The sequence below is a fragment of the Streptomyces profundus genome (assembly GCF_020740535.1).
In the GTDB taxonomy this organism is placed as follows: domain Bacteria; phylum Actinomycetota; class Actinomycetes; order Streptomycetales; family Streptomycetaceae; genus Streptomyces; species Streptomyces profundus.
Genome location: NZ_CP082362.1, coordinates 5418948 through 5474960, shown reverse-complemented (window position 1 = coordinate 5474960; position 56013 = coordinate 5418948). Strand labels below are relative to the sequence as shown.

Here is a 56013-nt window from a genome sequence, read left to right as displayed (position 1 = left end):
TCGTCGAGGTTGTTGATCTGGTCCCGCATCTGCCCCATGCCCGGCATCATGCCGAGCAGCTTGGAGATGGAGCCCATCTTGCGGACCTGCTCCATCTGGGACAGGAAGTCGTCGAGGGTGAACTCCTTGGGCCCCTTGGCGAGTTTGCCGGCGAGCTTCTCCGCCTCCTGCTGGCTGAAGGTGCGCTCGGCCTGCTCGATCAGGCTGAGGACATCGCCCATGCCCAGGATGCGGGACGCCATCCGGTCCGGGTGGAAGGCGTCGAACTCGTCCAGCTTCTCGCCGTTGGAGGCGAACATGATCTGCCGGCCGGTGACCTGCGCGACGGAGAGCGCCGCACCGCCCCTGGCGTCGCCGTCGAGCTTGGAGAGGACCACGCCGTCGAAGCCGACGCCGTCCCGGAACGCCTCGGCCGTGGTGACGGCGTCCTGGCCGATCATCGCGTCGACGACGAAGAGGACCTCGTCCGGACGGACCGCGTCCCTGATGTCGGCGGCCTGCCGCATCATCTCCTCGTCGATGCCCAGCCGGCCCGCGGTGTCGACGACCACCACGTCGTACTGCTTGTCCTTGGCGAAGGCGATGGAGTCCTCGGCGACCTTGACCGGATCGCCCACCCCGTTGCCCGGCTCCGGCGCGAAGACGGCCACCCCGGCGCGCTCGGCGACCACGGACAACTGGTTGACCGCGTTGGGGCGTTGCAGGTCGCAGGCGACCAGCAGCGGGGTGTGGCCCTGGCTCTTGAGCCAGCGGCCCAGCTTGCCGGCGAGGGTGGTCTTGCCCGCGCCCTGGAGGCCGGCGAGCATCACCACGGTCGGCGGGTTCTTGGCGAACCGCAGCCGGCGGGTCTCGCCGCCCAGGATGCCGACGAGCTCCTCGTTGACGATCTTGATGACCTGCTGGGCCGGGTTGAGCGCCTTGGAGACCTCCGTCCCCTGGGCGCGCTCCTTGACCTGCTTGATGAAGGCCCGGACGACCGGGAGGGCGACGTCGGCCTCGAGGAGGGCGATACGGATTTCCCGCGCCGTGGCATCGATGTCCGCCTCGCTCAGACGGCCTTTGCCCCTGAGGTTCTTGAACGTCGCCGCAAGGCGGTCGGAGAGTGTGTCGAACACGGCGCTGGCGAATCCTTACACATCGGCGGTCAGATCGGCGGTGCCCTCCAGCGTATCCGCCCCACGGCCCAAACCGGCAGCCCGTGCCACCACCCGCCTACCCGGCCAGCGCGCGCTCCAGGTCACGGGCCAGTTCGGTGGCCCCGGCCGGCGGCAGAGGGGCCCCGTCGGCGCCGGTCACATAGAACGCGTCGACCGCGTTGGCGCCCAGCGTGGAGACATGGGCGCTGCGGACCCTGACCCCGGCGTCCTCCAGGGCCCGGCCGATCCGGTGCAGCAGCCCGGGGGCGTCCCCGGCGCGCACCTCGAGGACGGTGGCCAGCCGGGAGCCGAGCGGGGCGACGGTGACCCGGGGCGGAGGCGCGCTCAGGGTGCGGCGACGCGGGCGGCGGTAGGCGGCCTCGCGTTCGGCCAGCCGGCCCGCGATGTCGAGCGATCCGTCCAGCACCCGCACCAGATCGGCGCGGAGCCGCTCGGCCTGGGGCAGCGAGCCGTACTCGGCGGCCACCCGCCAGTCCAGCAGCAGCACCTGCCCCTGCCCGGTGGGGTCGATGCCGCGCAGTTCGGCGGAGCGCACCGTCAGCCGGTGCAGCGCCAGCACCCCGGCGACGGCCGGCAGCACCCCGGGCTGGTCGGGCAGCGCGACGGTCAGCTCCACGCCGACGGGCTCGGACTCCGCCGCCTCCGACGCGTCCGCGCCGTCGCCGGTCTCGGTGGGACGGGCGCGCAGCCGCAGCACCGGCGCCTGGGTGCGGTACGCCTCGACGGCCAACCGCTCGGCGGCGACGGTGGGTTGGGCCTCGGTGACGGGCTCGGGCGCGGCGCCGTCCCGCAGGCTGACCCCCACCCGCTTCACCAGGTCGGCGACCAGCGAGGCGCGCCAGGTCGACCAGGCCGCCGGTCCCGTGGCGAGCGCGTCGGCCTCGGTGAGCGCGTGCAGCAGCTCCAGGGTGAGCGGGTCGCGGACGGCGTCGGCCACCAGCGAGACGGTGGCCGGATCGCCGAGGTCCCTGCGGGTGGCCGTCTCGACGAGCAGCAGATGGTGGCGGACCAGGGTGCCGAGCACCTCGGTGTCGGCGGCGTTGAAGCCGATCCTGGCCGCCATGTCCTTGGCGATGGTCTCACCGGCGACGCTGTGGTCGCCGGGCCAGCCCTTGCCCATGTCGTGCAGCAGCGCGGCGACCAGCAGCAGGTCGGGACGGCGCACCCGGCGGGTGAGCGCGGACGCGCGCACGGCGGTCTCCACCAGATGCCGGTCGACGGTCCACCGGTGCACCGGATTGCGCTGCGGACGGCAGCGCACCCGCTCCCAGTCCGGGAGCAGCCGGGTGATCAGCCCGCCGGCCTCCAGGGCCTCCCAGACGGGGACGGTGTCGGGCCCCGCGCCCAGCAGGGTGATCAACTGCTCGCGGGCCTCGGCCGGCCAGGGCACCGGCAGCGCCGCCGGCTGCGCGGCCAGCGCGGCGACGGCCGGCGGGGCCAGCGGCAGGCCGGCCTCGGCGGCGGCTGCCGCCGCGCGCAGCGGCAGCACCGGGTCCCGGTCGGGGCGGGCGGCGCGGGCCAGGCCGACCTCGCCGTCCTGTTCCACCACGCCCTCGGCCAGCGGGGTGCGGTGCTCGGCGGGGGCGGCGCGGCCGGCGCGTCCGCCCAGCAGGCCGCGCAGCCCGCGGCGCGCGCCGCGGGCGCGAAGCACCCGGCTCACCTCGCGCCAGGTGACGTCGGAGGCGTAGGCGATGGTGCGTCCCGCCTCGTAGACCTGGCGCAACAGGGTGTCGGCGTCCAGCACGCCGAGGGCGTCGGCGACCTGGTCCTGGTCCTGGAGGGCGAGCCGGTCGGTGGCCCGGCCCGTCGTCAGATGCAGCGCGTCCCGCACGTCGAGCAGGGTGTTGCGGGCGGCCTCAAGCCCCTGGCGTGGGGCGTCGGCCACCCAGGAGGCGGCGACGGCGCGCAGCGCGGTGGCGTCGCGCAGTCCGCCCCTGGCCTCCTTGAGGTCGGGTTCGAGGAGGAACGGCAGTTCGCCGTGGCGGTGGGTGCGCTCGCGGGCCAGCTCGTGGAGTTCGGGAAGCCTTGCGGGGGCCTGGGCCCGCCACTGGGCGAGGAGTTCGGTGCGGAGCTCGGCGGTGAGCGCGGCGTCGCCGGCGACATGCCGGGCGTCCAGCAGGCCGAGGTGGGCCTTGAGGTCGTCGGACGCGGTGGCGCGGGCCTCGCCGAGGGTGCGCACGGAGTGGTCGAGGGCGATGCCCAGATCCCAGACCGGGTACCAGAGTCGGTCGGCGACCGCGGCGATCTCCCCGGTGGCGGCCTTGCCGTCGTGCAGCAGCAACAGGTCGAGGTCGCTGCGCGGGGAGAGCTCGCCTCGGCCGTAGCCTCCGACGGCCACCAGGGCCAGGCGCGTGGGGCGCGGGGCCGCCCGCACCAGTCCGGCGAGCCACTCGTCGGTGAGCCGGGCGAGCCGTTCACGACGCGGCGGCCCGGACCGCGCCTCCTGGGTCAGGAGGCGCAGCCGGGCCGAGGCGTAGCCGGATTCGCGGCCCTCTTCCTCGCCGGTGGTTGGTGTCAGGGCCGTCATCCGGTCCACTCCCGTGGGGTTGTCCTAGAGGGCGTCGGGGCCGCGTTCACCGGTGCGGACGCGGATCGCGGTCTCGACGGGCAGGCTCCAGACCTTTCCGTCGCCGATCTTGCCGGTCCGCGCCGCCTTCACCACGACATCCAGCAGCTGGTCCGCGTCGTCGTCCTCGACCAGGATCTCGATCCGGATCTTGGGCACCAGGTCGACGGTGTACTCCGCGCCCCGGTAGACCTCGGTGTGGCCGCGCTGGCGGCCGTAGCCGCTGGCCTCGGTGACCGTGAGGCCGTGCACCCCGAACGCCTGTAGGGCCTCCTTGACCTCGTCGAGCCGGTGCGGCTTGATCACCGCGACGATGAGCTTCATGCGTCCACCTTCTTGTCACCGGCCGCCGTGTCGGCGGTCGAGGGAACCGTGCTGCTCGGCACCGAACCGGAGCCGGCCTGGCTGAAGTCGTACCCGGTCTCCGCGTGGTAGGCCAGGTCGAGGCCGGCGGTCTCCTCCTCCTCGGAGGCGCGGAAGCCCATCGTGGAGTCGATGATCTTGGCCAGGATCCAGGTGACGACGAAGGAGTACGCCATGACCGCGATGGCCGCGATGGCCTGGACCGCGAACTGGGCGAAGCCGCCGTCGTAGCCACCGGTCTCGTCGACGGCGAGGAAGCCGACCAGCAGGGTGCCCACGATGCCGCCGAAGAGGTGGACGCCGACCACGTCGAGGGAGTCGTCGTAGCCCAGCTTGTACTTCAGGCTGACGCCCCAGGCGCAGACCACACCGGAGACCAGGCCGATGAGGATGGCCCCGATCGGGTCGACGTTGGCGCCGGACGGGGTGATCGCGACGAGGCCGGCGATGGCGCCCGAGGCCGCGCCGAGGGTGGTGTAGGCGCCGTGGCGGACGCGCTCGTAGGCGAGCCAGCCGAGGACGGCGGTGCCGGTGGCGACCATGGTGTTGAGGGCCATCAGCGCGGCGGTGCCGTTGGCGGCCAGCTCGGAGCCGGCGTTGAAGCCGAACCAGCCGAACCACAGGAGGGCGGCGCCCAGCAGCACCATCGGCAGGTTGTGCGGACGCATCGGGTCCTTCTTGAAGCCGATGCGCTTGCCGATCACCAGGACGGCGGCGAGCGCGGCGATGCCCGCGTTGATGTGGACCGCGGTGCCGCCGGCGAAGTCGATCACGCTGGCGCCGTCGATCTCCAGATCGCCGATCCAGCCGTTCTCGCCCCAGACCCAGTGGGCGACCGGGAAGTAGACGACGGTGACCCAGAGGGCGATGAACACGGCCCAGGCGCTGAACTTCACCCGGTCCGCCAGGGCGCCGCTGATCAGGGCCGGGGTGAGCACGGCGAACATCAGCTGGAACACGGCGAAGGTGAGGAGCGAGTCGGCGCCCTCGACGTTCAGCATGCCGCTGAAGCCGAGGTAGTCGAAGTTGCCGATGATGCCGTTGCCCTCGCCGTTGACGCTGTCACCGAAGGTGATGCTGAAGCCGTAGAGCACCCACAGCACGCTGGAGATGCCGGTGGCGATGAAGCACATCATGAGCATGTTGAGTGCGCTCTTGACACGGATCATGCCACCGTAGAAAAAGGCGAGGCCAGGGGTCATCAGCATGACCATGGCGGCACAGATCACTACAAAAGCGATATCTGCTGCTTCCAACGTGACGTCTCCTCGTAAGAAAGTGCAACCGTGCGGGCAGGATGGGTCAAGATGCGCCACACGTTCCCCGAGGGCGGTTTCGGTCGATGCTCCGATGTGTTTCGCGGGCGTGACGATGGACGACCACGTGTTACACCGCAATGAAACAGTCGGAGGCCGGGACCGGGCGCGCTACTGTGTCCGACACCGTCGGAGGCACCCGTCGCGCCGAGCCGGCCGAGAGACAAGAACCGGCCGTGCCCTTGAGCCACCCGAGTGACCTGGCGGGGGAGCCGAGTCGAGCTCTTCGGGGTGGCGGGCACGGCCGGGGTCGGTGTCCTCCTCGGTGACTACACCGCCCTGCTGGCCTCGCTTTCCGGCAGTTCCTCCGTGAGCCGCTCGGTCAGCTGGGCGACCTCACGCACCTCGCCGAAATCCCTCCTGGCGGACGCCCAGGTGGTGCGCAGCCGGTTGCTCACCCGTTCGGAACGCAACCGGTTGGCCAGATCCAGCGCCTGCTCGGACAGCTGGACGCAGCCCTCGGGCTCGCGCGCCAACAGGTGCACGGTGGCCATGCCGATGAGGTTGAGTGCATACGACCGCTGGTGCCCTCCGCCGGAGTCGTCGGCGCACTCCTCGGCGAAGAGCCGGACCGCCTCCTCCATCAACGGGCGCGCGCGGGAGACATAGGTGGGGCTGCGGCCGGCGACATAGGCGAGGTCCCGGTAGGAGTGGGCGTTCTCGGCGAACAGCTCCGCGCGGGAGAAGAAGCGGAGCCAGGCCGGATCGGCGTCGCGCGGCCCGATCTCGGCGAACGCGTCCTCCGCCATCCGCACCGCGCGGTGGCACTTGGGCGGCTGCCCGAGCGAGGCGTAGGCCCTGGCCTCCATGGCGTACAGCAGCGCCTGGGTGCGCGCGGTGGCCTGCTCCCTGCTGCCGTACTGGGCGAGGTGGATCAGCTCCAACGCGTCCTCGGCGCGGCCCAGATGGATCATCTGGCGGCTCATCTGGGAGAGGATGTACGCCCCCAGCGGCCGGTCCTCCGCCTCCTTCGCCGCGTGCAGCGCGAGCACGAAGTACTTCTGCGCGGTGGGCTGGAGCCCCACGTCGTAGCTCATCCAGCCGGCCAGCTCCGCGAGTTCGGCTGTCACTCGAAAGAGTCGGCGGCGCACCCGGGGCGGGTGCGTCTCCTGGAGCAGGTCGGTCACCTCGTGCAGCTGGCCGACCACGGCCTTGCGGCGCAGGCCGCCGCCGCACTGCGCGTCCCAGTCGCGGAACTGGGCGGTGGCCTCCTCCAGTTGGTCCAGCTCGGCGCCGGAGATCCTGGTCAGCCTGCGGGGTTCGCCGGCCCCCGAGGTCGGCAGCGAGCTGAGCGTCGCCCCCTGGGGGCCCTCGGGCGCCGTGGGCGTGGGCACCAGCCAGCGCTGCATCGGCTCGATCAGGGCGGGCCCCGCCGACATGGTCAGCGAGGTGCCGAGGAAGCCCCGGCGGCCGAGCATCAGATCGCTCCGGGAGAACTCGTTGATCAGCGCGATCGTCTGGTTGCCCGCCCAGGGCAGGTCGATGCCCGAGACCGCGGCCGAGTGCGGGGCGGAGCGCAGCCCGAGGTCCTCCACGCTGACGACGCAGCCGAAGCGCTCGGAGAACAGCTCGGAGAGGATGCGTGGTATCGGCTCACGCGGCTGCTCGCCGTCCAGCCAGCGCCGCACCCGCGAGGTGTCCGTGCTGACATGGTGCGCGCCGAGCTGTCTCGCCCGTCGGTTCACCTGCCGGGCCAGCTCGCCCTTCGACCAGCCACTGCGGTGGAACCACGAGGTCAGCCGTTCGTTCGGCCGCCTGGCGGAGGCCCCGCCGCTGCCGTTGCCGCCCACGCTTACGCTCCGATCCCGGGAGTCCCTTGGTGGGGACGTTCCCTGCTGACATACCGTCTACGGTGCACTGAAAGTAATCCTACGATCACGCGCATGACGAGACCGCCATCGCAATCGCCACCATTCGCCACCCCTCCCGCCAGAACCTATTGCCCACCTCGCACGCTTCACTTGTACGCACGCTGTTCGAAGCCCAGCGAGGCGAAGCACGCCGGGGGCGTGCGCAGCCCGCCGTGCGCCCCCGGGCGCCGCCGGCGCGAGCCGTAACCTCGGCAGACCAGACCCGTTGGAGTGTGCATGGGTTTCACCATCGGCGGCATGCGGGAACGTGGCGAACCACGCCCGACGATCGGCCGGGCACGGCGTGCTCCCGGCCGCTCCCCGATGGACACCGCGATCGCCGAGTACGTCGGGCTCTGGGGCTGGGACGTCACCCCGGGCGCCGGCCTGCGGCTGGCGGCTGGCCGGCTACGCGCCGAGTGCTCCTGCGGACGCGCGGACTGCGCCCGTCCGGGCGCCCATCCGCTGCCGCCCGCCCGCACCATCCTCGCCGGCAGCCCGCTCGACCGCGCCCTCGACATCTGGGCGGACGCCAGGGCCGGCACGCCGTCCGCCACCGCCCTGCTCTCCACCGGCGTGGCCTTCGACGTGCTGGAGGTGCCCGAGTCGGTGGCCAGGGCAGCGCTCCCCCGTCTCGACCGCCTCGCCGTCCCGATGGGCCCGGTCGCGCTGGCCCCCGACGGGCGCGCCTGGTTCTTCGTCGCTCCCGGCGTCGCCGACGAACTCCCGCAGCTGCTCGACAAGTTGGGCTGGAGCAGCATCCGGCTCCGGCTCCGTGGCCTGGGCGCCGGCTGGCATATCGCGGCCCCGCCGTCCGACTTCGCCGGGCTCGGCGCCGTCGGCTGGCTGCGCCCGCCGGATCTGGAGACGGCGGCGACCCCGCCGTCGGCCAACCCGCTGCTCGGCGCCCTCGCCAGCCTCTGCCACCGGCTGTCGCCCGTCGAGCCCTAGTCGAGCAGCGCGTCCACGAACGCCTCGGGCTCGAACGGCGCGAGATCGTCGACGCCCTCGCCCAGGCCGACCAGCTTCACCGGCACCCCCAGCTCGCGCTGCACCGCCACCACGATGCCGCCCTTGGCGGTGCCGTCCAGCTTGGTCAGCGCGATCCCGGTGATGTCCACCACCTCGGCGAAGACCCGCGCCTGCACCAGGCCGTTCTGTCCTGTGGTGGCGTCCAGCACCAACAGCACCTCGTTCACCGGGCCCTGCTTCTCCACCACCCGCTTGACCTTGCCCAACTCGTCCATCAACCCGGTCTTGGTGTGCAGCCGACCGGCCGTGTCCACCAACACCACGTCGGCGCCCTCCGTGATGCCCTCCTTGACGGCGTCGAACGCCACCGACGCCGGATCGCCCCCCTCCGGGCCGCGCACCGTACGCGCGCCCACCCGCCGGCCCCAGGTCTGGAGCTGGTCGGCAGCGGCGGCACGGAAGGTGTCGGCGGCGCCCAGCACCACGGACCTGCCGTCCGCCACCAGCACCCGGGCCAGCTTCCCCGTGGTGGTGGTCTTCCCCGTGCCGTTGACGCCGACCACCAGCACCACGGCGGGGCGCTCCTCACCATCGGCGGAGACGCCGCCCTCGGTGTGCAGCGCGCGGTCCAGATCCGGCTCCAGCTGGACCAGCAGCTCCTCGCGGAGCAGCTCCTTCAGATCCTCGGGGGTACGCGTGCCCAACACCCGGACCCGCTCCCGCAGCCGCTCCACCAGCTCCTGCGTGGGACCGACCCCGATGTCAGCGGTCAGCAGCGTGTCCTCGATCTCCTCCCAGGTGTCCTCGTCGAGACGCTCCCGGGAGAGCAGCGTCAACAGGCCACGGCCCAGGGAGTTCTGCGAACGCGCCAACCGCGCGCGCAACCGCACGAGACGGCCGGCAGACGGCTCGGGGACCTCGATCTCGGGCTCCGCCGGGGGCGCGGTCTCGCCGGGGGCCGGCGGCAGCGCGACATCCTCGACGGTGGGGCGCTCCTCGTCGACCGGCGTCGCCGCGTCGTCACCGACCCTGGGCTCCTCCGGCGGCGCGGGACGCGTCGCGCTGCGCCCCCCCTCGCCCTCCGGCGGCGGCCCGGGCCGACGCCTGCGACTGACGACCAGGCCGCTGACCGCCACGACGGCGACCACGGCGATGACTGCGACGAGGAGAAGAGTGTCCATCGGTTCCCTTGGTGGTGCCCGGGCGCGGCGGCCGGGCGGCGAGGCGTCAGTGCGTGCGGCTCCTAAGGTAGCGCCCGGCGCACGGGCCGCGCGCGCCGGTGGGCCCGGGCCGGGGGCCGGTTCAGGAGAGTCGCTGGCTGATGACCTTGGAGACCCCGTCGCCCTGCATCGACACCCCGTAGAGCGCGTCGGCGACCTCCATCGTCCGCTTCTGGTGCGTGATCACGATGAGTTGGGAGCTGTCCTTCAACTCCCGCATGATGCGGATCAGCCGTTGCAGATTGGTGTCGTCCAGCGCGGCCTCCACCTCGTCCATCACATAGAACGGGCTGGGGCGCGCCTTGAAGATGGACACCAGCAGGGCCACGGCCGTCAGCGAGCGCTCGCCGCCGGAGAGCAGCGACAGGCGTTTGACCTTCTTCCCCGGGGGCCTGGCCTCCACCTCGACCCCGGTGGCGAGCATGTCGTCCGGGTCGGTCAGCACCAGCCGGCCCTCGCCGCCGGGGAAGAGCCGGCTGAAGACGCCCTCGAACTCCCTGGCGGTGTCGTGGTAGGCGGCGGTGAAGACCTCCTCAACCCGCTCGTCCACCTCCTTCACCATCTGCAACAGATCGGCCCGGGTCTTCTTGAGGTCCTCCAACTGCTCGCTCAGGAACTGGTGCCGCTCCTCCAGCGCGGAGAACTCCTCAAGCGCCAGCGGATTCACCTTGCCCAGCTGCTTGTAGGCGCGCTCGGCCGCCCGCAGCCGCTTCTCCTGCGCGGCGCGGACGAACGGCACCGGCTGGTTGCGCGGATCCTCGGGATCCGCCGGCAGTTCCTCGCCCTCGGCCGGCGGCGAGGGCGGCACCAGCTGGTCGGGACCGTACTCGGCGACCAGGCCCGCCGGCTCCACGCCGAGCTCCTCCAGCGCCCGCGCCTCCAACTGCTCGATGCGCAGCCGCTTCTCCGCGCCCAGCACCTCGCCCCGGTGCACCGAGTCCGTGAGCTTGTCCAGCTCGTCCTTCACCTCCCGCCCCGCCGACCGCTCCTGGTCCAGGGCCCGCTCGCGCTCCGCCTTGGCCGCCTCGGCCGCCGCGCGCTCCGCCTCGGCCCTGGCCAGCGACGCCTCGGCATGGGCGAGCAGCTGCCGCGCCCCGTCGGCGACCGCGCCCGCGACCTCGGCCTCGTGCCGCGCCCTGGCCCGGCGCCGCTCCGCCCTGGCCCTGGCCTCGCGCTCAGCGCGCGCCGAGCGGTCCAACGAGTCGGCGCGCCCCGCCAGACCGCGCACCCGCTCCTCGTGTGTGCGGACCTGGAGCCTGGCCTCCATCTCGGTCTGCCTGGCGTTGGCGCCGTCGGCGGCCAGCCGGTCGCGCACCGAGGTGTCGGGATCGTCCTCGTCCTCGCTCGTCTCCTCGGTGACGGCGAGCCGTTCGGCCAACTCCTCGGCCTGCTCCACGGCCCGGGTCAACTCCTGGGTGGCGCGCTCGACCGCGGCCTCGGCCCGTTCGGCCTCCCCCGCGGCGCCCCTGGACTGGCCGCCGAGCCGCCCGAGGTCCTGCGCCACGCTGGACCGCTCCCGTTCGGCCGCGCTGCGCCGCCGCGCCAGCTCCTCGACGGCCGCCGCAGCCGCCCGACGCCGTTCGACGGCCCTCTCGCGGGCGGCGGTCAACTCGACGGCGCGCGCGGCGAGCCGCTCCGCCTCGGCCTCCGCCTCGTCCACGGAGGCCCGCACCTCAAGCGTGCTGGGCGCGCCCGCCGAGCCGCCGTGCGCCAGGCGGCGGGAGAGCACATCGCCCTCGCCGGTGACGGCGGTCAGCGCCGGCCGCGCCGAGACCAGCCGCAGCGCGTCGTCCAGGGTGTCCACCACCACCACACCGGCCAACAGGCGGCGCACGGCCGGCAGCAGCGTGGCAGGCCCTCGCACCAGATCGACCGCCCAGCACCAGGGCGCGGGCGGCTCGTCGGCCGGCCGGCCGGCGCCCTCCTCGTCGTCGGCGGCGCCCACCAGCAGCGTGGCCCGCCCCGCGTCCTGCTTGCGCAGCCGCCGCAGCGCCTCGGCGGCCTCGGCGGGCCCGGCCACCGCGACGGCCTCGGCCGCCGCGCCCAGCGCGGCGGCGACCTGCACCTCGTACCCGGGGGTGACCGTCAACAGCTCGGCCGCCGGGCCCAGGACCCCGGCCAGTTCGTCGCCCGAGGCCAGCAGCGCGCCGGTGCCGTCCTTGCGGCGCAGGCCGAGCGCCAGCGCGTCGCGCCGGGCCGCGACGGCGGCGCGCTCCCGCTCCACCTCGCCGAGCCGCTCCCTGGCGCCGGTCAACGCGGTCTCGGCCTCGGCCAGTTCCGTCTTGGCCGCGTCATGGGCCTCGGCCAGCTCTCCGTCGTCTGCCTCCCGCCCGGCCACCTCGTCCCGCAGCGCCTCGTACTCGGCGCGGGCGGCGGCGGCGCGCTCCAGCGCCTCGTCCCGGCTGGCGGCCAGCCGGTCGATGTTGGCCTGCGCGGACGAGGCCCGGCCGCGCGCCGCGTTGACCTGGCCCTGGAGCCGGGCGAGGCCCTCGCGGCGGTCGGCCAGCGCGCGGGCGACGTCCTTGAGGCGGCGTTCCTCCCCCGCCAACGCCCGCTCCAGCTCGGCGCGGTGGGCGACGGTGTCCTCCAGCGCGACGCCGGCGGCCTCCAGCGCGGCGGTCAGCTCCGCCTCCTGCTCCCGCACCCGCGCCGCCTCGCGCTCCAGCTCCTCGGGCTCCCTGCCCCGGCGCTCCTCCGGCTGCTGGGCCGTCGCGCTGGTGACCCTGGCGTCCGCCAGGTTGACGGTGCCGCGCACCCGCTCGGCCAGCTGGGATAGCCCGTACCAGGTCTCCTGGGCGCGCCGCACCCGCGGTGTGAGGGTGCGGACCTCCTGCTCCAGCTCGCTCTCCCGGCGCAGCGCCGCCCTCAGGCGCTGTTCGGCCGTGTCCTTGCGCTCCTTGAGCGCCGCCTCGTCGGCCAGTTCGGCGCGTAGCGCGCCGCGCAGGGTGACCAGGTCGTCGGCGAGCAGACGCAGCCGGGCGTCACGCAGGTCGGCCTGGATCACGGCGGCCTTGCGGGCGACGGCGGCCTGCCGCCCCAACGGCTTGAGCTGACGGCGCAGTTCGTCGGTGAGGTCCTGCACCCGGGCGAGGTTGGCGCGCATGGCCTCCAGCTTGCGCAGCGCCTTCTCCTTGCGCTTGCGGTGCTTGAGCACCCCGGCGGCCTCCTCGATGAAGGCCCGGCGCCCGGTGGGGTCGGCGTGCAGCACGGAGTCCAACTGCCCCTGGCCGACGATGACGTGCATCTCCCGGCCGATGCCCGAGTCGGAGAGCAGCTCCTGGACGTCCAGCAGCCGGCAGGTGTCGCCGTTGATCTGGTACTCGCTGCCGCCGTTGCGGAACATCGTCCTGGTGATGGTCACCTCGGCGTACTCGATGGGCAGCGCGCCGTCCGCGTTGTCGATGGTGAGGGAGACCTCGGCGCGGCCCAGGGGCGGGCGGCCCGTGGTGCCGGCGAAGATGACGTCCTCCATCTTGCCGCCGCGCAGCGACTTGGCGCCCTGCTCGCCCATCACCCAGGAGAGGGCGTCCACCACATTGGACTTGCCCGAGCCATTGGGCCCGACGACGCACGTGATGCCGGGCTCGAAGCGCAGCGTCGTGGCCGAGGCGAAGGACTTGAACCCTCGCAGGGTGAGGCTCTTGAGGTGCACGCCGTCGGACTTTACCCGGCGCTCTTCCGGGATTAGCCGTTTCGACGCGGAGGAAGGGGGGCAGATCAGTGAGTAAGCCAGCCTGAGTCAGCGAGCGAACTCACTACGTCATGACATGACGAAGGGACGCCGAAGCGTCCCTCGCATGAGATATACCGCAAGCGGTTAGCGCCTAAGGCCAGCCTCCTCGTCGAGGTCAGGTCAGGGCGGGCTCCGCCTTGCGCACGTCGATGCCGTCAAGCATCCGGTCGCTCTGCCGAGCGGCGGCGGACAGCGCGTCGTTTTCGGCCTGAACCCGGATGAGCTGGGTCTCCAGGTCCTGGACGCGCTGCTGAAGCCGTCGCATCTCGGCGAGGACTCGGGGGTCGAAACCGCCGACGTGACCGAGAAGCGCCTTTGCCATGATGGATGGTCCTCCACACTGAGTGACCGACCGAAGCCGTTGGTAGGTCGTGAGGGATAACTTCCGCGACAGGCGCTCTGCCTCGTGTTCCATGGCCAGCCGGCAGAACCGCGCGGGACTTTCAGCGTCTCACCAAAAAGTGGGACGGTCAACACGATCACACCGCGTATCGCCCAGCGCGCCGTCTCGCACGGGTCTCGCCGGGTGGGCACGCCCCTGAGGATCATCGGGGGCCGGGGGTGCGTCGGAAGCTCCTTGAGCCGGAAGCCTTGCACGTCGCGCCGGGGATGGCAAGCAGTTTGGGGTGCTTTCCGCAGCCGGCGTGGGCGCGGCTCACCGGATGGTGAAGCCCTCGTAACCGTCGCGCGGTGTGTCCCATATCTCGGTGACACCGGCCACCCGGCCGGGTGTATCGCCGGCGCGCAGCCAGTTGAGGAGTCGCTCGCACCGCTCGCGCGCCCCCTCGGCGACCACCTGGACCCGCCCGTCCGCGAGGTTGGCGGCGAAGCCGGTCAGCTCGCCGATCTCCAGGGCCCGGGCGCGGGTGTACCAGCGGAAGCCGACGCCCTGGACCTGGCCGCGCACCCAGGCGGTCATCCGCACCCGGTCAGCCGACTCCCCGGGCTCCCACGTCCCGCTCGGCTCTCCTGCACGGCCCTCGGAACGATCTTCCGGCGCGGGTGTCGAACGTCGCATGTGACGCACGCTATCCGTTGTTTTACCTTCGCGGCCCTTCTCTGTACCACGCCATGCCGTACAGTCACGCGTTGAAACGGCACCCATTCGAGTGAAGTTTTGATCTCGAAATGGATGTGCCGCCAACGGAACGACACAACCGCACGACAGACAGAGGGAGGCGCTGCGCATGGGACGCCATCGTCGTCGGCGCGGGCACGCGCGTACCGGACTCATCGGTGCCTCCGCGGCCCTGACCGTGGGAGCGGTGGCCCTGGGCAGCGGCCTGATGCCGGGCCTCACCCAGCACTTCACCGGGGAGAGCGACACCGAACTCGACGCCGCGGGCAACCGGTCCGGCGCCCCGCTCGCCTCGGCGGAGCCAACCCCGGAGCGGGAGGAGCCGCGCGCGACGCGCGGTGCGGAGCGCGAGTCGGCCGAGGAGACGGAGGAGCCGGCCGAGGAGACGCCGTCGGCCGAGCCGGAGACCGAGGAGCCCAGCGAGGACCCCTCCCCCACCCCCAGCGAGGAGACCAGCGAGCCGTCCTCGCCGTCACCCGAGCCCGAGCCCGAGCCGAGCGACCCGCCGACCCAGCAGGAGGAGCAGCCCGCCTCCCCCGAGGTCCAGGCCGCCGAGGCCGTGCTGAGCCTGGTGAACCAGGCGCGCGGGCAGGCCGGTTGCCAGCCGCTGCGGCTGGACGCCGGGCTGACCAATGTGGCGCTCGCCCACAGCAGGGACATGGCCCAGCGCGGCTACTTCGACCACACCGACCCCGACGGCCGCACCCCCTGGGACCGCGCGGCCAACGCCGGCATCAGCAACATGGGCGGCGAGAACATCGCCATGGGGCAACCCGACGCCCAGTCGGTGATGGACGGCTGGATGAACAGCGAGGGGCACCGGGCCAACATCCTCAACTGCGACTTCACGACCATGGGCCTCGGCGCGCACTTCGCCGGCGGCGGACCGTGGTGGACCCAGACCTTCGGCTACTGAACGGCTACCGAGGCGGCCGTTGGCACTTCGGGCAGAAGTAGCTGGAGCGGTTCATCCAGGGGCGCCGCCGCACCGGCGTGGCACAGCGACGGCACGGTTCGTCCTCGCGCCCGTAGACGTCCAGGGAGCGATCGAAGTAACCGGACTCGCCGTTCACATTGACATAGAGGCTGTCGAAGCTGGTGCCGCCCACCGCCAACGCCGCCGTCATCACCTCGCGGACGCGGGTCAGCAGCTCGGTCGTGACCGGACGGGTGAGCGTGGCGGTGGGGCGCTCGTAGTGCAGCCGGGTGCGCCAGAGCGCCTCGTCGGCGTAGATGTTGCCCACCCCGCTGATCAGGGACTGGTCCAGCAGCGCCCGCTTGATCGTGGTGCGCTTGCGGCGCAGGGCCTGGTGGAAGGCGTCCTCGTCGAAGAGCGGGTCCAGCGGGTCCCTGGCGATATGGGCGATGACGTCGGGCAGTCCTTCGCCGAGCAGCGGATGGAGCGAGAGGCCGCCGAAGGTGCGCTGGTCGACGAAGCGCAGCTCGCCGGCCGCGGCGTCGGTGAACGTGATCCGCACCCTGAGGTGCTTCTCGTCCGGGGCGCGGCCCGGCTGCACCAACAGCTGGCCGCTCATGCCCAGATGGGCCAGCAGCGCCGCGTCGTCCCCCAACGGGAGCCAGAGGTACTTGCCGCGCCGGCGCGGAGCGGCGAAGGGAAGGCCCCGCAGCCGGTCGGCGAAGTCGACCGGGCCCGCGAGATGGCGGCGGATGGCGCGGGGATGGAGCACCTCGGCGCCGGCGATCGTCCGCCCGCCGATCCAGCGTTCGAGGCCGCGCCGGACGACCTCGACCTCGGGAAGCTCAGGCAACGGGAGCCCCGCCGGCGGCGGCGCCGTCCGCCTTCTCCCCCTCGGCCGTGGCGTTCGCGGCGGCCTCGGCAGCCGCGGCGTCGAGGGCGGAGCGAATGGCCCGCCAGGCCGTCTCGGCCGCCTGCTGCTCGGCCTCCTTCTTGCTGCGCCCCGTGCCCATGCCGTAGGTCTGGCCGCCGACCCTGGCCGCGGCGGTGAACGTCTTCTCGTGGTCGGGGCCGCTCTCCCCGATCACATACTCGGGCACGCCAAGGCCCTCGGCCGCGCTCAGCTCCTGGAGGCTGGTCTTCCAGTCCAGGCCGGCGCCGAGGTTGGACGAACGCTCGATCACCGGATCGAACAGCCGGTGCACCAGGGCATCGGCGGCGTCCAGGCCCTGGTCCAGATAGACCGCGCCGATCACCGCCTCCAGGGTGTCGGCCAGAATGGACGCCTTGTTCCGGCCGCCCGTGCCCTCCTCGCCCCGGCCGAGCCTGACGAAGGCGCCGAGATCGAGACCGCGCGCCACCTCCGCCAGCGCCCGGGCCTGGACCACGGCGGCTCGCAGCTTGGCGAGCTGCCCCTCGGCCAGATCCGGGTGGCGGCGGTAGAGCGTGTCGGTGACCACAAGACCGAGCACCGAGTCGCCGAGGAACTCCAGGCGCTCGTTGGTCGGCAGGCCGCCGTTCTCGTAGGCGTAGCTGCGGTGAGTCAGGGCACGCACCAGAAGGGCGGGCTCCAGCTGATAGCCGAGCCGCCCTTCCAGCGTCGCGAGGGACGCGGCGATGTCGGCCGCTGCCTGGGGCTGCGGCTGCGACCTCCTGGCGTGTGCCATGACGCCTGTCACCCGCCGATCAGACGTCGAGAACCTGACGACGGTTGTAGGTACCGCAGTTGGAGCACGCGATGTGCTGGAGCCTCGGCTCCTGGCAGCGCTCGCAACGCACCAGATTCGGGGCAGCGGCCTTCCACTGCGACCGGCGGTGGCGCGTGTTGCTGCGCGACATCTTCCGCTTCGGAACAGCCACGGCTAATTCTCCTGTGGTTCGTCCCCGCGGTCGCGGGGAGCCTTCGTTTGCTTGTCTTGCCCGGCGGGCGCCTCCGAGGACCTGGCCTCGGCGAACTCCCGCAGCGCGGCCCATCGGATGTCGATGGACTCGTCGTGCTCATGATCCGGATCCGCCGCGAGCGGCACCCCGCAGTCGGGGCACAGCCCTGGGCAGTCCTCCTGACACATCGGGCGCAGTGGCAGGGACAGCACCACCGCGTCCCGCAGCACGGGCTCCAGATCCAGCAGGTCGCCCTGAAGGAACAGCCTCTCCTCGTCCCCCTCCTCGTCGTCCCCGGCGTCCGCGAAGCGGGCCGAGAACTCGGAGTCCGGGTAGGAGAACATCTCCTGGAAGTCCGCCGTGCCCTCGCGGGTCAGCGGCTCCAGACACCTGACGCACTCCCCCGCCAGCGGGAAACGGACGGTGCCGGTGATCAGCACCCCTTCCATCACCGACTCCATGCGCAGCTCGATCTCCAACGGAGACCCCTCGGGCACCCGGATGACCTCGACCCCGAGATCCGCTGGCGCCTCGACCGTCCGCGACAGCCGCTTGAGCGTACCGGGACGCCGCCCCAGCTCACGTGTGTCGAACACGAGAGGGGCTCGGTGGTCCAGCGGGGCGTTCAGGGCTGTCTGCTTTCTCGCGAGGGCTGCGGGGTGACCGCGCATGTCGGCTCCCGGGTAGTGGGGAACCGAGCGGGCAGCCGTGACACCCGGGGGTGCTCACGACCGAAGGGCCAGCATACGGCACGGGCCCGCCCGGGGCCCAATCCGCCCGAGCGTCGCCATCAGGGGCCGATCAGGGCTGCCCCTGCTGGTAGTTGCGCAGTTGCTCCGGGTCGATCATCTGGGTGTCGAAGAGGCTGGTCTCGTCCAGCACGCCCTGCCCCTGGTAGCCGTAGCCCTGCCGCTGCTGGGCGGCCGTGGGCTCCGCGGCGGCCGAGCCGTAGTCGTAGCCGTCGGCGCCGTAGCCCTGCTGGCCATAGGCGGTCTGTCCGTAGGAGCCCTGCTGCTGGTAGCCGTCCCCCTGGTAGCCGGCCTCGGCATAGCCCCCCTGGCCGTACTCCTGCCCGTAGCTCTCCTCGCCATAGGACTGCGCCGGGTAGCCGGCGGTGGCGTAGGGCTGCCGCTCCGGCACCGCCGGCAGCTGGGCGGGGGCCTGCGGCGGGGCCGCCGGCGGCACCGGGCTCTCCCCGGGCGCCTGCTGGACGTCCCGCCGGGGCTGCGGAACGCCCAGGTAGTCATAGGTGTCCTGCTCGCCGACCGGCCGGCCGAAGTAGTCCGTCGGCTGGCCGTCGTCGGCCGCCTCCTGGGCCGCCACATGCTCGGCCAACTCGTCGATGGGGCGGTGTCCGGTGAGCTTCTGCCGCCCCCGGCCCACCGCCTCAAGCGTCTTGCGGAGCACCGCCTCGATGGCGCCGAACTGGGCCTCGACATAGGCGTCCGCCTGCCGCAACAGCTCGGCCGGGTCGCCTCGTTCGGGGCCGAGGAGCTTGGTGCGACCACGGTCGACCGAGCCGATGGTCTTGCCGAGGACCACTTCGAAGTTGGCCAGCTTGCTGTCGACGTAGTCGTCGGCCTCGACCTTGATCTCGTCGGCGGCGGCGCGCGCCTCCGCGAGGATGCGGGCCGCCTCGGACTGGGCCTGCTGGACGATCTCGGTGCCGTCGACCAGCGTGGAGCGCTCCGCCCGGGCGGCCTCCACCACCTGCCTGGCCTCCTCGCGCGCGTCGGCGACCACCTGCTCGCGGTCCCCGAGCACCTCCCTGGCCTGCGCCAGGGAGCCGGGCAGCGCATCGCGCACCTCTTCCAGACCGGTGAGCAACTCGGCCCTGTTGATCACACAGGAGGCCGACATGGGCATGCCTCGGGCGTTGCTGACCGTCGCGACGATCTCGTCGAGTTTCCGCTGTACGTCCACGGAAGCGACTGTACGGGCAACGGCACGCGGACGGGGACCCGTCCGGGGTGCGTGAAACGCGCAGAGGCGCGCGCGGGGGGCTCGTGGGGGCGCTCAGGGCCGGGCGAGCCGTTGCCTCAACTGGCCCAGGACCACCTCGGGGACCAGGTGGGAGATGTCGCCGCCCCAGGCCGCCACCTCCTTGACCAGGCTGGAGGAGAGGAAGCTGTAGGCGGGGTTGGTCGGGATGAACAGCGTCTCGACACCGGAGAGCCCGTTGTTCATCTGCGCCATCTGCAGTTCGTAGTCGAAGTCGCTGACGGCGCGGAGCCCCTTGACGATCGCCGGGATGTCCCGCTGCTTGCAGTAGTCGACCAGCAGGCCGTGGAACGCCTCGACCTGGACGTTGTCGTAGTTCTTGACGGACTCCTCGATCAGGGCGATCCGCTCGTCCACCGTGAACAGCCCCTGCTTGGACTTGTTGATCATCACGGCGATGTGCACCACGTCGTACAGCCGTGACGCTCTGGCCACGATGTCGAGATGGCCATTGGTGATGGGGTCGAAGGACCCCGGACAGACTGCGCGGCGCAACGGCCTCTCCTCGTTCGGCCGGCCACTCACGGCCGGTCACCTTCGTCGTCGGCGATGAACCCGCCATACCAGAGCGTGCCCTCGCCATAGCGGCGGGAACGCAGCCCCTCGAACCCCGTCGGCCACCGGAAGGCACCGCCTCTGGTGCTCCGCTCCACGGTGACCAGCGCGTCGGCCGCCAGCCAGCCACCTTCCCGCAGCGAGCGCAGGACATGCGCCACCGCTTCGTCCTCGACCGCGTACGGCGGGTCGAGGAAGGCCAGTTGGTAGGGAGCCGACTCCGGTGGGGACTCGACCACGCGCTCGGCCTTGGCCATGCGCGGCTCGGCGCCCGGCAGGCCGAGGGCGCTGACGTTGGCCCTGATCGTGGCGACGGCCCTGGGATCGGGCTCGACCAGCAGGGCGTGGGCCGCCCCCCGGGAGAGCGCCTCAAGGCCCACCGCGCCCGAGCCGGCGTAGAGGTCGAGCACCCTGGCCCCGTCCAGCGGTCCGAAGAGCGCGGACCAGGTGGAGAAGAGGCCCTCGCGCGCCCGGTCCGAGGTGGGCCGGGTCCCCTGCCCTGGCGGCACGGCCAGTCGCCGTCCACCTGCCGTCCCGGCGATCACGCGGGTCATGGGTCCTCACAGCGCTCATGTCCATCGGCCTTGGGGCACCACGCTATACGGCGCGGCGCGCGGGGACGCGCCGAGGTGCGCCGGGGGACCTCGGGGCCAGGAGCCGGGGTCAGCGATCACCTCCGTGCGCCCGGCCGTGCCGCCTGGCGGCGCGGCTGGCGCTCGCCTCGTCGGCATAGACCTCGCAGACCAACTGGCGCTCCTCGGTGAGATCGTGCTCCAGCTCGTAGAGACGGACCTCACTGGCGTCCGGCATCAGGAAGGCGTGTTCGTAGAGGGAGCACCAGCCTCGACCGCCGTATCCGGCGCGCGGCTCGGCGAGCCGGCCGATGTCGTAGCCGAGGGCCGAGGAGAGCTGCCCGAGGGTGTCCTCCCCCGGGCGGTCGGCGTTGACCGCGCGCCGCAGCAGTCGGCGCGCGTGGTCGGCGGCGTCCCGGCCCGGGTAGGCCCGGCGGCCGGAGCCGCGGGACCCGGCGTCCAGCCCCTGGGCGAACTCCTCCCCCGGAACGTCCCGATTCCCATTCTCCAGCAGTTCTCCCAGCTCAGGGGCTGGCCCCGGCCGCGGCTCGGCCGATGCTGCTGGCTGTTCGGTCATGCGTTTTCCTCCCGGTACGACGCCGTCGCGGGGCTCAGCGCGGGCACACACCGTAGTCCTCCCGCTTCGACCAGGGGGGCGGTTTTACGAAAACCCGAACCCTCCCGCGAGCCCCCTTGGGACAGTGCTGGTCAGACGCTCGGGACGGCTCGGCCGAAGCGGCCGGACGCGGAGCCGTCGTTCGTTGACAGGGCGCCATGCCCTCGAGCAACTCCCGGGAATGCACCGTGTGTTCCCGGGTGGAACAGCGCGGGCGGCCCTATTCTTCCGACCGCCGCCGTCAGGCGGGTGGGCCGAACGGCCCAGCCGCGCCGGTCGTTCAGCCCTTCTCCAGGAACTCCTCGCGCTCCGCGTCCAGCAGGGCGTCCAGCGTCACCTTCAGATCGGGCGCCGAGGCGAGCTCCGGATCCGCGGCGACCAGCGCGGTGGCCTCGGCGCGGGCCTCGACGATGGTCTCCTCGTCCGCGATGACGGTGAGCATCCGCAGGCTGCTGCGCCCGCCGGACTGCGCCTGGCCCAGCACATCGCCCTCGCGGCGCTGCTCCAGATCGATCCGGGACAGCTCGAAGCCGTCCGTGGTGGCGGCGACGGCCGCCAGCCGCTGCCGGGCGGGGCCGCCGTCGGCCGCGTCGGTGACCAGCAGGCACAGCCCTGGCGCCGCCCCCCGGCCGACCCGGCCGCGCAGTTGGTGGAGTTGGGAGACGCCGAAGCGGTCCGCGTCCATGATCACCATCACCGTGGCGTTGGGCACGTTGACGCCCACCTCGATCACCGTCGTGGCGACCAGCACGTCGACGCCGCCGGCGGCGAAGCGGCGCATCACCTCGTCCTTCTCCTCCGGGGCCAGCCGGCCGTGCAGCACCTCGACCCGCAGCCCGCGCAGCGGGCCGCCGGCCAGCTCCTCGGCGACGTCGAGCACCGCGAGGGGCGGGCGGCGCTCCTCGCCCTCGCCGCCGTCGGGGGCGCCGTCGGCCGCGTCGTCGTCCCTGGCCTTGCCGCCCTTGGGGTCCGCGTCGTCGCCGATCCTCGGGCAGACCACATACGCCTGATGGCCCGAGGCGACCTCCTCGCGGACCCGGTCCCAGGCGCGGCTGAGGAAGTGCGGCTTGTCCCTGGCCGGGACGAGATGGCTGGCGATCGGCGAGCGTCCCGGGGGCAGTTGGTCCAGCACCGAGGTCTCAAGATCGCCGAAGACCGTCATGGCGACGGTGCGCGGGATCGGCGTGGCCGTCATCACCAGGAGGTGCGGCGGGCGCTCGCCCTTGGCGCGGAGCGCGTCGCGCTGCTGGACGCCGAAGCGGTGCTGCTCGTCCACCACGACCAGGCCCAGATCCGCGAAGCTCACCTGGTCCTCGATCAGCGCGTGGGTGCCGATGACGATGCCGGCCTGGCCGCTGGCCGCCTCCAGGAGCGCGGCGCGGCGGGCCCTGGCCCCCATGGACCCCGTCAACAAGGCGACCCTGGTGGCGCGTTCGGCGCCGCCGAGCAGGCCGGCGTCGGCCAGCTCACCGAGCATCTCCGTGATGGAGCGGTGGTGTTGCTGGGCGAGCACCTCGGTGGGCGCCAGCAGCGCGGACTGGCCGCCGGAGTCGGCGACGGCCAGCATGGCGCGGAGCGCGACCAGCGTCTTGCCGCTGCCCACCTCGCCCTGGAGCAGCCGGTGCATGGGGTGCTCGGCGGCGAGGTCGGCGAGGATCTCCGCCGAGACCCGCTCCTGCCCCTCGGTGAGCGCGAACGGCAGCCGCTGGTCGAACGTGGTGAGCAGCCCTTCGGCGGCGGGGACGCGGGCCCTGCCGGGCAGTTGGGCGCCGGCGCGCCGGCGTCTGGCGAGGGCGACCTGGAGGACGAACGCCTCGTCCCACTTGAGCCGGGCGCGGGCCGCCGCGATATCCGCCCGGTCGCGCGGGCGGTGCGCCTTCTCCAGGGCCTCGGGGAGCGACAGCAGCGCGCGCCGCTCGCGCAGCCCCTCGGGCAGCGGATCGACGATCCCGCGCCAGTCGGTGGCGGCCAGCGAGTCGAGCAGCAGGCCGACCGCCTTGGCGATGCGCCAGGACTCCAACTGCTTGCACGCCGGATAGATCGGCAGCGGGCGTCCGGCGAACTCCTCGACGGCCGTGGAGTCGCTCTCCTCGTCGAGCAACTCGTAGGCGGGGTGGGAGAGCTGGAGCTCCCGCTGGAAGCGGGAGACCTTGCCGGCGAACATGCCGCGCCGGCCGGGCAGCAGCACCCGCTCGTGGTGGTGGACGGCCCGCCGGCCGAAGAAGACCAGGCGCAGCCGGCCCCTGCCGTCGGTGAGCGTGACCTCGAAGCGCAGCCCCCGCCCGTTGTTGAACGGGCGGGTGCGGGCGTCGGCGATCTCGGCGACCACCGTGACGTGCTCGTCCAACGGCAGCGCGCTGAGCGAGGTCAGCTCGCCGCGCTCGGCGTAGCGCCTGGGGTAGTGGTGCAGCAGGTCTCCGACCGTGCGCAGGTCGAGATGGGCGGCCATCACCTTGGCGGTGGTGCCGCCGACAACGGTGGCGAGGGGATCGTGCGGGGCGGTCACGGTGCCCATTGCACACCATGGCGCTGACAATCGCGGTGGCCAGGCCCGCCGTGGGCCGCGCCGTTCACTCCACGCCGATGAGCAGGGGCACGGACTGGTGCCCCGCGCAGAGGACGGTGTCCACGCCCAGGTGCTCCTGGCGGATCAGCTCGGTCAGCTCACGGGCCAGCTCGGCGGGGGCGTCGGCGCCCAGCACCAGGGTGACCAGCTCGCCGCCTCCGGCCAACATCCGGGCCAGCACCAGCGCGGCGACCTCGGAGACCCCGCCCCCGATCACCGCGACGTCCCCGTCCACCAGGCCCAGCACATCGCCCTGTTGGCAGACGCCGGCCATGGTCCACGACTGGCGCTCGGCCACGCTGACCTCGCCGAACCGGGTGGCGCCGGCGGCGGCCGTCATGGCCACCACATCCTCGTCGAAGCGCCGCTCGGCGGTGTGCACGGCCAGCGCCGCTATCCCCTGGACCGGCGAGCGGGTGGGCACGACGGCGACCCGCACCCCCTCGGCGCGGGCCTGCTCCGCGGCTGCCGCGGCGGCGTGCCACAGCTCCTTGTCGTTGGGCAGCAGGACGACCTCCCCCGCCCTGGCGCTGGCGATGGCGGCGGCCAGCTCGCCGCCGCCGGGGCGCTCCCCGGGGCGGACGGTCAGCGTGGTCGCCCCCGCCTCCGCGCACAGGCCGGCCAGCCCCGGGCCCGGCAGCACCGCGACCACGGCGCGTCCACGGGGGGTGGCCGGCTCGGCCGCGACGGTCGGGGCGAGCGCGGTGATCCGCACGCGGTGCGGCCGGCCGGCCGCGATGCCCGCCTCGACGGCGGGCCCGGCCTCCTGGGTGTGCACATGGACGTGCCAGAGACCGTCGCCGCCCACCACCACGAGCGAGTCGCCCAGCGCGTCGAGACGCTCGCGCAGCGGGGGGATCGCGGTGTCCTCGGCGTCCAGCAGAAAGGTCACCTCGTAGCCGGGGTCGCCGTGGGAGGCGTCGGCACACGGCTGGGGACGGGATACCCGGGAAACCTGGCCGCGCGGCGGGCGGTGGCGCGGCGTCTCGACGGGCGGGCCGCCGAAGAGCGCGGCGTCCAGCGCGTCCAGCACGGTGACCAGGCCGCTTCCGCCGGCGTCCACCACTCCGGCCCTGGCCAGTTCCGGCAGCTGCTCGGGCGTCGCGGCGACCGCCGCCCTGGCCGCGACGCGGGCCGCGGTCAGCACGGCGGCGGTGTCGCCCGGCGTCGCGGCGGCGGCCGTGGCCGCCGCCGACGCCACCGTGAGCATGGTCCCCTCCACCGGGCGCGCCACCGCAAGGCGCGCGGAGTCGGCGGCGTGCGCCAGCGCCGTCCGCAGGGTGTCGGCGGTGGCCGGTTCGGGGGCGGCGGCGAGCACCTCGGCCATGCCGCGCAGGAGTTGCGCCAGGATGGTGCCCGAGTTGCCGCGCGCGCCGATCAACGCGCCGTGCGCCAGCGCGCGCGCCGCCTCCCCGAGGCTGGGCTCGCCGGCCTCGGCCGCGGCCACCGCCTGGGCGGCCGACTCGACCGTGAGATAGAGGTTGGTCCCGGTGTCGCCGTCGGGCACCGGGTAGACGTTGATCGCGTCGATCTCCTCCCGGGCGGCGCCCAGCGCGTCCAGGGCCAGCCGGCTCCAGCGACATACCGCCCCGGCGTCGAGCGGCTGGGGCACGTGGAACCTCCCGGGCTAGGGTGAACGGCGGGTGCAGCTTAAGCCCTGGTCCGGCCGGGGGAGCGATTTCGCTCATCGGGAAAGCCCGAGGTATGCTGCCCCGGTTGCCTGATGTCCTCGTCTGTGCGTCGGGCGCACGCTCCGGAGCGGCACGTTCCGGATTCCCGTACGTTTCTGTCTTCCCCGCCTCGCGTGGGGCTGACCCGTCTTTGGAGTGACCCGTGGCTGCCAACTGCGATGTCTGCGGCAAGGGGCCGGGCTTCGGCAACAGCATCTCCCACTCGCACCGCCGCACGCCCCGCCGTTGGAACCCCAACATCCAGCGGGTGCGTACCGTGATCAATGGGACGCCGAAGCGCCTGAACGCCTGCACCTCGTGCATCAAGGCGGGTAAGGTCTCGCGCTGATCGTCGGCGCGTACGCGCCGCCATCGGCCGCTCAAGCCGGCTCACCCTCGGGGTGGGTCGGCTTCTCGCGTTCCCGCCCCGAGCGCGACGGACTCAGCCGGGGTACCCGTGGTCCACGGGCCCGATCCCGGCGCCCAGCGCGAAGCCCCCGGCTATCGCGCCCGTGACGTAGTCCTTCGCCGCGGCCACCGCCACCGGGAGCGCGTCCCCGTGCGCCAGCCTGGCGGCGATCGCCGAGGCCAGCGTGCAACCGGTGCCATGGGTATGGCGGTTGTCGTGCCGGGGCGCGCGCAGCCAGTGCCGCTCGGTGCCGTCGGTGAGCAGATCGACGGCCTCGCCCGGCAGATGGCCGCCCTTGACCAGCGCCCAACGCGGCCCGAGCGCCAGCAGCGCCTCGGCGGCCCTGGGCAGGTCCGCCTCCTCGGCCACCTGGACGCCGGTGAGTTGGGCGACCTCGGCCAGGTTGGGCGTGACCACCGTGGCCGTGGGCAGCAGCAGCGTGCGCACCGCGTCCAGCGCCTCGGGCGCCAGCAGCGCGTCGCCGTGCTTGGAGACGCCCACCGGATCGATCACCACGGGGGCCTCGACGGTGCGGAGCAACTCGGCGACGGCCTCGACGAGTTCGACGCCGGCCAGCATCCCGGTCTTCACCGCCCCGGCACCGATGTCGTCCATCACGCTGCGGAACTGCGCCCTCACCGCCTCGGCGGGCAGCTCCCAGAAGCCCTGCACGCCAAGGGAGTTCTGCGCGGTGACGGCGGTGATCACGCTCATGCCATGGGTGCCGAGCGCCAACATCGTCTTGAGGTCGGCCTGGATACCGGCGCCACCGCCCGAGTCGGAACCCGCGACGGTGAGCACACGAGGGGGTGCCTGCATGGGGACGAGCCTACTGATCGGCCCGGTCAGCCCGCGAAGTGGTCCCAGCCGCCGGCCTTCTCCCAGGGCGCGCCGTCCACCGTGATCCGGGGCGGCGCGGCGCCACCAGGCCCCGGCACCGCGCCCCGCCCCCGGCTGGGCAGCACCTCGCCGATCACCCGCCACCGCGCGGGCAGCTTGGTCTCGGGCGGGAAGGTGGCCACGATCGCGTGGTCCTCGCCCCCGGTGAGGACCCAGTGCAGCGGGTCGACGCCGACGGCGGAGCCGATGTCGTTCATCTGCGCGGGCATGTCGAGGGCCGCCGACTCGATGTCGATCCGCACCTTGCTGCCCTGCGCGATATGGCCGAGGTCCGCGATCAGCCCGTCGCTGACGTCGGTCATGGCGGTGGCGCCCAGGGCCGCCCCCGCCGGCCCGGCCGGGTAGGGCGGCTCCGGCCTGCGGTGTGCCTCGACGAAGGCGCGCGGCGAGCGGAAGCCCCGGGAGAGGACGGCGTGCCCGGCCGCCGACCAGCCCAACCAGCCGGTGACGGCGACCAGATCGCCGGGCCTGGCGCCCGTCCTGGTGACGGGCTCACGGCCGGCCAGGTCCCCCAGGGCGGTGATGGAGACGATGATGCTGTCGCCGCGCACCACGTCCCCGCCGGCCACCCCGGCGCCGGCGACCTGGCACTCGTCGCGGATGCCGTCCATCAGCTCGACCGGCCAGGTGGCCGGGAGTTCCGCGGGAACCACGAGCCCGAGCAGCACGGCGCTCGGGGTGGCCCCCATGGCGGCGATGTCGGCGAGGTTCTGCGCCGCGGCCTTGCGGCCCACGTCGTAGGCGGTGGACCAGTCGCGGCGGAAGTGGCTGCCCTCCACCAGGATGTCGGTGCTGGCGACCACCCGTCGGTCGGGTGCGGCGACCACCGCGGCGTCGTCCCCCGGGCCAAGCCGTACCGCGGGGGTCCCGCTGATCCGGGAGGTCAACTCCCGAATCAGCCCGAACTCCCCGAGCGCCCCCACACTGCCCTTCACTCAGCTCTCCTCATGCTCTTTCGTGCGCCGACCGGTGCCTCGATCCGCCCGACCAACTCCGGACACGGTCTCCCCGTGCTGGTCATGACGCGCTACGGTAGCGCCCCCGCTCCTCGAAGCCGCTGTGGAGGACCCGTGGTGCAGGCGTACATCCTGATCCAGACCGAGGTGGGCAGGGCGTCCATCGTGGCCGAGGAGATCTCCGGACTGCCGGGAGTGATCCAGGCCGACGATGTCACCGGACCCTACGACGTCATCGTCAGGGCCGAGGCGGAGAGCGTGGACGAACTCGGACGCCTCGTGGTGGCGAAGGTGCAGGGGGTTCCCGGCATCACTCGCACCCTGACCTGCCCCGTCGTTCATCTGTAGCGCCCCGTTATGCTCGCCGCGTGACCTCCACCGTACGCCGCGCCCCCGTGGTCCTCGCCGCCGTCCTGGCCCTGGGCGCCTGTTCGTCGGCGGACGGGGCGCCGGCCGTCGAGGTGCCGACGCCGACGGGCGAAGCGGCCGACGCCTGCCGCGCGCTGGCCGAGGCGCTGCCGGACGTGGTGGACGGCGAGGAACGTCAAGTCCTCGACGAGGACACGCCGTTCGCGGCGGCCTGGGGCTCACCCGCGATCGTGCTGCGCTGCGGCGTGGAACGCCCAGCGGCCCTCACCCCGGGCAGCGAGACCTACGACCCGATCGGGGCCGAGGTGGTGGGCGTCGACGCGGTGTCCTGGCTGCTGGAGGAGCGGGGGGACGGCATCAGGTTCACCACCACGGAGCGCGAGGTCCTCGTCGAGATGACGGTGCCGGACGCCTACGCGCCCGAGGTCAACCCGCTGCTTGACGTGGCCGCCCCGATCGACCGGCACATACCGCTGGACGAGCTGTACCGCACGGACGACCCGTCCGCCGAGGCCCAGGACGAGGGGCAGGGCGAGGGGGACGGCCACGCTCACCACTGAGGCCGCCCCCGCCGCCTACCTCAGCCCGCTGGAGCGCCGCAGGGCGGCCTGGATCAGCTCGTCGATCAGCTGGGCGTAGCCCACGCCCGACGCCTCCCACATCCGGGGGAACATCGAGATCGGGGTGAAGCCCGGCATGGTGTTGATCTCGTTGATGACGAACTCGCCGTTCTCCAGGAGGAAGAAGTCGGCGCGCACCAGCCCCTCGCAGGACGCGGCCTCGAACGCCTCGACGGCCAGCGCCCGCACCCGCTCCGTCTGCTCCTCGGTGAGCGGGGCGGGCACCAGGCCCTCGGCCGAGTCGATGTACTTGGCCTCGAAGTCGTAGAAGTCGTGGCTGGAGACCGGCGGGATCTCCGCCGGCAGGCTCGCCCGGGGGCCGTCCTCGAACTCCAGCACGCCGCACTCGATCTCACGGCCGACCAGCTGCGCCTCGATCACCACCTTGGGGTCATGCCGCTGCGCCTCGGCGATGGCCGCCGGCAGCCCCTCAGGACCGGTGACCCGGGAGATCCCGATGGAGGAGCCGGCCCGCGCCGGCTTCACGAAGACCGGCCAGCCGTGTTCGGCGGCGAACTCCTCGACCCCGGCCAGCGCGCCGGCCTCGTCCCGCCGCCACTCCCGGGGGCGGATCACCAGATAGGGGCCGACGGCCAGACCGAAGGACGTGAAGACCCGCTTCATGTAGTCCTTGTCCATGCCGATCGCCGAGGAGAGCACCCCGGCCCCGACATAGGGGACGCCGGACATCTCCAGCAGCCCCTGGATGGTGCCGTCCTCGCCGAACGGGCCGTGCAGCAGCGGAAGCACCACATCGACCTCGCCGAGATCCTTGGGCACCGAACCGGGCTCGCTGTACACCACCTCGCGCCGGGACGGGTCGACCGGCAGCACCACGCCGCCGACGCCGGGCTCGGCGATGCCCTCGACGCTGGGCAGCGCGCCGTCGGAGATCGCCATCCGGTCCGGCTCGTCCGCGGTCAACGCCCAACGGCCGTCGGTGGCGATGCCGATGGGCAACACGTCGTAGCGGGAACGGTCGATGGCCCGCAGCACGGCACCCGCCGTCACCACCGAGATGGTGTGCTCGGAAGAGCGACCACCGAAGACCACGGCCACACGGGGCTTGCTGCGCTGGGAAGGGGACTCGCTGCTCATCACTCTCCGAGGTTACCTAACGTGATGGCGGCCGTCAGCGGTGCTCGGCCTTGGCGGTTCGCGACATCAGCTCCTCGACCGCGACCTGGGGCGAGGTGCCCTCGTGCACGATGCCCACCACCGTCTCCGTGATCGGCATCTCGACGCCGTGACGGCGCGCCAGATCCAGCACCGAACGGCAGGACTTGACGCCCTCGGCGGTCTGCCGGGTGACCGCGATGGTCTCGGCCACCGTCATGCCACGGCCCAGGTTGTTGCCGAAGGTGTTGTTGCGGGAGAGCGGGGAGGAGCAGGTGGCGATCAGGTCGCCCATGCCGGCGAGGCCGGCGAACGTCTTGGGGTCGGCGCCCATCGCCAGGCCGAGGCGGGAGGTCTCCGCGAGCCCCCGAGTCATCAGCGACGCCTTGGTGTTGTCGCCCAGGCCCATCCCGTCGGCGATGCCCACGGCCAACGCGATCACGTTCTTGACCGCGCCGCCCAGCTCGCAGCCGACCACGTCGGTGTTGGTGTACGGCCGGAAGTACGGCGTGTGGCAGGCGGCCTGGAGCCGGCGGGCGACCGCCTCGTCCGGGCAGGCGACCACGGCGGCGGCGGGCTGACGTTGGGCGATCTCGGGCGCGAGGTTGGGCCCGGAGAGCACGGCGACCCGCTCGGCGGGCACGGCGGCGACCTCCTGGATCACCTCGCTCATCCGCTTGGCCGTGCCCAGTTCGACGCCCTTCATCAGCGAGACCAGCACGGCGTGCGGCGGCAGGCCGGCACCCCACTCCGCGAGGTTCTCCCTGACGGTCTGTGACGGCACCGACAGCCAGGCGAACTCGGCGTCGCGCGCCGCCTCGGCGGGGTCGGTGGTGGCGCGGACGCCGTCCGGCAGCCGCAGCCCCGGCAGGTAGTCCGGATTGAACCGCTCGGAGTTGATGACGTCGGCGACCTCGGCGCGACGTGCCCAGAGCGTCACCTGGCAGCCGGCGTCGGCCAGGATGGCGGCGAACGCGGTCCCCCAGGAACCGCTGCCGTAGACGGCGACCTGTGTCACTCGGCTTTCTCCTTGTCGGACGTGCTCCGCTGGTCCGGCCGCGGCTGCGGGGTCCTGCGGTACACAAAACGCTCCGTCGGCGGTGTCTCCTGCCTGACCTCGGCGAGCAGTGCGGTGATGGCCTCCATGATCCTGTCAGTGATCTCGCGCAACCGCTCCACGGTCGGCTCCAGACCGTAGAACTCCTCCAGGTCCACCGGGTCGCCGGCCACCACGATCAGTGTCTTGCGCGGCAGCAGCCGCAGCCGCCGCGTCTTGGCGTAGGGCGGCATCGCCTCGTGGGCGCCCCACTGCGCGACCGGGATCACGGGAGCCCGGGTGGCCATGGCGACCCGGGCCGCACCCGTCTTGCCCTCCATCGGCCAGAGCGCCGGATCGCGGGTGAGGGTGCCCTCCGGGTAGAACGCGACGCACTCGCCCTGGTGGACGGCGGCCACCGCGGCCCGGAACGCGTCGGCGGCGTCGTTGCTCTCCCGGTAGACGGGGATCTGCCGGGTGCCCCGCATGAACCGGCCGACCATCCCCCGCTGGAACAGCACGTTCTTGGCGAGGAATCGTGGCACGCGCCCGGTGTTGTACTGGTAGTGGGCATACGAGAGCGGGTCGAGATACGAGTTGTGATTCACCACGGTGATGAATCCGCCGGCAGCTGGAATATGCCTCATTCCGCGCCAGTCCTGCTTGAAGAAGATCCGCAGCAGCGGTTTTACCAGAATTGCTGCCAGCCGGTACCAGAAGCCGATTCTGCGGCGAGACACTCAGACACCATCTCCTCTTGCACTGTTCCGGCGCGGTCCGCTGGGGACAGCCGCACAAGTGTGGCCCTGGGTCAGGGGACTGTCCAGCGCCTCGCCGCCGCGCCACCACCGTCTCTTGGCACCCTAGTCCGCGCCGTCCTCGCCCACCGCACGGGTGTGCGGAGAGCCCGCGCCGACCGGCTCCCGGGCCAGCCTCCCGAGCCCGCCCGACGCGAGGGAGAATGACCCGATGCGCCACTCCGACTGGGCCCTTGTCGTTCCGCTGAAGCCGCTGTGGCGCGCCAAGAGCAGGCTGGCCGACGCGGTCGGGGACGCCGGCAGGCGCACGCTGGCGCTGGCCTTCGCCGAGGACACGGTGGGCGCGGCGCTGGCCTGCCCCGCGGTGCGGAATGTGGCGGTTGTCACGGATGATCCGCTGGCGGCGCGACGGCTGGGCGCGCTCGGCGCGCTGGTCGTCGCCGACGAGCCGGCGGCCGGGTTGAACGCGGCGCTGGCCCATGGCGCCGCGCTGCTGCGGGCGCGGGACGCCCAGCTGCCGGTGGCGGCGCTCAACGCCGATCTGCCCGCGCTGCGGTCCGCCGAGTTGTCGAGGGTGCTGGCCGCCGCCGAGGAGCACGGGCGGAGCTTCCTGCCGGACGCGGCCGGCGTCGGCACCACGCTGCTCGCCGCCCGGGGCCAGGAGGCGCTGGCCCCCGCGTTCGGCGGCCCTTCCCGGGCGCGTCACCGCGCTTCAGGGGCCGTCGAGTTGCCGCTGACCGGGGTGGACAGCGTGCGCAGGGACGTGGACACCGGCGCCGACCTGGCGGTGGCGCTGCGGCTGGGCGTCGGCCCGCGCACGGCGCGGCGCCTGGACGAACTGCGCGACGCGTCCGCCTCATTGAGCCCGTCGGGCTGATCCCGCGCCCCGCCCGGGCCGGGCGGGGGAGCGGAACCTCTGGGGAGGGCTCAGAACGTCTGGAGGGTCAGAAACGTGACCCGGCGCGCCGCTCCCTCGCCGGCCACCTCGATCCGCAGCCGCTGCCCCGGCCTGACCAGGCGCAGGCCGCCGGCGTCGAAGGCGGCGGCGTCGAACTCCAGCGGCGTCCCGTCGTCGAGCAGCACGCTGCCGGCGCGGGTGGCCGGGTCGAAGGTGTACGCGGTGGCCTGCATGGGGCGAGCCTAACCGGTGGCCCGGCTCGGGAGAACAGCTGCGGGCCGGGCTCCTGACAGGGAGTCCGGCCCGCGGGCGGCCGTGCGGCGATGACCGTCACTTGCGGCGCGAGGTGGCCTTCTTGGCGGTGGTCGCACGGGACGACGCCCGCTTGGCCGGAGCCTTCTTCGCGGTCGTCTTCTTGGCCGGTGCCTTCTTGGCGGTGGCCTTCTTGGTGGTGGACTTCTTGGCCGTCGACTTCTTGGCGGCGGCGCTGCGGCTGGTGGTCTTCTTCGCCGTCGCCGTCCGCTTGGCCGTCGACTTCTTGGCGGCGGCCTTCTTGGTCGCGGCCTTCTTGGTGGTGGTGCCACCACCCGAAAGGCTGCCCTTGGGAGCCTTCTTCACGGCGACATCGTTCTTGGGGAGCTTCTTCGTCCCCGAGACCAGGTCCTTGAACCCCTGACCGGCGCGGAAGCGCGGCACGGAGGTCTTCTTGACCCGAACCCGCTCGCCGGTCTGCGGGTTGCGCGCATAGCGGGCCGGCCGGTCGACCTTCTCGAACGAACCGAAGCCGGTGACCGAAACCCGCTCACCCGAGACCACCGAGCGGATGATGGCGTCGAGCACGATATCGACGGCATCGGCCGCCTGCTGACGACCACCGAGCTTGTCCGCAATCGCTTCTACGAGTTGCGCCTTGTTCACGTCTTCCCCTTCGCAGGCATTGCTGGAACGAATGTGTTCAAGCTTTTTCGCACGTTAGGCAGATATATTCCGCAAATCAAACGCGAAACGGGCGAATCACCCTTGTGTCGCAACGAACTCGCCCCGTCACGAAGCTCCGTCACGGCCGCCGGTGACGTCCGAGGGCAGTCGACCCTCGTCGACGTCCGCCATCAGTCGCTCCAGCCGGCGCGCCGCGCCCGGCAGATCCCGCTTGGTCGCCGCGGTGATGACCAGCAGCTTCCGAGCCAGGGCCTGCCGTACGTCCTCGGGCACTTGCAGCTCCCGCACCGTCCGGTGCGCGTCCTTCAGTCGAGCGGCGACGCGATCGTAGAGTTCGAGTTGACCGTCGCGTTCCATGCGGCCGATTGTGCCACCTTGGGCCGGTTATCGCCCCCTAAGCCCCCCAACGCCCGTGTCGCGCTTGCGATCACGGCTGCGCCCCCGCCGGTCGAACCGACGGGGGCGCGGGTGTCGACGAAACGTCAGACGGCCTGTGTACGGGGCTTGTAGGCGGGGCGGGCGGCCTCGAAGGCGGCGACGTCCGGCTCGTGCCTGAGGGTGAGGCTGATGTCGTCCAGGCCCTCCAACAAACGCCAACGAGCGTTCTCGTCAAGATCGAAATCGGCCTCGATCCCGGGCGCGGTGACCTTGCGCGCGACCAGGTCGACCGTCACCTCGCTGGCCGGCTCCCGCTCCGCCAGCTCCCAGAGCGCGTCCACCGTGGACTGCGGGAGAACGACCGTCAACAGGCCGTTCTTCAGGGAGTTGCCACGGAAGATATCGGCGAAGCGTGGCGAGATGACCGCCTTGAAGCCGAAGTTCTGAAGGGCCCAGACGGCGTGCTCCCGGGAGGAGCCCGTGCCGAAGTCCGCCCCGGCCACCAGCACCGAGGCGCCCTGGTAAGCCGGCTGGTTGAGGACGAACTCCGGGTCCCTGCGCCAGGACTCGAACAGACCGTCCTCGAAACCGTCCCTGGTGACCTTCTTCAGCCAGTGCGCCGGGATGATCTGGTCGGTGTCCACGTTGCCGCGCCGCAGCGGAACGGCCCGGCCGGTGTGGGTGGTGAAAGCTTCCATGGGTCAGACCTCCACGGGGGTCGGGACATCGGCCAGATCGGCTGGGGACGCGAGACGGCCGGTGATCGCGGTGGCTGCGGCGACCTGCGGCGAGACCAGGTGCGTACGACCACCCTTGCCCTGCCGGCCCTCGAAGTTGCGGTTGGAGGTGGAGGCGCAGCGCTCCCCGGGGGAGAGTTGGTCCGGGTTCATGCCCAGGCACATCGAACAGCCGGCGTGCCGCCACTCGGCGCCGGCGGCCGTGAACACCTTGTCGAGCCCCTCCTCCACCGCCTGGAGCGCGACCCGAACGGAGCCGGGCACCACGAGCATCCGCAGCCCTTCGGCGAGCTGACGGCCGCGCAACACCTCGGCGGCCGAGCGCAGATCCTCGATCCGGCCGTTGGTGCAGGAGCCGACGAAGACGGTGTCGATGGCGATCTCCCGCAGCCGCTGGCCGGCGGTGAGACCCATGTACTCCAGGGCCTTCTCGGCGGCGAGACGCGCGCTGGGGTCGTCGTAGGAGGCCGGGTCCGGCACGGCCTCGGAGAGCGGCGCGCCCTGGCCCGGGTTGGTGCCCCAGGTGACGAAGGGGGCCAGCTCGGCGCCGTCGATCACCACCTCGTGGTCGAAGACGGCGTCGTCGTCGGTGCGCAGCGTCTGCCAGTAGGCGACGGCCTCGTCCCAGTCGGCGCCCCCGGGGGCGTGGTCCCGACCGCGCAGATAGGCGAAGGTGGTGGCGTCGGGCGCGATCATGCCCGCCCTGGCCCCGGCCTCGATCGACATGTTGCAGATGGTCATCCGGGCCTCCATCGAGAGCTTCTCGATGGCCTCGCCCCGGTACTCGATCACATAGCCCTGACCGCCGCCCGTGCCGATCCTGGCGATGATGGCGAGGATCAGGTCCTTGGCGGTGACGCCGGCGGGCAGTTCGCCGGTCACCGTGACGGCCATCGTCCGGAACGGGGCCAACGGCAACGTCTGGGTGGCCAGCACATGCTCCACCTGGCTGGTGCCGATGCCGAAGGCCAGCGCGCCGAAGGCGCCGTGGGTGGAGGTGTGGCTGTCGCCGCAGACCACGGTGGTTCCCGGCTGTGTCAATCCCAACTGCGGGCCGACGACATGGACGACGCCCTGCTCGGCGTCGCCCAGCGAGTGCAGCCGGACCCCGAACTCGGCGCAGTTCTTGCGCAGGGTCTCCAGCTGGGTCCTGGAGACCGGGTCGGCGATCGGCTTGTCGATGTCCAGCGTCGGGGTGTTGTGGTCCTCGGTGGCGATGGTGAGGTCCGTGCGACGCACCCGACGGCCGCTCTTGCGCAGCCCGTCGAACGCCTGCGGGCTGGTGACCTCGTGCAGTAGATGGAGGTCGATGTACAGCAGGTCGGGCTCGCCCTCCGCCCGTCGGACGACATGGTCGTCCCAGACTTTCTCCGCCAGTGTCCGTCCCATCGTGTCTCCTCCGGCCTCACGCTGGTCTGGGCCGCCGCTGTAACGCACCCCCGCGCACGCGAGGCGGCCATGGTCCGCGAGATGCCGCGGCGCACCTCACCAAGGGTGGCGCTTTCTTCGGGGATATGAACTTGCGTTTCACAGTGTGAGACGCGAGTATCGTTTCATGGACAACTCTAGTGGCGACTCCAGTGGGGTGGGTGTACTCGACAAGGCGGCCCTGGTTCTGGGTGCCCTGGAGTCGGGCCCGGCCACCCTGGCGGGCCTGGTCGCGGCGACCGGGCTCGCGCGGCCCACGGCCCATCGGATGGCGGTGGCCCTCGAATACCACCGCCTGCTGGCGCGGGACATGCAGGGCCGCTTCGTGCTCGGGCCCAGGCTCGCCGAGCTGGCGGCTGCGGCCGGCGAGGACCGGCTGTTGGCCACGGCCGGGCCGGTGTTGACACATCTGCGCGATATCACGGGCGAGAGCGCGCAGCTCTATCGGCGCCAGGGCGATCGGCGGATCTGCGTGGCCGCGGCCGAGCGCCTCTCCGGGCTGCGGGACACCGTGCCCGTGGGCTCCACACTGCCGATGAAGGCCGGCTCGGCGGCCCAGATCCTGCTGGCCTGGGAGGAGCCCGAGCGGCTCCACCACGGGCTTCAGGGGGCACGCTTCACCGCCACGGCGCTCTCCGGGGTGCGGCGGCGCGGCTGGGCCCAGTCCATCGGCGAACGCGAGCCGGGCGTCGCCTCCGTCTCCGCCCCCGTGCGCGGCCCGTCCAACCGCGTGGTGGCCGCCGTCTCCGTCTCGGGGCCGATCGAGCGGCTCAGCCGCCACCCCGGCCGGATGCACGCCCAGGCGCTCCTGGAGGCCGCCGGGCGGCTCACCGAGGCCCTCAGGCGCGGCACCACCCTCTGAGGCCGGGCCCGGGCCCCTGAGGAGAAGGCTCCGGGCGCGAAGTCAGCCCCGGGCGGGCGCGACGCCCTCCCCGCGCACCTGATGCCCCAGCCGGTTGGCCAGCCGCTCGCCTCGCGCGGCTATCGGCTCCAGCCCGGTGGCCGCGCCCAGGCCGCTCGGCGGGAGGTTGACATAGAACGACTCGGCGGCGCCCGCGGGAACCACGAACGTCTCGTGCCAGAAGCCGACCCGCGCCCCGGCGCGCAGCCGGCGGTTCAGCTGACCCCAGGCCGGGCGGTGCTCCCCCTCGGTGTCCGAGGCGTACGCGGTCAAGCACTCCAGGGACGACCAGTACTGCAGCACGGTGATCTCCCTCGGCGACCCGAAGACCAGCCGATAGCCGAGCATGCCGCGCTCCTTCTCGCGGGACAGCTCGCGCAGCATCCGCGGCATCGCGCGGAACACCGGCAGCCACGAGCGCGGGCGCCAGAAGCTGTTGATCCGCATGCCGACGAGGAACACCACCAGCTCCCCCTCGGCCTTGGCCGTCATGCGCTCCTTGATGATCTGATCCGCCATCCCGCTCCCCTGCCACTCACGCGGCCACAGCCCCGACGCCCGTCGGATAGTGCCGCTATCCATGCTTAGATAGTGGCACTATCCGGCGGTGGACGCAAGGGGGCCCAGGCCGATGAGGCTGTCCGAACTGAGCGCGCGCGGCGGCGTGTCCGTGCCGACGATCAAGTTCTATCTGCGCGAGGGCCTGCTCCCCCCGGGGCGGCGGATCAGCAGCACGCAGGCCGAGTACGACGAGGAGCATCTGCGGCGCCTCGCCCTGGTGCGCGCCCTGATCCAGGTGGGCCGGATGTCGGTGGCCGGCGCGCGCGAGGTCCTGTCGGCGCTGAACGACCCCGATCTCGACGAGATCTCCCAGATGGGGAAGGCGGTCGCCGGGCTGCCGCAGCCGCTGCCGCCCGCCGGGGACGACGGCGCCGCCAGGACCGCGGAGGAGAGCGCGCGCGAGGTGCAGCGGCGGCTCGGCTGGCGGGTCGTCCCCGAGAACCCGGCCCATCAGACGCTGGTCTCCGCGCTCAGCGCCCTGGAGCGGCTCGGCTTCCCCTGCGACGACGCGGCGTTGCTGCCCTACGCCGAGTTGGCCGAGCGGCTCGCCGAACACGAGGTGGCGCTGATCGACACCTTCCACGAGCCGACCACGCGCCTTGAGGCGGTGGTCGCGCTCACCGTGCTCTACGAGCCGGTGCTGCTCAGCCTGCGGCGGCTGGCCCAGGCCGAGCAGGCCACCCGGCGGTTCGCCGGCGGCCCCGCCGATGCCGCGCCGGACGCCTGAGCGCCGGCGCGGCGGCGTCCGTCACGCCGCGCCACAACGAGCAAGCGGCCCGCGTCACTTGGGACGCGAGCCGCTTGCTCGATCATGTACCCCCGACCGGATTCGAACCGGCGCTACCGCCTTGAGAGGGCGGCGTGCTAGGCCGCTACACAACGGGGGCCCACGCAGATCCCTGAGGATCCGTACCCCCGACCGGATTCGAACCGGCGCTACTGCCTTGAGAGGGCAGCGTGCTAGGCCGCTACACAACGGGGGCGTGATCTTGCGAACCGCTGAATACAAGATCGTGCTGGGCTACCAGGACTCGAACCTAGACTAACTGAACCAGAATCAGTCGTGCTGCCAATTACACCATAGCCCACCAAACCGCAACCTCCCGAAGGAGGTTTTGCTTGGTTGGCCGCTGATTTCCGGGTGTTGAGCCCCTCAGCGGCAGAAAGAACACTACCCGATGGGGGACGGTGCACCAAAACGAGATGGCGTCCGGGACCGTCCCCCCGCCGGCTAGTCCGCCCGCCCGGCCAGTGTGGCCAGCGCGGCGTCCACCCGGGACAGCGTCCGCTCCCGTCCCAGGGCCTCAAGCGACTCGAAGAGCGGCAGGCCCACCGTCCGCCCCGTGACCGACACCCGCAGCGGGGCCTGGGCCTTGCCGAGCTTCAGGCCGTGCTCGGCGCCCGCGGCCAGGACGGCCTCCTTGAGCGGCTCGGCGGCCCAGTCGGGCAGGCCGGCCAGCCGCTCCCTGATGGTGCCCAGCACCTCCCCCGCGCCCGGCTTCATGGCCTTGGCCCAGGACGCCTCGTCGAAGACCGGCTCAGGCAGGAACAGGAAGTCCACGTTGTCGGCGATGTCGGAGAGCACCGTGACCCGGGTCTGGGCCAGCGCCGCCAGGGACTCGAAGGCCACCGGATCGAAGTCCTCAGGCTTCCAGGGCGCGTGCGGCGCCCGCAGCCAGGGCTCGCACGCCTGGACGAACTCGGCGGTCGACAGCCGCTCCCTGATGTGGGTGGCGTTGATGGCCTCGGCCTTCTTCAGGTCGAAGCGGGCCGGGTTGGCGTTCACCGCGCCGATCTCGAAGGCGGCGACCAGCTCGTCGAGCCCGAAGACGTCCCGGTCCTCGGCGAGCGACCAGCCCAGCAGCGCCAGGTAGTTGAGCAGGCCCTCGGGCAGGAAGCCACGGTCCCGGTAGAGGTTGAGCGAGGACTGCGGATCGCGCTTGGAGAGCTTCTTGTTGCCCTCACCCATCACATACGGCAGATGCCCGAACTCGGGCACCCGCCCGTTGCCCACGCCGATCTCCGCCAGCGCGTGGTAGAGCGCGATCTGCCGGGGCGTGGAGGACAGCAGGTCCTCGCCGCGCAGCACATGGGTGATCTCCATCAACGCGTCGTCCACCGGGTTCACCAGGGTGTAGAGCGGCGCGCCGTTGGCCCGGACGATCCCGTAGTCGGTGACGTTCTCCGGGGCGAACGTCAGCTCGCCCCGGACCAGGTCGGTGAACGTGATGGGGGTGTCCGGCATCCGGAAGCGGACGATGGGCTCGCGCCCCTGGGCCCGGTAGGCGGCCACCCGCTCCTCGCTCAGCGACCGGCAGGCGCCGTCGTAGCCCGAGGCGCGGCCCGCCGCCCTGGCGGCCTCGCGCCGGGTGGTCAACTCCTCGGGGGTGCAGTAGCAGTGGTAGGCGTGCCCGGCGGCCAGCAGCCGCTCGACCACCTCGGCGTAGCGGTCCATCCGCTCGGACTGCCGGTAGGGCCCGTGCGGGCCGCCCACCTCGGGGCCCTCGTCCCAGTCGAGACCGAGCCAGCGCAGCGAGTCCAGCAGCGCCAGATAGGACTCCTCGGAGTCCCTGGCGGCGTCGGTGTCCTCGATCCGCAGCACCAGGGCACCGCCGTTGTGGCGGGCGAAGGCCCAGTTGAAGAGGGCCGTGCGGACCAGCCCCACATGCGGGTTGCCGGTCGGCGAGGGGCAGAAGCGGACGCGTACGTCAGTCACGGCGCACCACCTTGTTGGTCAGCGTGCCGATGCCCTCGATGCTGACGGCGACCGTGTCGCCCACCCGCACCGGACCGACGCCGGCCGGGGTTCCGGTGAGAATGACGTCCTGCGGGAGCAGGGTCATCGACTCCGTGATGTGCACAATCAGATCCTCCACCGAGCGCACCATCTCGCTGGTGCGCCCCAACTGTCGCTGTTCGCCGTTGACCGTGCACATGATGGCCAGGTCCTTCGGGTCGAGTTCGGTCTCGATCCAGGGGCCGAGCGGGCAGGAGTTGTCGAAGCCCTTGGCCCTGGCCCACTGGCTCTCCCGCTGCTGGAGATCGCGCGCGGTGAGGTCGTTGGCGCAGGTGTAGCCGAGGATCACCTCGTGCGCGCGCTCCCTGGGGACGTCGCGGCACAGCCGCCCGATGACCACCGCCAGCTCGGCCTCGTGGTGCACATCCGAGGAGATCGAGGGGTAGCCGATCTCGTCACCCGAGCCGATCACCGAGGTGGAGGGCTTGAAGAAAGTGACGGGCACCTCGGGGACCTCGTTCCCCAGCTCCCGCGCGTGCTCGGCGTAGTTGCGGCCGATGGCCACGACCTTGCTGGGCAGCACCGGCGGAAGCAGCCTGACCTTGTCCAGCGGCACACGGTGCCCTGAGCGTTCGAAGTCGGCGAACGGGTGGCCCTTGATGATGTCGAGCTGGAGGCCACCCTCGTCGGTTGGCTCCCCCTCCACCACACCGAATCCGACGGTGCCGTCGATGGAGAATCTGGCGATGCGCACGGCGGGTCGTCCCTCACTGGCCCGCGGGCGGACCGCGGACCCCTAGCTGAGCCCGAACTACTGCGGGCCCAAGCCTAGGACACCCCGGAGGCGGCGAGGGACGCTGCCTCCCGAACCGCGCGTCCGGGAGGCGGCCGGGAGATCAGCGCAGGCGCGCCATCAGCGCGTGCTCGACCAGCGTGATCAGGCCGCTCTTGGCCTCGGCGCGGTGGCGGGCGTCGGTGGTGATGATCGGGGCGTCGGGGCCGATCTGGAGGGCCTCGCGGACCTCCTCCGGCGAATAGGGCTGGTGGCCGTCGAAGCCGTTGAGCGCGATCACGAACGGCAGGCCGCTGTTCTCGAAGTAGTCCACGGCCGGGAAGCAGTCCGCCAGCCGCCGCGTGTCCACCAGCACGATCGCCCCGATCGCACCCCGCACCAGGTCGTCCCACATGAACCAGAAGCGGTCCTGCCCCGGCGTACCGAACAGGTACAGGATCAGATCCTGGTCCAGCGTGATACGACCGAAGTCCATCGCGACCGTGGTCGTGGTCTTGTTCCCCGTGTGCGTCAGATCGTCGATCCCCGCCGACGCCGAAGTCATCACCGCCTCGGTCCGCAGCGGGTTGATCTCCGAAACCGCGCCCACGAACGTGGTCTTGCCCACGCCGAACCCGCCCGCGATCACGATCTTCGCGGACGTGGTCGAACGGGACGGCGCGGAAAGACCCGCCTCGTTAGAGCTTGCGAAGTCCACTGAGCACCCTTTCGAGCAGTGTCACATCTGGCTGACCGCCGGGCTCCCCGTCATGGCCCGGCTGATGGATGGCGACAAGCCCGGCCTCGGCCAGGTCGGCCACCAGAATCCGGGCGACTCCGAGCGGGATGGCGAGCAGCGCGGAGACCTCGGCCACCGACTTCACCTCGTAGCACAGCTGGCAGATCCGTTGGTGCTCGGGCAGCTGCCCTTGCAGCCGCATCGGATCGGCGGTGGTGCTCACCAGCGCCTCGATCGCCAGCTGGTAACGCGGCCTGGTGCGGCCACCGGTCATCGCGTACGGGCGCACCAGCGGCTGTGGTGCCTCACCGTCCTGCGGGCGCCGACGGCCTGAGGACTGCGACGCCGACCAGTCGTCGCCCGAGGCCGCGGCCTCCGGCCTTCGCCTGGCGCCGGATCCCGTCGGATGGGCGGCCCCTGACGGGGTACCGGGCCGCGCCTCGTGGTGCGGCGTCTGCGGTCGCCCGGAGGAGGGACGCTGGTCGGCGCGCGGCGGCTGCTGCCCCGGCACCGGCCCTCGCTGTCCGCCGCTGGGCGCGGAGGGGAAGTTGAAGCGCCCCGAGCGCCCGCCGTCGTGCGGCTGCCCTGGGTACTCGTCACCGTATGGTCCGCCTGAGGGCGTTGCCACAATTCCTCCTCCGACTGCCTTCGCTGTCCACGGATACCGCGTTCACCGTTAAACCACGTCCCCGCACCTTATGATGCGCGGCTCCAATCCGCACACGGAGCCCGCTAGTTGAGCAGACTTCCCTGGAGTTCCGCACGCAGATCGGGCGTCAGGACCGTACCGGCACGATCCACCAACAACGCCATCTCATAACCCACGAGACCGATATCGGCCTCCGGGTGCGCCAACACCGCCAACGACGAACCGTCGGAGACCGACATGATGAACAGGAAGCCCCGTTCCATCTCGACCACCGTCTGGTTCACCGCACCGCCCTCGAAGATCCGCGAGGCACCCGCGGTCAGCGATGTCAGCCCGGAGGCCACCGCCGCCAACTGATCCGCACGATCCCTCGGGAACCCCTCGGACATCGCCAGAAGAAGACCATCGGCGGACACCACAACCGTGTGCGACACCCCCGGGGTGTTCTCCACGAAACTGGTAATCAACCAGTTGAGGTTCTGCGCCGCCTGGCTCATCGGGCTCACACTAACGCTCCTGCTCGTAGGTGTGACCGGGACCTTGGCCCCGTTCTTCGTTCTGCGCGCCGCGGCCCGAGCCGGCGCCGCGCCCTTGCTGTACTCCGCGCCGCAGGCTGCTCAGCCGGCCGCGGACATCCTGGGGGTCGCGGGAGATCTGCGCTCCACCGGCCCCGGACTCGGCGGGGGAGTGTTCCGTCAGATTGGCCTTGGGCACCCGCTTGGGGAGTCCGACCGGTGTGGTGCCGCCGGTGCGCTCCTCACGGCGCGGCCCGCGTTCCCATCGCGGCTCCTGAGCCGGGGCCTCCCGCTCCGCGCGCTGTGCCGAATCCTCCTCGGGCCGCTGCTGGTTCCGTGGTGTACGACGGGGAAGCCCCTGGTCGTTCGCCGGCCCGTGCTCGGCCGTGACCGGGCCCGACGCAGGGAAGCCTACGCGCTGCGCGGGAATCCCGGGACCACCCTGGCCCGAATCGGCGGCTGGTGGGAAGCCCCCGAACTGCGCGGGGCGCGTGGGAAGGGGGTTTTCCGGCGGTGCGGACTGCCAGGGCGCCTCGCCGGTCTGACCGGTTCCGAACGGGTCCGCCTGGGTGGTCTGTCCGGGCTGGTCGGGCCAGGGGCGGCCGTCCGGCGTCGGCGCGGGATCCTGCTGCCAGGAGCCGGCCACCGGCTGGTCCTGCCAGCCGGGCTCGGCTGCCGGCAGCGGCTGCTGCGGCTGCTGTGGTTGCTGCGGCAGTTGTTGCTGTTGCTGCGGCAGTTGAGCGGGTGGCTGGGGCGCGAGCGGTGGCGGGGCCTCCTGCCTCCGGCCGGCCGGCGCGTCCCCGAAGTAGCGCGAGTCGTCGAAGCCGAGCTCGGCCGCGGTGCGCATCCCGGCCTCGCGCTGGGCGTCGCTGATCTGCCGCGGGTCGGGCATGATCCGGGAGACGGTGAACCGTTCCTCCATGGGCGGCGCCTGGCCGCCACCGCCGCCGTGGGTGATGCCGTCGGGGAGCATGACCAGCGAGGTGGTGCCCGTCTGCTCCCCCGACGGCCGCAGCTGGACCCGGATGCCGTGCCGGGCCGCCAGGCGGCCGACCACGAAGAGGCCCATGCGCTGCGAGATGGCGGCGTCGACGGCCGGCGGGGCGGCCAGCCTGCGGTTGATCTCCGTGAAGTCCTCCTGGCTGAGCCCGATGCCCTTGTCGTGGATCTCGATCATGATCCTGGCGTCGGGCAGCCGGGTGGCCGTGACATTCACCCTGGCCTGCGGCGAGGAGAAGCTGGTGGCGTTCTCCAGCAACTCGGCCAGCAGATGCACGAGGTCGTTGACCACGTCTCCGTGGATCTCGCAGTCGGGAACGCCGCTGGTCTCGATGCGGCTGTAGTCCTCCACCTCGGACGCGGCGGCCCGCAGCACGTCCACCAGCGGCACCGGGCGGTTCCAGCGGTGGTCCAGCTCCTCGCCGGCGAGGACCAGCAGGTTCTCGCCGTTGCGCCGCATACGGGTGGCCAGATGGTCCAGCTTGAAGAGGTGCTCCAGCTGCTCCGGATCGGCCTCGCGGGACTCCAACTCGCTGATCAGCCCCAGCTGCCGCTCGATCAGCCCCTGGTTCCGGCTGGAGAGGTTGGTGAAGATCGCGTTGACGTTGCCGCGCAACAGCGCCTGTTCGGCCGCCAGCCTGACCGCCTCCCGGTGCACCTGGTCGAAGGCGCGGGCGACCTCGCCGATCTCGTCCCTGCTGGCGATCGGGATGGGGGTCACGACGGTGTCGACCTGGCCCGGGTTGACGCGGGAGAGCTGGTCGACGACGGCGGGCAGCCGCTGGCCCGCCACCTCGAAGGCGGCGGTCCGCAGCTTGCGCATGTCGCGGCTCATGGAGCGGGCCATCAGCCCGGCGACCACGAAGGCGAGCAGCAGGGAGGCCAGCACAGCGGCCGAGTTGAGCAGCATGTCGTTGCGCGCTGAGGACGCGATGTCGTTGGCCTCGGCGACCGCCTCGTCGACCAGGTCCTGCTCGATGGTGCGGTAGGCGTCGAACTGCGCGGTGGAGGCGGCGTGCCACGCCTCCGGGGTGAGCCCCAGCTCGGCCAGCTCCTCGGGGGTGGCGCCCGAGGCGATCATCTGCGTCATCTGCGGGAGGCTGTGCGCGTCGGGGGCATTGACGGCGGCGGCGTTCGCCGCCTCGGCGAGCCGCTCCTCCAGGCGCTCCGCGTCCTCGGGGGTGCCGGCCGATGTGTACTCGGCCTGCGCGATCCCCTCCAGGTAGGCGTAGGAGCTGAAGGCGGTCAGCTGGAGCTGGTGCTCCTCGTCGCCCGGCCCGGGGGCGACGAGCAGGCGGGTGCCGATGGAGCGCTGGAGCGAGTTGGCCGCCTTGGACAGGGAGATGGCGTAGACGGTCCGCCCGTAGGTGGTGAGGTTGTCCGCGCCGAGGCCGAGTTCGTTGGCGAAGGACATCAACGGGTGCTGGATGGCGACATAGCCCTCCTCGGTCTGCACACCGGGGAGTTCGTCCGTGTAGGCACGCTGGCGCAGCGCGGAGAGCTGGGGCTCGGTCTCGGTGACGCCCTCCATCCGGTGCAGCAGGCTCTCGGTGTGCGGCGTCTCGTCCCAGCGCTGGTGGAACTCGTCGCGCGCCGCGTTGGTGATCCGGTGCGCCTCGCCGACCGCGGACGCTTCGCGGTTGCCCTCAAGCAGCGGGCGCGCGGTGACGTCCCGTTCGTCGATCAGCGCGTGCGCGTACGCCGTGGAGGAGCGGACGAGCTCGGCGACGAGCTCCGCGTCCTGGGCCTCGCGCCAGGTGCCGTGGGCACCGCTGACCCGCAGGCCGGCCAGGACCAGCGCGATCACCACCGGGATCATCAGGATCGCGTACAGCTTGGTGGCGACCCGCCAGTTGCGCGGGGCGAACCGCGAACCCGTCCCGGGCTCGTGGACCGCCGACACGGGCGTCCCGCCCTCGGCACGGGACGGCGCACGGGGATCTTCGGCTTCCCCCGGATTCGAGGGAGTCGCGCTGTTGCGGCTCACTGGCTATCTCACCTCTCGACAGCGGCAGCCGGCGCTGACCGGCTGACGTGACTGTGGAGTCGTGTGGATTCCAGCACGCTTGGGGAAGAGATTCCAATCCCCCTGGTCGTCCGATTTCCACCAACACGAGATACCTGAAACGGGGCATCGACTCCCAGATGTGACATTCGGCCGCTAAGTCGCACGCGGAGCGGAACGGCCCGCTCGCCGCGCGTAGACATGCAGGTGGAGAGCCACCCGCCGAATCGTTACGAACCGGCGGAAGACGTGCGCGAGAACACAGATCGACGACGGGTGTGGCCGATCAGTGCAAACGAGCCAACAAGGCGTGCTCGACCAGGGTGATCAGGCCACTTTTGGCCTCGGCGCGATGGCGGGCGTCCGTCGTGATAATCGGCACATCCGGGCCGATCTGGAGCGCCTCGCGGACCTCCTCCGGCGAGTACGGCTGATAACCGTCGAAGCCGTTGAGCGCGATCACGAAGGGCAGGCCGCTGTTCTCGAAGTAGTCCACGGCCGGGAAGCAGTCCGCCAGCCGCCGCGTGTCCACCAGCACGATCGCCCCGATCGCACCCCGCACCAGGTCGTCCCACATGAACCAGAAACGGTCCTGCCCCGGCGTACCGAACAGGTACAGGATCAGATCCTGGTCCAGCGTGATACGACCGAAATCCATCGCGACCGTGGTCGTGGTCTTGTTCCCCGTGTGCGTCAGATCGTCGATCCCCGCCGACGCCGAAGTCATCACCGCCTCGGTCCGCAGCGGGTTGATCTCCGAAACCGCGCCCACGAACGTGGTCTTGCCCACACCGAACCCACCGGCCACCACGATCTTCGCCGATGTCGTGGCCGTAGGCGTGGCCTTGGGGGTGGCCGAGGAGGGAGGCCCGGGCATCGAATGCCCCATTCCGTCAGAGCTTGCGAAGTCCACTGAGCACCCTTTCCAGCAGCGTCACATCGGGCTGACCGCCGGGCTCCCCGTCATGGCCCGGCTGATGGATGGCGACAAGCCCGGCCTCGGCCAGGTCGGCCACCAGAATCCGGGCCACCCCCAGGGGAATGGCGACGAGCGCCGACACCTCGGCGACCGACTTCACCTCAAGGCACAGCTGGCAGATCCGCTGATGCTCGGGGAGCAGCCCCTGCATCTGCATGGGATCGGCGGTGGTGCTCACCAACGCCTCGATCGCCAGCTGGTAACGCGGCCTGGTGCGGCCACCGGTCATCGCGTAAGGACGCACCAGCGGCTGATCGCCCTCGTCGTCATACGACCCGTAGTTGTGGGAAGCACCGTACGAGCCCTGCGAGGGCGGCGGGGTGTTCATGGCTCCTCCGAGCTAAACATGAGTTCGACGACGCGGATGATTGGTGCTCATGTGGGGGGAGCTTGACCTCAGTTGAGCAGACTGCCCTGCAGTTCGGCGCGCAAGTCGGGGGTCAGGACCGTGCCCGCACGGTCCACCAACAACGCCATCTCGTAACCCACGAGACCGATATCGGCCTCCGGATGTGCCAACACCGCCAACGACGAACCGTCGGAAATGGACATGATGAACAAGAACCCCCGTTCCATTTCCACCACGGTCTGATTCACCGCACCGCCCTCGAAGATCCGCGAGGCACCCGCGGTCAGCGATGTCAGCCCGGAGGCCACCGCCGCCAACTGATCCGCACGATCCCTCGGGAACCCCTCGGACATCGCCAGAAGAAGACCATCGGCGGACACCACAACCGTGTGCGACACCCCCGGGGTGTTATCCACGAAACTGGTAATCAACCAGTTGAGGTTCTGCGCCGCCTGGCTCATCGGGCTCACACTAACGCTCCTACTGATAGCTGGGGCCTTGGCCCCGGTCCGTGCGACCGGCCGAAGAACCGGCCTGGCGCCCCTGCTGAATGCCCCTGCGGAGATTGGTCAACCTGCCGCGGACATCGTCCGGACGACGGGAGACCGAGGGGCCCGAGGGAGCCGCCTGCTGCTGATCCGGCTGCGCCGCTCCCGCCACCAGGTTGGCCCTGGGGACCCGCTTGGGCAGCCCCGACGTGGTGACACCACCCGCGCTCGGCTGCCGCAACTGCTCGGCCTGCCGCCACCGTTCGTCGTTGGGCGACGCGCGCCAGGGCGCACCGCCGCCCTGGGGTGTGGGGGCCTGGGTGGGGGGAACGGCGCTCGCGGGACTGTCCGGGCGCGCGGGGGTCGGCATCGGATCGTGCGCCACGGGTGGGGGCGGCGCGGTGGGAGGCTGGGCCGACTGAGGTGCCGACGCCGGTGCCGCGGACTCGCCGCCGTACTGCGGCGGGGCGGCGCGGCGGGTGCCGAACCAGGTCGACTCCATCTCCTCGAAGATGGGCGTGCGTTCGGGCGAGCGGCGCGGCTCGGGCGCGGGCAGCGGCGCGTTCAGCTCGTCCTGCGGGCGCTGCCAGGAGGAGGTCCGCCGCAGGCCGGCACCCGCCTCGGGCCGCTGCTGGCGCGAAGGCGGCGCCGGCTCGTCGGTACGCCGCGCCTGGAACTCGCCGGTGGGGTACTCCGGGGTCCGGGGGGCGGGCTGATAGCCGCCGCCGGGGAACTCGCCGGTGTCGTGCGACCCGCCGAGGGCCGGCCGGGCGGCGGGGGGCGGCGCGCCGAAGACCGACGGCTCCTCGAAGCCGCCGCTCGGCCGCCCGTCGGGGCGCGGCGCCTGAGGGGCTTCGGGCGTCCACCTCGGCTGCTCCGGCGCCTGACGGAAGTCGGGGGGTGCCTGGTCGGCGCGGGGCGCCTGCGGCAGCCGGGGCTCGGGACGGGCCGCCCCGGGGAACGCACCGGAGAAGTCCGACCTGGCGTGCTCGCCTGTCGACTCGGACGACCCCGGTATCCGGGGCGGGTCGAACGCGTCGTTGACCGCGGGTATTCGGGCGGTGTCGTCCGCTCCGGTCGCCCAGCTGGGGCGACCGGCGGGCGCGCCGCCGCCCGGCGCCGCCGTGTCGGGGCGGCCGGGCGCCGCACCGGCCGGTGGCCCGGACTGCTCCAACCCGCCGGGACCCTGCCGGGGTTCGGCCGAGGAGCGGGAGGGCAGCGCCGGCCGCTCGGGGCGGCCGGGGACGCCACGGGCCTGCGGCCCGCGGCCGAGCCCGGCGTCGCCCTCGGGCTTGCCCTTGCCGAGCGAGGGGCGGCGCACCGGCGGGGTGTCGCGTTGCAGGGTGGCCGACGTGGTCTCCGCCGGTCCGGCCGGCCTGGGCCGGCCGGAGCCCTGGGCGACCTCGGCCGGGAGCATCACCAGCGCGGTGGTGCCGCCGGAGTCCGAGGGACGCAGTTGGATCCGGATGCCGTGGCGCAGGGAGAGGCGGCCGACCACGAAGAGGCCCATCCGGCGGGAGACGGAGACGTCCACCGTGGGCGGGTTGGCCAGCCGGTCGTTGATCCCCGCCAGGTCCTCGGGGGAGAGGCCGATGCCGGTGTCGTGGATCTCGACCAGCACCCGGCCGTCGGGCAGGGCGTGGCCGGTGACCTTGACCTTGGTCTGGGGCGAGGAGAACGAGGTGGCGTTCTCCAGCAGCTCGGCGAGCAGGTGCACGAGGTCGTTGACGACGCGGCCCGCGACATCGGTCTTGGGCACGGCGCTCAGCTCGATGCGCTCGTACTGCTCCACCTCGGACGCGGCGGCACGCAGCACGTCGACCAGCGGCACCGGGCGGGTCCACCGGCGGCCTGGCTCCTCACCGGCGAGGACCAGGAGGTTCTCACCGTTGCGCCGCATACGGGTGGCGAGGTGGTCGAGCTTGAAGAGCGACGACAGCTGGTCGGGGTCGGCCTCGCGGGACTCCAGCTCGGAGATGAGCGACAGCTGCCGCTGGATCAGTCCCTGGCTGCGACGGGAGAGGTTGGTGAACATCGCGTTGACGTTGCCCCGGAGCAGCGCCTGCTCGCCGGCCAGCCGGACGGCCTCCCGGTGCACGTCGTCGAACGCCTGGGCCACGCGGCCGATCTCGTCCCTGGTGTGCACGCCGACGGACTCGACGGAGGTGTCCACCTCGCCGGGGTCGGCCTCGGACATCTGCTTGACGACCTCGGGCAGCCGGGTGCGGGCCACCTCGGTCGCGGTCTCCTGGAGGCGGCGCAGCGAACGCACCATGGAGCGGGCCACGACGAAGGCCCCCACCAGCGTGATGCCCAGCACCAGCAGGACGATCGCGCCGTTGACGAAGGCGTCTCGCTGGGCCTCGTCGCGCAGCTGGCGGGCCTGGTCCTGCATCTCGAAGAGCAGGGTGCGCTCGATGGTGCCCATCGCGTCGATCTTGGTGCGGTCCTGGTCGTACCAGTCCCGGTAGGTGCGCTCCTGGCTGCGGATGCCCTCCTCGGCCGAGAACACCCGCTGGGCGTAGTCGTTGGCCGCGGCGATGTTGACGATGCCGCCCTCCAGCGGGCGCAGCAGTTCCCTGGCCCGCTCGGAGTCGCCGTAGATCTGGGTGAAGTTGTCGAGGGCGACCGTCTCGCTGAGCTGGTGGGTGCGGCCGAACCGCCAGTCGGCCTCGGACAGCTCGGCCTGCTCGCCGGGCAGCTCGCCCCTGGCCAGACCAGCGGTGATCACGGCGCGCTGGATGGAGGCGTGCTCCTTCGCGGAGGAGAACGCGGCCAGCGCGCGGGTGCTGCGGATCATGTCGCTGTTGTTGGTGGCCTGCGCCATGTCCTGGGACAGGCTGAGCAGCGCCTCGATCACCTCGTTGTACTGGGTGATCGTCTGCGCGGTGTACTCCGGGTCGTTGTAGGCCGCGTTGCGCACGGCGCTCAGCTCGTTGAGCCGGCGACCGATGTCGTAGATGGTGGCCTCGACGCCGCGCATCGACTCCTCGGTGCCGCGGATCCGCAGCCGGGCGTCACTGAAGGCGGCCATCGCCTCGTCGGTGCGCTCCCGAGGCCCGACCACGTCATCGCTGGAGTCGTCGTCCGCGCTGATCAACGGGCCGGCCGAGCGGTCGCGTTCCTCCTGGAGCGCGGCGGCGAGCAGGGTCGCCTGCTGGGTGATGTCGGTGAGCAGCTGCATGTCCTCAAGCTGCTCGACGTTGCCCAGCGAGGTCTCGATACGCAGCGCGCCCATCACGGTGGCCGCGGCGACGGGAAGCGCGATCAGGGAGACCAGGCGCGTGCTGATCCGCCAGTTGCGCAGGGCGAGGCGCGAGCCGCCGTGGATCGGGCGGGCGGGCGGCGCGTCCTTGCCGGGGCTCTCGGCCTCCTGGGCCGATCGCTTCCTGGAAGGCTGCTCCTTGGCGCTCTTGGCCGGCCGCGTGTTTTCGGCGTCCGGAGCGGGGCCGGTGGCCGAGCCGCGGTCTACCGTGCCGCTTCGCTCCGCGTCCCCCGCGGCACTGCCTTCCCTCTTGAAACGTCCCTGCACTAGCGTCGCAACCTCTGGACCAGGCGTTTCACCGCGGGTGCGGCGAAACGGTATCGAGCCGGGGGCAGTCGTCGCCCCGTAACGGTCGTTTGGGCAACCAGCGCGTGACGGTGATCAGCCGGTGAGTGACGCCGGTGTGCGCCCTCACGAATTCCGCTGACCCGCGTGGTTTCGTGGAATTCCAGCACAGTGGCCGATCTCCAACAAGGGCCCGGGATACTCCTGTGACATCTATGACGCTGTGAAGGTGAAACATCACCTGGCGTGCACAGATCACACGGAGAAACCGGACTTTTGACCAGGTCGTCACCATCGACCCCGGACCTTCTCACGTTCCCGCGAAGCACCGGAGAGGGCTTTGCCTGGGACGTGCGCCACGGTCAATGGCGAATGCACCGATCCGCCCGATTTACCCCTTGTCCCGTGAGGAAACTCACACCCCACGGGCGACTATCACCCCACCTCCGTCGGGTATCCGGCCCTTAGCCTCAGCTTTACAAGGCTTCCCGGAATGACAAGGCTGAACACCGTGAAGAGCACGCTGATCACCCGCTCCATCGCCAATCCACGGCGTACCACCCTGGCACACCTCGTGGACGCCACCGCACTCACCCCCGCCGAGTTGGCCCCGGCCGGATCGCCCGACGTGCCGGCGCACACCGCCAACCCCCGTCGCACCGTGCTGGAGAAGGGCCAGGAGCCGTCCCTGGCCGGCTACTTCGAGGCCCTCGCCCACTAGGGCACGTCGTTTGGATCTTCGCGGGCTCGCGACTCCCCCAGACTTCGTCCGGGGGGACCCCGGGGGCACCTCCCGGACGAAGTCTGGGGGAGTACGAGCTGCGATCCGGCGCCTGATGGGGGCACCTCCCAGGCCCAAAGGGGCCTGGGGGAGCACCGCATCATGGGGGCACCTCCCAGCCGCCAGGCTGGGGGAGCCGCTCGCCATCCACGAAGATCCAAACGACGCACCCTGGGGCCGCCCCCGGCATGACGAAGGCCCTCGGCCGATCTTCCGATCGGCCGAGGGCCTTCGTCGTGGGCGTGGTGGTGGTGTCAGCTCTGCCAGCTGCGCGGCACCCGATAGGCGCTGACCCGCTCCAGCCGGCGCCAGCCGGCGGTCCTCGGAAGCGCGGGGGCCGGCCTCGGCGCCTCGCTCCTGGCGGCCCTCGCCATCAGCAGCGCGGTCACGGCGGCCAGCTCCTCGGCGCTGGCGGCGCCCCGCTCGACCCGCACCAGACGCGGGTCAGTCGTCTCAGAGGTCATCTGTGGCTTCCTCACTCGGCACACGGTGCCGGGTCACTGGGGCGGGTTGCCGTGCTTACGGGCGGGCAGATCGGCGTGCTTGGTGCGGAGCATGTCCAGCGCGTGGATCAGGACGGGGCGCGTCTCCGTCGGGTCGATCACGTCGTCCACCAGGCCACGTTCGGCAGCGTAGTACGGATGCATCAGCTCGGCCTTGTACTCCTTGACCATCCGGTCCCGCATCGCGTCCGGGTCCTCGGCGGCGGCGATCTGCCGGCGGAAGATCACGTTGGCCGCGCCCTCGGCGCCCATCACCGCGATCTCGTTGCTCGGCCAGGCGAGGGCCAGATCGGCGCCGATGGACTGGGAGTCCATCACGATGTAGGCGCCGCCGTACGCCTTGCGCAGCACCAGCGAGATCCGTGGCACCGTGGCGTTGCAGTACGCGTACAGCAGCTTGGCGCCGTGCCTGATGATCCCGCCGTGCTCCTGGTCCACGCCCGGCAGGAAGCCCGGCACGTCGAGCAGGGTGATGATCGGGATGTTGAAGGCGTCACACATCTGGACGAAGCGCGCGGCCTTCTCCGAGGCGTGGATGTCCAACACGCCGGCCAACGCCTGCGGTTGGTTGGCCACGATGCCCACCACCTGGCCGTCCATCCGGGCCAGGGCACAGATGACGTTGGTGGCCCAGCGCTCGTGGATCTCCAGGAAGTCGCCGTCGTCCACCAGCTCCTCGATGACCGCCCGCATGTCATAGGGCCGGTTGCCCTCCAGCGGCACCAGGTCGAGCAGCGCGTCCGAGCGTCGCTCGACCGGGTCCTCGGTGGCGGCGGCCGGCGGGTTCTCCCGGTTGTTGGCCGGCAGCAGGGAGAGGAGGTAGCGGACCTCCTCCAGGCAGGTCTCCTCGTCGTCGTAGGCGAAGTGCGCCACGCCCGAGGTCTCCGCGTGCACATCGGCGCCGCCCAGACCGTTCTGGGTGACCTCCTCGCCGGTGACCGCCTGCACCACGTCGGGCCCGGTGATGAACATCTGCGCCGTCTCGCGGACCATGAAGACGAAGTCCGTCAGCGCCGGTGAGTACGCCGCACCGCCGGCACAGGGGCCGAGCATCACGCTGATCTGCGGAATCACCCCGGAGGCCCGGGTGTTGCGCTGGAAGATGCCGCCGTATCCGGCGAGCGCCGAGACGCCCTCCTGGATGCGCGCCCCGGCACCGTCGTTCAGCGAGACCAACGGGGCGCCGGCGGCGAGGGCCATGTCCATCAGCTTGTGGATCTTGGCGGCGTGGGCCTCGCCCAGCGCGCCGCCGAAGATCCGGAAGTCGTGCGCGTAGACGAAGACCGTGCGGCCGTGCACCGTGCCCCAGCCGGTGACCACGCCGTCGGTGTAGGGGCGCTTGGCCTCCAGGCCGAAGCCCGTGGCGCGGTGCCGACGCAGGCCGCCCACCTCGTGGAAGGAGTCGGGATCGAGCAGCAGACCGATCCGCTCCCTGGCGGTGAGCTTGCCCTTGGCGTGCTGGGCCGCGGTCGCCTTCTCGGACGGCCCGGCGAGCATCTCCGCACGGATCGCCAGCAGCTCCGCCACCCGGCCCCTGGTGTCCGTGGCGACGTGGGTTTCGGGGGCTGCGGTATCGGCCTGATCGGTCATGTATAGACCCTACGAAACCTTGGCCGTCCATACTCTCGTCGGGTCCGCACAGTCTCCTCCAGCAAATCATGGCCACGCTGTACAGAACCTGAGCCCACCCGGGACGGTTGGTGGGTGGACCACACAGAACCGTCCCGAGGCGACTTGGAGGAATCCCACAGCACCGGGCTCACGCGTCCGGCCGCAGCCCGGCGCGCAGCAGGCCGTAGGTGTAGGCGTCGTCCAACGCCTGCCAGGAGGCGGCGATGACATTCTCGGCGACACCGACCGTGGACCACTCGGCCTCGCCGTCGCCGCTGGTGACCAGGACGCGGGTGGTCGACTGGGTACCGTACTTGCCCTCCAGGATACGGACCTTGTAGTCCATCAGCTGGATACGGGCCAGCTCCGGGAAGGTGCGTTCCAGGGCCAGCCGCAGCGCCTGGTCCAACGCGTGCACCGGGCCGTTGCCCTCGCCCGTGGCCAGCACCCGCTCGCCCTTCACCCACAGGCGGACCGTCGCCTCGTTGGCCATCTGGCCGTCGGTCCTGTGGTCCGTGATGGTTCGCCAGGACTCGGGCTCGAAGAAGCGGTCCCTGCGGCCGGCCGCCTCGTCGCGCAGCAGCAGCTCGAAGGACGCGTCGGCCGCCTCGTAGGTGTAGCCGCCGCGCTCCTGCTCCTTGATCCGGGCGACCACCCGGCCCACCAGATCGCGGTCCCCTTCCAGGTCGTAGCCGAGCTCGCGGCCCTTGAGCTCGACCGAGGCACGCCCCGCCATGTCGGAGACCAGCATCCGCATCGAGTTGCCCACCAGCTCCGGGTCGATGTGCTGGTAGAGGTCGGGGTCGACCTTGATCGCCGACGCGTGCAGCCCGCCCTTGTGGGCGAAGGCGGAGACCCCCACATAGGGCTGGTGGGTGGCCGGCGGCAGGTTGACCACCTCGGCGACGGCGTGCGAGATCCGCGTCATCTCGGTGAGCGCCCCCGCCGGCAGCACCCGCATGTCGTACTTCAGCTCAAGCGCCGCGACCACGGGGAACAGGTTGGCGTTGCCCACCCGCTCGCCGTACCCGTTGGCCGTGCCCTGGACGTGGGTGGCGCCCGCGTCCACGGCGGCCAGGGTGTTGGCGACGGCGCAGCCGCTGTCGTCCTGCGTGTGGATGCCGAGCCGGGCGCCGGTCTCGGCCAGCACGGTGCGCACCACGGAGGTGATCCGCCCCGGCAGCATCCCGCCGTTGGTGTCGCAGAGCACCACCACGTCGGCGCCGGCCTCGCGCGCCGTCCTGACGACGCTCAGCGCGTACTCGGGGTTGTCGGCGTAGCCGTCGAAGAAGTGCTCGCAGTCGACGAAGACCCGGCGGCCCTGGGCACGGAGATGGCGCACGGTGTCGGCCACCATGGCGAGGTTCTCCTCCAGGGTGGTGCGCAGCGCCAGCTCGACATGCCGGTCGTGCGCCTTGGCCACCAGCGTGACCACCGGCGCCCCCGAGTCGAGCAGCGCCTGGACCTGGCGGTCGGTGGCGGCGTCCGCGCCCGCCTTACGGGTGGCGCCGAAGGCCACCAGCTGGGCGTGCCGGAAGTCGATCTCGGTGGCGGCGCGTTGGAAGAACTCGGTGTCCCTGGGGTTGGCGCCCGGCCAGCCGCCCTCGATGAAGCCCACCCCGAAGTCGTCCAGGTGGCGGGCGATGGTCAGCTTGTCGGCGACGCTGAGGTGAATGCCCTCGCGCTGCGCGCCGTCCCTGAGGGTGGTGTCGAACACGTGGAAGGCGTCGGTTGGGGCCTCTGGCCGCATGGCATCCGTCGTCATGGCCTGGATCTCCTGTGGGGAGGTGTGCGTGGTCGTAAGGCGGCGTCGCTGCCTCCTTCCCTGGCGCCCTCGCTCCGGCGGGGTGGGCCGGAAAACGAAAAGACCCCTCGCGGGTGCGAGAGGTCTGCGCGCGGGTCGGAAGCTTCGTGTCCACTTCCGCTTCTGGTGGGCGGGCGGCGGACACCGCGGGACCGGCGCGCTAGTCACCAATAATGATGGCGAACGAGAGCACGTTGGCAGTATGCCACGAAGGGCGGGGCCCGCCACTCCCCTGTCTCACCATCCGGACCCCGCCCGGGTTCGGGCGGGGTCCGGCGCGGTGAACCTCGGGGATGCCTCCTCAGGCGACGGGGTGCATCCAGCCGTAGGGGTCGGGGCGTTGGCCGGTCTGGATGCCCAGCAGCTCCTCGCGGAGCCGCAGGGTGACAGGGCCCGGCTGGCCGTCGCCGATCTCCCACCGGGCCTCGGCGGACTTGACCGACCCGACGGGGGTGATCACGGCCGCCGTCCCGCACGCGAAGACCTCGGTGATG

General features: G+C 72.0%; 54 protein-coding genes and 3 tRNA genes (2 of these 57 running past the window's edge). 9 read left to right on the top strand and 48 right to left on the bottom strand.

From position 1 onward, the window contains the following. From ffh to K4G22_RS31705, 6 genes are all read right to left on the bottom strand, one after another. Positions 1 to 1115, bottom strand: partial view of a signal recognition particle protein gene (gene ffh, locus K4G22_RS24180; RefSeq protein WP_228082447.1) — the 5' portion only. Its footprint begins 439 nt before the window's first position; 1115 of the gene's 1554 nt are visible here — the first part of the coding sequence; its start codon is at positions 1113 to 1115; its stop codon lies off the left edge, out of view. Between the two features lie 97 nt (positions 1116 to 1212). Beyond that, the gene (locus K4G22_RS24175; protein ID WP_228082446.1) at positions 1213 to 3684 is read right to left on the bottom strand and encodes a [protein-PII] uridylyltransferase; all 2472 of its coding nucleotides are present in this window, start codon (positions 3682 to 3684) and stop codon (positions 1213 to 1215) included. Between the two features lie 24 nt (positions 3685 to 3708). Continuing rightward, positions 3709 to 4047, bottom strand: a complete 339-nt coding sequence (locus K4G22_RS24170) for a P-II family nitrogen regulator (RefSeq protein ID WP_062205909.1) — start codon at positions 4045 to 4047, stop codon at positions 3709 to 3711. Then, a complete protein-coding gene (locus K4G22_RS24165; protein ID WP_228082445.1) occupies positions 4044 to 5342 on the bottom strand; it encodes an ammonium transporter in 1299 nt (432 codons plus the stop codon). The genes K4G22_RS24170 and K4G22_RS24165 overlap by 4 nt, the downstream gene beginning before the upstream one ends. A gap of 329 nt (positions 5343 to 5671) precedes the next feature. Further along, positions 5672 to 7192 (bottom strand): transcriptional repressor NsdA, encoded by a 1521-nt coding sequence (gene nsdA / locus K4G22_RS24160; RefSeq protein ID WP_228082444.1) that lies wholly within the window; start codon positions 7190 to 7192, stop codon positions 5672 to 5674. A gap of 167 nt (positions 7193 to 7359) precedes the next feature. Beyond that, a complete protein-coding gene (locus tag K4G22_RS31705) occupies positions 7360 to 7491 on the bottom strand; it encodes a hypothetical protein (RefSeq protein WP_265590249.1) in 132 nt (43 codons plus the stop codon). Between K4G22_RS31705 and K4G22_RS24155 the strand changes: the two genes are divergently transcribed. Continuing rightward, on the top strand, positions 7490 to 8203 hold the full coding sequence (locus K4G22_RS24155; protein WP_228082443.1) for a bifunctional DNA primase/polymerase: 714 nt from the start codon (positions 7490 to 7492) through the stop codon (positions 8201 to 8203). The two genes, K4G22_RS31705 and K4G22_RS24155, sit on opposite strands and share 2 nt — an antisense overlap. On the opposite strand, the gene ftsY is transcribed toward K4G22_RS24155, so the two are convergent. The 4 genes from ftsY to K4G22_RS24135 form a co-directional block, all read right to left on the bottom strand. Then, positions 8200 to 9405 (bottom strand): signal recognition particle-docking protein FtsY, encoded by a 1206-nt coding sequence (ftsY, locus tag K4G22_RS24150; protein ID WP_228082442.1) that lies wholly within the window; start codon positions 9403 to 9405, stop codon positions 8200 to 8202. The genes K4G22_RS24155 and ftsY overlap by 4 nt on opposite strands. A gap of 121 nt (positions 9406 to 9526) precedes the next feature. Then, positions 9527 to 13096, bottom strand: a complete 3570-nt coding sequence (gene smc, locus K4G22_RS24145) for a chromosome segregation protein SMC (protein ID WP_228082441.1) — start codon at positions 13094 to 13096, stop codon at positions 9527 to 9529. Positions 13097 to 13292: 196 nt separating this feature from the next. After that, positions 13293 to 13499 (bottom strand): hypothetical protein, encoded by a 207-nt coding sequence (locus K4G22_RS24140; protein WP_062205893.1) that lies wholly within the window; start codon positions 13497 to 13499, stop codon positions 13293 to 13295. A gap of 333 nt (positions 13500 to 13832) precedes the next feature. Beyond that, the gene (locus K4G22_RS24135) at positions 13833 to 14102 is read right to left on the bottom strand and encodes an acylphosphatase (RefSeq protein ID WP_265590274.1); all 270 of its coding nucleotides are present in this window, start codon (positions 14100 to 14102) and stop codon (positions 13833 to 13835) included. 262 nt (positions 14103 to 14364) lie between these two features. Here K4G22_RS24135 and K4G22_RS24130 point away from each other — a divergent pair, with 262 nt between their 5' ends. Further along, the gene (locus tag K4G22_RS24130) at positions 14365 to 15171 is read left to right on the top strand and encodes a CAP domain-containing protein (protein WP_228082440.1); all 807 of its coding nucleotides are present in this window, start codon (positions 14365 to 14367) and stop codon (positions 15169 to 15171) included. A 4-nt stretch (positions 15172 to 15175) separates the two neighbouring features. Here the strand turns inward: K4G22_RS24130 and mutM are convergent, their stop codons facing one another. From mutM to K4G22_RS24080, 10 genes are all read right to left on the bottom strand, one after another. Continuing rightward, positions 15176 to 16024: a bifunctional DNA-formamidopyrimidine glycosylase/DNA-(apurinic or apyrimidinic site) lyase gene (gene mutM / locus K4G22_RS24125; RefSeq protein ID WP_228082439.1), complete on the bottom strand. Its 849-nt coding sequence runs from the start codon at positions 16022 to 16024 to the stop codon at positions 15176 to 15178. Beyond that, positions 16017 to 16838, bottom strand: a complete 822-nt coding sequence (gene rnc, locus K4G22_RS24120; RefSeq protein WP_228082438.1) for a ribonuclease III — start codon at positions 16836 to 16838, stop codon at positions 16017 to 16019. The genes mutM and rnc overlap by 8 nt, the downstream gene beginning before the upstream one ends. Before the next feature lie 19 nt (positions 16839 to 16857). Beyond that, positions 16858 to 17031, bottom strand: a complete 174-nt coding sequence (rpmF, locus tag K4G22_RS24115; RefSeq protein ID WP_078856454.1) for a 50S ribosomal protein L32 — start codon at positions 17029 to 17031, stop codon at positions 16858 to 16860. A 2-nt stretch (positions 17032 to 17033) separates the two neighbouring features. Next, complete coding sequence (locus tag K4G22_RS24110) at positions 17034 to 17723, bottom strand: YceD family protein (RefSeq protein WP_228082437.1); 690 nt, start codon at positions 17721 to 17723, stop codon at positions 17034 to 17036. Positions 17724 to 17853: 130 nt separating this feature from the next. Continuing rightward, positions 17854 to 18975 (bottom strand): F0F1 ATP synthase subunit B, encoded by a 1122-nt coding sequence (locus tag K4G22_RS24105; RefSeq protein ID WP_228082436.1) that lies wholly within the window; start codon positions 18973 to 18975, stop codon positions 17854 to 17856. 93 nt (positions 18976 to 19068) lie between these two features. Next, on the bottom strand, positions 19069 to 19548 hold the full coding sequence (gene coaD, locus K4G22_RS24100) for a pantetheine-phosphate adenylyltransferase (RefSeq protein ID WP_228082435.1): 480 nt from the start codon (positions 19546 to 19548) through the stop codon (positions 19069 to 19071). Positions 19549 to 19574: 26 nt separating this feature from the next. Continuing rightward, positions 19575 to 20162, bottom strand: a complete 588-nt coding sequence (gene rsmD, locus K4G22_RS24095) for a 16S rRNA (guanine(966)-N(2))-methyltransferase RsmD (RefSeq protein ID WP_228082434.1) — start codon at positions 20160 to 20162, stop codon at positions 19575 to 19577. Positions 20163 to 20271: 109 nt separating this feature from the next. Continuing rightward, positions 20272 to 20757 carry a DUF6227 family protein gene (locus tag K4G22_RS24090; RefSeq protein WP_228082433.1) on the bottom strand — a complete coding sequence of 162 codons (486 nt, stop codon included), beginning with the start codon at positions 20755 to 20757 and terminating at the stop codon, positions 20272 to 20274. 319 nt (positions 20758 to 21076) lie between these two features. Continuing rightward, the gene (gene recG / locus K4G22_RS24085) at positions 21077 to 23311 is read right to left on the bottom strand and encodes an ATP-dependent DNA helicase RecG (protein ID WP_228082432.1); all 2235 of its coding nucleotides are present in this window, start codon (positions 23309 to 23311) and stop codon (positions 21077 to 21079) included. Between the two features lie 55 nt (positions 23312 to 23366). Further along, positions 23367 to 24974 (bottom strand): DAK2 domain-containing protein, encoded by a 1608-nt coding sequence (locus K4G22_RS24080; protein WP_228082431.1) that lies wholly within the window; start codon positions 24972 to 24974, stop codon positions 23367 to 23369. Between the two features lie 221 nt (positions 24975 to 25195). On the opposite strand from K4G22_RS24080, the gene rpmB reads away from it, so the two are divergent. Continuing rightward, positions 25196 to 25381: a 50S ribosomal protein L28 gene (gene rpmB / locus K4G22_RS24075; RefSeq protein ID WP_078856452.1), complete on the top strand. Its 186-nt coding sequence runs from the start codon at positions 25196 to 25198 to the stop codon at positions 25379 to 25381. Positions 25382 to 25474: 93 nt separating this feature from the next. Here rpmB and thiD read toward each other — a convergent pair whose 3' ends face one another. Further along, on the bottom strand, positions 25475 to 26260 hold the full coding sequence (gene thiD, locus K4G22_RS24070; protein WP_228082430.1) for a bifunctional hydroxymethylpyrimidine kinase/phosphomethylpyrimidine kinase: 786 nt from the start codon (positions 26258 to 26260) through the stop codon (positions 25475 to 25477). Between the two features lie 26 nt (positions 26261 to 26286). After that, positions 26287 to 27276, bottom strand: coding sequence for a thiamine-phosphate kinase (locus K4G22_RS24065; protein WP_228082429.1), 990 nt, complete (start codon positions 27274 to 27276; stop codon positions 26287 to 26289). Between the two features lie 135 nt (positions 27277 to 27411). Between K4G22_RS24065 and K4G22_RS24060 the strand changes: the two genes are divergently transcribed. Further along, complete coding sequence (locus K4G22_RS24060; protein WP_228082428.1) at positions 27412 to 27645, top strand: Lrp/AsnC family transcriptional regulator; 234 nt, start codon at positions 27412 to 27414, stop codon at positions 27643 to 27645. A 20-nt stretch (positions 27646 to 27665) separates the two neighbouring features. After that, positions 27666 to 28226: a DUF3515 domain-containing protein gene (locus K4G22_RS24055; protein WP_228082427.1), complete on the top strand. Its 561-nt coding sequence runs from the start codon at positions 27666 to 27668 to the stop codon at positions 28224 to 28226. A 15-nt stretch (positions 28227 to 28241) separates the two neighbouring features. On the opposite strand, the gene K4G22_RS24050 is transcribed toward K4G22_RS24055, so the two are convergent. Genes K4G22_RS24050 through K4G22_RS24040 form a run of 3 tightly spaced genes read right to left on the bottom strand, consistent with a single transcriptional unit; the run spans position 28242 to position 31178 of the window. After that, the gene (locus K4G22_RS24050) at positions 28242 to 29384 is read right to left on the bottom strand and encodes a D-alanine--D-alanine ligase family protein (RefSeq protein WP_228082426.1); all 1143 of its coding nucleotides are present in this window, start codon (positions 29382 to 29384) and stop codon (positions 28242 to 28244) included. A gap of 34 nt (positions 29385 to 29418) precedes the next feature. Then, positions 29419 to 30420 (bottom strand): NAD(P)H-dependent glycerol-3-phosphate dehydrogenase, encoded by a 1002-nt coding sequence (locus K4G22_RS24045; protein ID WP_228082425.1) that lies wholly within the window; start codon positions 30418 to 30420, stop codon positions 29419 to 29421. Then, positions 30417 to 31178: a lysophospholipid acyltransferase family protein gene (locus tag K4G22_RS24040; protein ID WP_228082424.1), complete on the bottom strand. Its 762-nt coding sequence runs from the start codon at positions 31176 to 31178 to the stop codon at positions 30417 to 30419. Before K4G22_RS24040 ends, K4G22_RS24045 begins: the two co-directional genes overlap by 4 nt. Positions 31179 to 31407: 229 nt before the next feature. Here K4G22_RS24040 and cofC point away from each other — a divergent pair, with 229 nt between their 5' ends. After that, complete coding sequence (cofC, locus tag K4G22_RS24035) at positions 31408 to 32073, top strand: 2-phospho-L-lactate guanylyltransferase (protein WP_228082423.1); 666 nt, start codon at positions 31408 to 31410, stop codon at positions 32071 to 32073. A 50-nt stretch (positions 32074 to 32123) separates the two neighbouring features. Here the strand turns inward: cofC and K4G22_RS24030 are convergent, their stop codons facing one another. The 5 genes from K4G22_RS24030 to leuC all read right to left on the bottom strand — a co-directional run bounded on the left by K4G22_RS24030 (position 32124) and on the right by leuC (position 35537). Further along, positions 32124 to 32327, bottom strand: a complete 204-nt coding sequence (locus K4G22_RS24030; RefSeq protein WP_228082422.1) for a hypothetical protein — start codon at positions 32325 to 32327, stop codon at positions 32124 to 32126. A 97-nt stretch (positions 32328 to 32424) separates the two neighbouring features. After that, complete coding sequence (locus K4G22_RS24025; protein ID WP_228082421.1) at positions 32425 to 33012, bottom strand: HU family DNA-binding protein; 588 nt, start codon at positions 33010 to 33012, stop codon at positions 32425 to 32427. 126 nt (positions 33013 to 33138) lie between these two features. Continuing rightward, positions 33139 to 33390, bottom strand: coding sequence for an SCO5555 family protein (locus tag K4G22_RS24020; RefSeq protein WP_228082420.1), 252 nt, complete (start codon positions 33388 to 33390; stop codon positions 33139 to 33141). A gap of 125 nt (positions 33391 to 33515) precedes the next feature. Then, positions 33516 to 34109 carry a 3-isopropylmalate dehydratase small subunit gene (leuD, locus tag K4G22_RS24015; protein WP_228082419.1) on the bottom strand — a complete coding sequence of 198 codons (594 nt, stop codon included), beginning with the start codon at positions 34107 to 34109 and terminating at the stop codon, positions 33516 to 33518. 3 nt (positions 34110 to 34112) lie between these two features. Then, a complete protein-coding gene (leuC, locus tag K4G22_RS24010) occupies positions 34113 to 35537 on the bottom strand; it encodes a 3-isopropylmalate dehydratase large subunit (protein ID WP_228082418.1) in 1425 nt (474 codons plus the stop codon). A gap of 166 nt (positions 35538 to 35703) precedes the next feature. Here leuC and K4G22_RS24005 point away from each other — a divergent pair, with 166 nt between their 5' ends. Further along, on the top strand, positions 35704 to 36438 hold the full coding sequence (locus K4G22_RS24005) for an IclR family transcriptional regulator (protein WP_228082417.1): 735 nt from the start codon (positions 35704 to 35706) through the stop codon (positions 36436 to 36438). 42 nt (positions 36439 to 36480) lie between these two features. On the opposite strand, the gene K4G22_RS24000 is transcribed toward K4G22_RS24005, so the two are convergent. Next, a complete protein-coding gene (locus K4G22_RS24000) occupies positions 36481 to 36996 on the bottom strand; it encodes a DUF4188 domain-containing protein (RefSeq protein WP_228082416.1) in 516 nt (171 codons plus the stop codon). A 112-nt stretch (positions 36997 to 37108) separates the two neighbouring features. Between K4G22_RS24000 and K4G22_RS23995 the strand changes: the two genes are divergently transcribed. Continuing rightward, positions 37109 to 37765, top strand: a complete 657-nt coding sequence (locus K4G22_RS23995; RefSeq protein ID WP_228082415.1) for a MerR family transcriptional regulator — start codon at positions 37109 to 37111, stop codon at positions 37763 to 37765. Between the two features lie 87 nt (positions 37766 to 37852). On the opposite strand, the gene K4G22_RS23990 is transcribed toward K4G22_RS23995, so the two are convergent. The 13 genes from K4G22_RS23990 to K4G22_RS23930 all read right to left on the bottom strand — a co-directional run bounded on the left by K4G22_RS23990 (position 37853) and on the right by K4G22_RS23930 (position 50802). Then, positions 37853 to 37925 (bottom strand) — tRNA-Glu (locus K4G22_RS23990). 23 nt (positions 37926 to 37948) lie between these two features. Then, positions 37949 to 38021 (bottom strand) — tRNA-Glu (locus K4G22_RS23985). Positions 38022 to 38054: 33 nt separating this feature from the next. Then, positions 38055 to 38126 (bottom strand) — tRNA-Gln (locus tag K4G22_RS23980). A gap of 143 nt (positions 38127 to 38269) precedes the next feature. After that, positions 38270 to 39754 carry a glutamate--tRNA ligase gene (gene gltX / locus K4G22_RS23975; protein WP_228082414.1) on the bottom strand — a complete coding sequence of 495 codons (1485 nt, stop codon included), beginning with the start codon at positions 39752 to 39754 and terminating at the stop codon, positions 38270 to 38272. Beyond that, a complete protein-coding gene (locus K4G22_RS23970; RefSeq protein ID WP_228082413.1) occupies positions 39747 to 40529 on the bottom strand; it encodes a fumarylacetoacetate hydrolase family protein in 783 nt (260 codons plus the stop codon). Before K4G22_RS23970 ends, gltX begins: the two co-directional genes overlap by 8 nt. A gap of 142 nt (positions 40530 to 40671) precedes the next feature. Next, complete coding sequence (locus K4G22_RS23965) at positions 40672 to 41265, bottom strand: GTP-binding protein (protein WP_228082412.1); 594 nt, start codon at positions 41263 to 41265, stop codon at positions 40672 to 40674. Beyond that, entirely contained in the window at positions 41246 to 41914 is a 669-nt protein-coding gene (locus K4G22_RS23960; protein WP_425336744.1) for a DUF742 domain-containing protein, read from the bottom strand. The genes K4G22_RS23965 and K4G22_RS23960 overlap by 20 nt, the downstream gene beginning before the upstream one ends. Positions 41915 to 42018: 104 nt before the next feature. Continuing rightward, a complete protein-coding gene (locus K4G22_RS23955) occupies positions 42019 to 42432 on the bottom strand; it encodes a roadblock/LC7 domain-containing protein (protein WP_228082410.1) in 414 nt (137 codons plus the stop codon). Positions 42433 to 42442: 10 nt separating this feature from the next. Further along, positions 42443 to 45268 carry a sensor histidine kinase gene (locus K4G22_RS23950; protein ID WP_228084213.1) on the bottom strand — a complete coding sequence of 942 codons (2826 nt, stop codon included), beginning with the start codon at positions 45266 to 45268 and terminating at the stop codon, positions 42443 to 42445. 472 nt (positions 45269 to 45740) lie between these two features. Next, complete coding sequence (locus tag K4G22_RS23945) at positions 45741 to 46367, bottom strand: GTP-binding protein (RefSeq protein WP_425336743.1); 627 nt, start codon at positions 46365 to 46367, stop codon at positions 45741 to 45743. Beyond that, positions 46348 to 46761: a DUF742 domain-containing protein gene (locus tag K4G22_RS23940; protein WP_228082408.1), complete on the bottom strand. Its 414-nt coding sequence runs from the start codon at positions 46759 to 46761 to the stop codon at positions 46348 to 46350. The genes K4G22_RS23945 and K4G22_RS23940 overlap by 20 nt, the downstream gene beginning before the upstream one ends. A 68-nt stretch (positions 46762 to 46829) precedes the next feature. Next, positions 46830 to 47243, bottom strand: a complete 414-nt coding sequence (locus K4G22_RS23935; RefSeq protein WP_228082407.1) for a roadblock/LC7 domain-containing protein — start codon at positions 47241 to 47243, stop codon at positions 46830 to 46832. A 19-nt stretch (positions 47244 to 47262) separates the two neighbouring features. Further along, the gene (locus K4G22_RS23930) at positions 47263 to 50802 is read right to left on the bottom strand and encodes a sensor histidine kinase (RefSeq protein WP_228082406.1); all 3540 of its coding nucleotides are present in this window, start codon (positions 50800 to 50802) and stop codon (positions 47263 to 47265) included. Positions 50803 to 51331: 529 nt separating this feature from the next. Between K4G22_RS23930 and K4G22_RS23925 the strand changes: the two genes are divergently transcribed. Then, positions 51332 to 51541 carry a hypothetical protein gene (locus K4G22_RS23925; protein WP_228084212.1) on the top strand — a complete coding sequence of 70 codons (210 nt, stop codon included), beginning with the start codon at positions 51332 to 51334 and terminating at the stop codon, positions 51539 to 51541. A 314-nt stretch (positions 51542 to 51855) separates the two neighbouring features. Here K4G22_RS23925 and K4G22_RS23920 read toward each other — a convergent pair whose 3' ends face one another. The 4 genes from K4G22_RS23920 to K4G22_RS23905 all read right to left on the bottom strand — a co-directional run. Then, the gene (locus K4G22_RS23920; protein WP_228082405.1) at positions 51856 to 52065 is read right to left on the bottom strand and encodes an acyl-CoA carboxylase subunit epsilon; all 210 of its coding nucleotides are present in this window, start codon (positions 52063 to 52065) and stop codon (positions 51856 to 51858) included. A gap of 33 nt (positions 52066 to 52098) precedes the next feature. Beyond that, positions 52099 to 53694, bottom strand: coding sequence for an acyl-CoA carboxylase subunit beta (locus K4G22_RS23915; protein WP_228082404.1), 1596 nt, complete (start codon positions 53692 to 53694; stop codon positions 52099 to 52101). 169 nt (positions 53695 to 53863) lie between these two features. Then, complete coding sequence (cimA, locus tag K4G22_RS23910) at positions 53864 to 55480, bottom strand: citramalate synthase (protein WP_228082403.1); 1617 nt, start codon at positions 55478 to 55480, stop codon at positions 53864 to 53866. A 340-nt stretch (positions 55481 to 55820) separates the two neighbouring features. After that, positions 55821 to 56013 carry the end of a branched-chain amino acid aminotransferase gene (locus tag K4G22_RS23905; RefSeq protein ID WP_228082402.1) on the bottom strand. The gene runs 911 nt beyond the window's last position, so only the last 193 of its 1104 coding nucleotides appear in the window; its start codon lies off the right edge, out of view; the stop codon is at positions 55821 to 55823.

What these genes read in the sequence shown, in the direction of transcription:
- K4G22_RS24175 (WP_228082446.1), bottom strand. Translation starts at nt 3,684, where the DNA reads ATGACGGCCCTGACACCAACCACCGGCGAGGAAGAGGGCCGCGAATCC.
- K4G22_RS24170 (WP_062205909.1), bottom strand. Translation starts at nt 4,047, where the DNA reads ATGAAGCTCATCGTCGCGGTGATCAAGCCGCACCGGCTCGACGAGGTC.
- K4G22_RS24155 (WP_228082443.1), top strand. Translation starts at nt 7,490, where the DNA reads ATGGGTTTCACCATCGGCGGCATGCGGGAACGTGGCGAACCACGCCCG.
- K4G22_RS31705 (WP_265590249.1), bottom strand. Translation starts at nt 7,491, where the DNA reads ATGCACACTCCAACGGGTCTGGTCTGCCGAGGTTACGGCTCGCGCCGG.
- ftsY (WP_228082442.1), bottom strand. Translation starts at nt 9,405, where the DNA reads ATGGACACTCTTCTCCTCGTCGCAGTCATCGCCGTGGTCGCCGTCGTG.
- K4G22_RS24140 (WP_062205893.1), bottom strand. Translation starts at nt 13,499, where the DNA reads ATGGCAAAGGCGCTTCTCGGTCACGTCGGCGGTTTCGACCCCCGAGTC.
- K4G22_RS24130 (WP_228082440.1), top strand. Translation starts at nt 14,365, where the DNA reads ATGGGACGCCATCGTCGTCGGCGCGGGCACGCGCGTACCGGACTCATC.
- rnc (WP_228082438.1), bottom strand. Translation starts at nt 16,838, where the DNA reads ATGGCACACGCCAGGAGGTCGCAGCCGCAGCCCCAGGCAGCGGCCGAC.
- K4G22_RS24110 (WP_228082437.1), bottom strand. Translation starts at nt 17,723, where the DNA reads ATGCGCGGTCACCCCGCAGCCCTCGCGAGAAAGCAGACAGCCCTGAAC.
- rsmD (WP_228082434.1), bottom strand. Translation starts at nt 20,162, where the DNA reads ATGACCCGCGTGATCGCCGGGACGGCAGGTGGACGGCGACTGGCCGTG.
- K4G22_RS24090 (WP_228082433.1), bottom strand. Translation starts at nt 20,757, where the DNA reads ATGACCGAACAGCCAGCAGCATCGGCCGAGCCGCGGCCGGGGCCAGCC.
- recG (WP_228082432.1), bottom strand. Translation starts at nt 23,311, where the DNA reads ATGGGCACCGTGACCGCCCCGCACGATCCCCTCGCCACCGTTGTCGGC.
- thiD (WP_228082430.1), bottom strand. Translation starts at nt 26,260, where the DNA reads ATGCAGGCACCCCCTCGTGTGCTCACCGTCGCGGGTTCCGACTCGGGC.
- K4G22_RS24050 (WP_228082426.1), bottom strand. Translation starts at nt 29,384, where the DNA reads ATGAGCAGCGAGTCCCCTTCCCAGCGCAGCAAGCCCCGTGTGGCCGTG.
- cofC (WP_228082423.1), top strand. Translation starts at nt 31,408, where the DNA reads ATGCGCCACTCCGACTGGGCCCTTGTCGTTCCGCTGAAGCCGCTGTGG.
- K4G22_RS24030 (WP_228082422.1), bottom strand. Translation starts at nt 32,327, where the DNA reads ATGCAGGCCACCGCGTACACCTTCGACCCGGCCACCCGCGCCGGCAGC.
- K4G22_RS24020 (WP_228082420.1), bottom strand. Translation starts at nt 33,390, where the DNA reads ATGGAACGCGACGGTCAACTCGAACTCTACGATCGCGTCGCCGCTCGA.
- leuD (WP_228082419.1), bottom strand. Translation starts at nt 34,109, where the DNA reads ATGGAAGCTTTCACCACCCACACCGGCCGGGCCGTTCCGCTGCGGCGC.
- leuC (WP_228082418.1), bottom strand. Translation starts at nt 35,537, where the DNA reads ATGGGACGGACACTGGCGGAGAAAGTCTGGGACGACCATGTCGTCCGA.
- K4G22_RS24005 (WP_228082417.1), top strand. Translation starts at nt 35,704, where the DNA reads ATGGACAACTCTAGTGGCGACTCCAGTGGGGTGGGTGTACTCGACAAG.
- K4G22_RS24000 (WP_228082416.1), bottom strand. Translation starts at nt 36,996, where the DNA reads ATGGCGGATCAGATCATCAAGGAGCGCATGACGGCCAAGGCCGAGGGG.
- K4G22_RS23995 (WP_228082415.1), top strand. Translation starts at nt 37,109, where the DNA reads ATGAGGCTGTCCGAACTGAGCGCGCGCGGCGGCGTGTCCGTGCCGACG.
- K4G22_RS23955 (WP_228082410.1), bottom strand. Translation starts at nt 42,432, where the DNA reads ATGAGCCAGGCGGCGCAGAACCTCAACTGGTTGATTACCAGTTTCGTG.
- K4G22_RS23950 (WP_228084213.1), bottom strand. Translation starts at nt 45,268, where the DNA reads ATGATCCCGGTGGTGATCGCGCTGGTCCTGGCCGGCCTGCGGGTCAGC.
- K4G22_RS23940 (WP_228082408.1), bottom strand. Translation starts at nt 46,761, where the DNA reads ATGAACACCCCGCCGCCCTCGCAGGGCTCGTACGGTGCTTCCCACAAC.
- K4G22_RS23935 (WP_228082407.1), bottom strand. Translation starts at nt 47,243, where the DNA reads ATGAGCCAGGCGGCGCAGAACCTCAACTGGTTGATTACCAGTTTCGTG.
- K4G22_RS23920 (WP_228082405.1), bottom strand. Translation starts at nt 52,065, where the DNA reads ATGACCTCTGAGACGACTGACCCGCGTCTGGTGCGGGTCGAGCGGGGC.
- K4G22_RS23915 (WP_228082404.1), bottom strand. Translation starts at nt 53,694, where the DNA reads ATGACCGATCAGGCCGATACCGCAGCCCCCGAAACCCACGTCGCCACG.
- cimA (WP_228082403.1), bottom strand. Translation starts at nt 55,480, where the DNA reads ATGACGACGGATGCCATGCGGCCAGAGGCCCCAACCGACGCCTTCCAC.